Below are 57,671 nucleotides of genomic sequence, written 5' to 3'. Positions count from 1 at the left end.
CACAGTCAGTCGACTTATGTCGTTTGTGCTATCGGCTTCAGCCCTGGTTTTGCTTTCCTTGGATCAGTTGACTCCGCTATTGCCACGCCAAGAAAGTCTGAGCCCCGAAAAATGCTGCCAGCAGGCAGTGTCGGGATTGCTGACCAGCAAACCGCCGTCTATCCATCTGATTCCCCGGGCGGTTGGCAGATTATTGGGAATTGTCCGGTTTCTCTGATTGATTTTGATAAAGCGCCCATGTCACCTTTCTCTGTGGGTTTGTCTGTGCAATTCCAGCCTATATCACGGGATGAGTTTTTTGCGCTTGGAGGTACTTTGTGGTCGCACTGGAAGTCCTGGACCCGGGGATGATGACGCAGCTTCAGGATACTGGTCGAACGGGAGTGGGTTATCAGGGCCTGGCCCAGGGTGGCCCCATGGATTTACATGCTTATTGCTGGGCAAATTATCTTCTGGGAAACCGTATGTTTTGTTCTCAGCTGGAGATAACCGGTGGACAGGCAACATTTTTAGCGCATCAAGCCGTCACGCTGGCGTTAACAGGGGCTGACCTGGGAGCCAGAGTCAATGGTCAGCCTGTTGAAGGGTGGCGGACCCTGCATCTGGATAAAGGCGATACGTTATCATTTCAGTTTCCCAAAAAAGGGCTGAGAGCCTATCTGGCCATTCCCGGCGGCTTTGCTGCACCCACAGTCTTCGGCAGTGTGGCGACCGTGGTAAGGGATGGTATCGGTGGGTTAGGGGCCAGAGTTACGAAGGAAGACAGTGGTTGCCTCATAAGGCAGGGGGATTCTCTCAAGACCGTTTCCAAAGAGGTATTTAAACCCGGCATAAACCGCATGGTGCCTGCCCGGTATATCCCGGAATATGCCGGGCCACTGAGCCTTAATCTGATGGAGTCGTATCAGGCCCGGGCTTTTTCTGCACAGAGCCGGAAAAGTCTCTATCAGACCCAATTTACGCTTTCTCCCAATAGCGACCGTATGGGGTATCGATTGGCAGGGGCTAAAATTACGCCTCCATTCGGCGGCGTGATTTCTGAAGGCATCGCCCTGGGGGCTGTTCAGATACCTGAAAATGGTCAGCCAATTATTCTGATGCGCGACCACCAGACACTGGGTGGCTACCCCAAGTTCGGCTGTGTTGCCCAGTTGGATTTGAACAGGCTGGCACAGGCAATGCCCGGAACCCCGATACGTTTTCAGCCGATATCTTTTCAGGCAGCAGGACAAAAATTAAAAAGCTTCTACTCCTTCTTTAACCTGTAACCTGCCGTTTTCCCGTCAGGTATTGCTGCTTGCGTTATGGCAAAACAATTCTACAGTTGTCTGAAAAGAGGTGAGACTCGATGAATGTGTTCAGTTTCCCTGTGCAGATGGTGTTCGGCGTATTGGCGGGCGCAGCTTTGTCTATATCTGCGGTTTTTGCTGCGGGCAGTACTGTGCCTGCAACACCTGCGTACCTTGAACAGCCTGGTAAGTTGAGATCCATGGTGCCCCTTGACCAGCTGATAGCCAGAACCCGACATACATTCGGGAATAAGGCTTCTGACGTAGTCGTATACTCAGCCCGGTTGCAGGAAGAGGAGCAGCAGAAGGTGTTTGTCATCGACTTTATTGATGCCAATAACCAGTTGGAGCGCGTTGTTTATGGTGCTTTCAGTGGCAAGCAGATAGATCATGCCCCTATGCAGGTACCCATGCCAATGGAAGAGATCTTGTCAAAGGTGGAAAGGAAGTACCCTGGAGCAAATAGAATTCGAACCTGGCTGGAGAGGCAGGGTGGCAATATGGTCTATGTTATAGAGTTGGCTGATAAACAGTTTAAGGTAAAGCGTCGTCAGTTAACGATGGACGCTTATACCGGCAGGGTGATCACAGACGTAACGTATGACCTGAAACCGGATGGCAAGCAGATATCCCTTGAGCAGATTATCAAAAATGCACGGAAAAAGTACCGTGGGATGGTTGTGCTGAGAACCCGAAGCAGTGTCAAAAACAATATGAATGTCAGGGAAATCATTTTTCTGGATGACAATCATATAAGACATAAGATGGTGGTAAATGCAGTTGACGGGGAAGTGATTGAGGACAGAATTACGCCGTTGGGTTGGATTTGACTTAATAACATTTACTGAGGAGAGCCTTTGTGGATCCAGGCCGAGCCCTGTTACCAAATACTCCGGCCCAGGGCTCTGGTGTCGGCAGTCAGGCCAGAGAGTTACAACCGTTAACTGAGGAGATTATCGATCGTCGGTTTTGTCGGTTTTGTACAGAGTATATCGAGCGTCCTCCCTTTATGGCTTCCCGTTGTTGCGGACACAACTACCACTATGGCTGTACTGTTGTGATGACCAGAGAGATCACTCCGTGTTCAACCTGCAATATAATAATGCCCGTTGAATTTGTCAGGAATGTTGATTTTGGCGAAGAAGTAAAGAAGTACGATTGGTCCTTTTTTGAACCAGTACTGGCTCAGGGTGGCCGTGAACCGAATCGTGCCTCCGATAGTGGCCCTGCCAGTGAACAGGCTGGCTCAATTGCTGCCGTTTCAGGGGTGTCCGGGCTATCAGTGACCGAAAATCAGCCTGTTGTTGGGGCGGAGGGTGGCGGTGAAAGTGCACATTCTCAAATATACCGTTCCCCGTTGGGCCCTCAGGAGCTGACTTCATCAGAGGCTCCTTATCCTCTCCTGCCGACAGCTTCCCGGCAAAGCATCGTTCGTCCCTCACAGGAGATCGATGTGGTTCGTATGACCATGGGATTTGAGCGGCTCCTGGCACAAATATTTACGCCAGAAGAGCTGCTCGCTCTGGCAAGCGCAAGTGGCAGTGATTATAAGTTTCTGAGGGAGATGATGGCTCGCGGGGTGGTACCGAAATGGCAGAAAATATGTCAGAAAGAAGGCTATCTTTGCGGCAGGCAGATGGATATTGACAAGCCCGAAGGTGCCCATGTGTTCTTTACTGCTATGCAGCAACATCTCGATCAGCTGGAGCCGGATCACCCGTTTTTTGTTACCTTCGCCTGCCTGCGACAGAATCCGGTAACGGGTTACCCGGAACCGGTTTCGCCAGTGGTGCGAATCTTTCGTCATCAGCCTGAACCGACTGAATCGACAAAGCCTGGCCTGATATTTCTATTTACCTTCAGTGAGCAGTTATCGAGCCGTTTCCTTGGGCGGCTGGGTTTCGGGAGTTTTGCCAGTGGTACCCAGTTGGTGAAATACCTCCAGTTCCTTATGCTGACCAATGGTGCAACCCAGGCTATCTTTGTTCGTCCGACCCTGGATGGGGAGTCTGATGCCGAAGGTCTGGATAGCATCGATGTCAAGGCGTTTGTTCAGCAGTACCCTCCGAGGGATTTCGGAGAAGGGATACCGTCAAAAAATGACCGGGGGATTCTTCTTGCTGCTGCCCGGAGTCTTGGTCTGCAGCGCATCCGTAAAGAGGATGCTGAAAAGGTTGTCCTGCTGAGTAACATGATTGAGGGCGGTCTGCGGAATTCTCAACTGACCGTCAAGCATGTGATTGCCCGAATGTCCGAGCTTGGTTATTGCCAGGAGCAAGAGAAAATTCTCTTTTTGAGGACCAGAGTTGGTCAGATGCCGGGTCTGCCCATGAGCGAGGCTGAGTTAGGTGTACAAATGAGCCGCTTGCAGCATCAGGTAGTTAATGCCCTGACAGAGATGTATGAAGCACGGGCCACTAACCAAACGGACTACATTCTGATGGATTTCGAGTCAGGTTTATCTGTTGATCCGCAAAAGATTCTGATGCTGGTCTGTGATACCGACAGACTGTACCTGGTGAATATGAAAGACAGGTCGGTTTCCACCCAGTGCTCGTCCAGCATTGCTGATATTTGTGACTTTTGTAAGGTGTTCATGAGCGGCTACCAAGTTCATAAGGCACATATTACCTCTTTTGTCCCAACTCAAACCCCGGAAAATCCCTCTGAATAGCCTCCGGTAGGCATGCATTTGTCAGGGAAGCTGTTTTCATAGGTAAAGTTGCAGTAAATAAGAAGCCCAATAATCGGGATAAAGTCTGGAAACGTATTTTTACGTAATGTCTTCCGTATCGTCCGGCGCTAGTCTATGCCCGAATGAAGTTCGATTTGGAGCTGGACAGCAATAACCGGTCTGGGGATGATGTTACTCCCTGAATCCTGACCGCAAGCAGTAATGGTATCGTTACTGTCTACGTAAGGACCGCTGGCCTGACACGAAAAGTGTAAGAAAGAATAAGAAATGACCTGACACAGGAAACTGTATATGACTGTTGTGACTGTTGATATCGAGAAGAATTTGCAGAACCGTCATTTTCTCAAGCTACTGGACTTCTCTCCAATGGAGATCAGCCACTTGCTGGAGCGTGCCGCACAGCTGAAAGCAGCAAAGCGATCCGGTACTGAGGAGCAGCATTTAACCGGGCGAAATATTGCCCTGATTTTTGAAAAGGCCTCGACCCGAACCCGATGTGCCTTTGAGGTGGCCTGTTTTGATCAGGGTGCCAATGTCACCTATATCGGTGGTGGCTCGCAGATGGGGGCCAAAGAAACGGTGAAAGATACTGCCCGGGTACTGGGGCGTATGTACGACGGCATTGAATTTCGTGGCCACCTGCAGCAGCACGTTGAAGATCTGGCGGCTTATTCAGGGGTGCCGGTATGGAACGGTCTGACCGATGACTGGCACCCTACCCAGGTGCTGGCGGATTTTCTGACCATGCAGGAACACGGCAATGGTCGTTCACTGAGTGAGATGAAACTCTGTTATCTCGGTGATGGACGCAACAACGTGGCTAATTCGCTGATGGTGGGCTCTGCGAAAATGGGGGTGGATTTCAGAATTGCTGCCCCGGCAGAATTCTTCCCTGACCCTGCGCTTATCGAGCAATGTCGGGAAATTGCCCGGGAAACCGGTGCCAAAATCACCATCAGTGAGTCGGTGGATGAAGCGGTGGCGGGTTGTGATTTCCTCTACACCGATGTCTGGGTTTCCATGGGTGAGCCGATGGAAGCCTGGGATGAAAGGGTTAAGCTGATGAAACCCTATCAGGTGAATCAGACAGTGATGCAGAAAACAGGCAATGCCAATGTCCGTTTCTTGCACTGCCTGCCAGCCTTTCACAACGATGACACGGTGATTGGAAAAGAAGTCGCTGACAAATTTGGTATGAACGGCCTGGAAGTCACTGAGGATGTGTTCGAGTCTGACGCTTCCATTGTCTTTGATCAGGCAGAAAACCGGATGCATACCATCAAGGCTGTGATGGTGGAAACATTGGGTAACCGTCGTTAGCCCCTGGGAGCCTGTCCGAGAATAGACTGCCCTATTGCGGTGGCAGCAAATTGGTCTAAAAGTTACGTTTTGTTCGGCAAATAGCCCCGCTATTCACCTCACAAAACGAAATTTTTATCCTCAATTTTCTGCCATCCTCGCTACGGGGTCGCCTGGACGGGCGCTATTCTTGGACAGGCTCTTGGAGAAAATTGCACGAAGCAATAAGTCTGACCTGCTACTCAGGTAGAACTCTGCGAAACCCGTGGAATTGTCTACTCTATTAGATGTTTAATCTGGCGTTTTCCATTCGTTACCCGAAATGGTTCCTCTGTGCTTTCCCTGTGAAAGTATTGAGGTGGCTGTGTTAATGAGACGAAAAAGTTGTTTTACAGGAGGCTTGGATAGAGCCAGCAGTACAGATCAGTGTTTGGGCTTATTAGCTTAAACATACGACAATTGGCTTATGTTGTGTGCAATGAGGCGTATCACACTTACTCAGCGTTACCTGCATGACTGATGATCTCCTGGGCCTATGTCCATTCTCTTTTTTCCCAGCAGTATAGAGGAGCAGTAATGCCCCAGAGCCTATTGCGATACACCAATATTCTCAGCATCGTTGGTGACCTCATTCGCGTCCACGTTCCTAACCTGGCTGAGGGTAATGCCCAGGCCAACTATGGTGATCTGGCGTTGATTGAGCAGGATGGACAGACTTACTCCATGGCGCAGATCATCAAGATTGACCATGAAGAGGTTTCTCTCCAGGTTTTTGCCGGTACCAAGGGCCTCTCCACCGGTGCGTCAGTCTGCTTCCTGGGCCAGCCCATGAAGACCACCTACTCCCCCAATATTCTTGGGCGAATCTTCAACGGTGCCGGTGAGCCCATTGATGGCGGCCCTGCTCTGGAACAGGATCCCAGGGTGGAGATCGACGGGCCTTCGGTAAACCCGGTTCGTCGTGTACTGGCTTCCCGCATGGTGCGTACCAATGTGCCCATGATCGATGTCTTCAACACCCTGGTTGAGTCCCAGAAAATTCCTATCTTCTCCGTCGCCGGTGAACCCTACAACCGCTTCCTGGCCCGTATCGCCATTCAGGCAGAGGCGGATGTCGTAGTGTTTGGCGGCATGGGTCTGATCTTCGATGATTACCACTTCTTCCGCACCACCTTTGAAGAGGCCGGTGTCTCTGCCCGTACCGTTATGTTCACCAACCTGGCGTCTGACCCGACGGTTGAACGTCTGCTGACGCCGGATATGGCGCTGGCGGTGGCAGAACACTTCGCCGTCGAAGAGTCCAAAAAGGTGCTGGTTCTGCTGACCGACATGACCTCTTACGCCGACGCCATGAAAGAGATTGGTGTGGCCATGGACAAGATCCCTGCCAACCGTGGTTATATGGGGGATCTGTACTCCCAGCTGGCGCGTCGCTATGAAAAAGCCTGTGACTACAAAGGCGCCGGTTCTGTCACCATTCTGGCGGTGACCACCATGCCGGGCAATGACGTGACCCACCCGGTTCCGGACAACACCGGTTATATCACCGAAGGTCAGTTCTACCTGCACGAAGGGCACCTGGATCCATTTGGTTCTCTGTCCCGCTTGAAGCAGATGGTTCAGGGTAAAGAAACCCGCGAAGACCATCCCGCCATCATGAACACCATGATTCGTTTCTACTCGGACTCGGTGAATGCCGCCCAGAAACAGGCCATGGCCTTTGAACTGTCCAGCTATGACTTGAAAACCATCAAGTTCGGCAAGCTGTTCAAAAGACGCTTTATGTCTCTGGACGCTGCCATGTCCCTGGAAGAAGCGCTGGATAAGTGCTGGCAGACCATGGCTGAATGCTTTGGACCGGAAGAGACCCTGATGAAACAGAGTCTGCTGGAAAAATACTGGCCCAACCCGGAGCAGCTTTCATCAGAAAGTGATTCACAGAGAGCTGAGGAAGCTTCTGAAGCTGCAGCTGAGGCGTAATTATCATGGCCAAGGTAGCTCTCAACAAAAGTTCATTAAACAAAGAGAAGCGCAGTTTAAAGACGTACAACCGTTATCTGCCGGCCCTTGAACTCAAGCGTCAGCAGCTGATGATGGAACGTAAAAAGGCCGAAGAGGCGCTGGCACAGACGCGGGAACATCTGGCGGAGGTGGAGGAGCTGGTCAGACAGCAGCTGCCGATGCTGGCAAGACAGGATGTTCCGGTGGATAACCTGGTGAAGGTGACGGATGTGCGCCTGACCCAGGAAAATATTGTCGGTACGTCGGTTCCTCTGGTCGAGCACATTGAAATTGCGCTGACACCCTACAGTGATCTGGCCAAACCCCACTGGGTTGATTACCTGGTTGAGCTCCTGCAGCAGATGATTCGCCTGAGAATAGAACTCCAGGTTCGTCAGCTGCGCCACAGGGAGCTGGACAAGGCGACACGTACCACCTCCCAGCGGGTCAACCTGTTCTCCAAGGTGCTGATTCCCCAGACCAGAAAGAACATACAGAAAATCCAGATCTATATGTCTGACCAGGACCGGGCCAGCGTCATGAACGCCAAGCTCTCCAAGGGCAAGGTTCTGGCCCAGGAAGCCAAAGGAGGTCATTCGCAGGTGGGCTGATATCCGGGTGGTATAACCTGCGAAAGCATTGATTATGGCTATTAAACGACTGAAAAAGATCACCCTTTACGGGCCGAGCCAGGAGAAGAGCGGCATCCTGAAAGAGCTGCAATCCCTGGGCTGTCTGCATCTGATTCCATTAACCGATAAACCGGTTGAGGTTCAGGTGCAGCCGGCGGAAGCCAGTGAAGCGAAAGCGTGGCTGGAGCGCAGCCCAAAACAGAGAAGGCAGATTCGCAATTTTCGTGAACATAAGGATGCTGCCCGAGTAGACGACATCGTTCATAAGATTTTGGACAACAAGTCCAAATTCCGTGAGCAGTCCGATATTCGCGACAAGCTCCAGGAACGGATTCGGGAAGTGCGTCCCTGGGGCGAGTTTACTTTTCCTGCCCTGTCTGACCTGAATGGTCAACGGTTCTGGTTCTATGTTCTGCCCAATGGTGAACTGCCGACGCTCAGGGACTCCCTTAAACAGTGCGAGCTGCCCTGGGAGCTGATCCATCAGAGCCAGAAAGACAGTTACGTCATCGTTCTTTCTGACAAGGAGCCCGAGGACTTTCTGCTTCCTGTGCATCGTTCTCATGTGGGTAAGATTCCCCTTTCCCGCCTGGAAGAGATGCTCGATGAAGCAGAGGATGCCATCGAAGATCTGCTGGCTGAGCGAGAAGCGCTGACACGCTGGCACTACCTTCTGGATCAGGTGCTTGCCGCCCGTCTGGACAGCGCCGATCTGCAGCAGGCCACCAGTGGCACAATGGATGAAGACAGCTTCTTCCTGGTGCAGGGCTGGGTACCGGTGGCTGAACAGGCCAATGTTGAAGCCTTCACGGCTGCCCACGGTGTTGCGGCAATATTCGAGGACCCGACGGCAGACGACAATCCTCCGACGTTACTGGACAAACCGGCTGGAACCGGTGGTGGTGCGGATGCCCTTGGCTTCTTCCAGACACCCAACTACCGCGCCTGGGACCCGGGCAATGTGGTGTTTTACTCATTCTCGCTGTTCTTCGCGATGATCATGAGTGATGCCATGTACTGTCTGATTTTCGGACTGATCGTTTTCCTGTTCAGGGGCAAGCTCCGGCAGAGTGAAACCGGTCGTCGTCTGATGAATCTGGCGTACTTTATGTCCGGTGTGGGTATTGTCTGGGGTGTCTTTATCGGCAGTTACTTCGGTGCGGCACCGGACAGTGGCAGCTTATTTGGCCGTCTGGCCTTTATCGACCTCAACGATTACAACGCCATGATGAAATTGTCGGTGGTGATCGGTGTTGCGCACCTGATCGTTGCCAACGTCATGACGGCGATTGTCAATCGTGGCTCAAGTTATGCCCTGGCACCATTGGGCTGGGCGGGGTTGATGGGTGGTGGTCTGACACTGTGGCTGGGGATGACCGGTACGCTGCCAGCGGCGTTTCAATCCACCATTGGCCCGGGGCTGATGATTGCCGGTGCCCTGCTGGTATTCCTGTTCTCCAGCAGCCGCGAAGTGACATCCTTCAAGGACCTTATTCTGAGAATGCTGGATGGCCTGAAAGCCGTCTACAACATTACCAGTGCTTTTGGTGATGTACTCAGTTACATGCGCCTGTTTGCCCTCGGCCTGTCCGGTGCATCCCTGGCCATGACGTTTAACTCTCTGGCCATGGACGTTCTTAATTCCAGCCCCGTCACCGGAGTGCTGTTTGCGGGAATCATTCTGCTGCTGGGTCACCTGCTGAATTTTGCCCTGTGCATCATGAGCGGTGTGGTTCACGGCATGCGTCTTAACGTCATTGAATTTGTCAACTGGGGACTGTCTGACGAAGGCTACCCATTTAAAGTCTTTAACCAAAGAACGACCTTTAACCAGCAAACAACTTTTAGTAAAGAGGATTAACAATGGATGCACTGATTATCGCACTGGGTTGGGTAGGTGTTTTCGCACCGGTTGCTCTGGGTGCAGTGGGTTCTGCAATCGGCTGTTCTGTCGCCGGACAGTCTGCCTGTGGTGCGATGCTGGATGTGGAGAGCGGCTACGGTAAGTTCGTCGGTCTCTCGGCCATGCCATCTTCCCAGGTTATCTACGGCATTGTCATCATGTTTACCCTGAGTGGCATCGGCGTCACTCTGACCAGCGCTCCTGGTCTGTTTGGTATTGGTCTGCTGACCGGTGTTGCCCTGATGTACTCTGCCGTCTACCAGGGACAGGCGGTTGCTGCGGCCATCAATGCTTCCAAGAACAAGCCGGAAGTATTTGGTCTTTCGATTGCACCTGCAGCGATCGTAGAAGGCTTTGCGGTATTTGCTTTCGTATTCGCACTGGTTATGGGCCAGGGCATCGCCGCCTGATGATGGGTAAAAGATTTGGAACCACAAAGGACACGAAGAACACGGAGAAAAGCTTTTCTTATTTCTTTCCTTTGTGAACTTGGTGAGCTTTGTGGTTCAAAAAATACTGGCCCATAAGCAAATACAGGATTAGATAATGAGTACAGCAACTCCTGAAAAACAAACCGGGAAAACCGTTTCCGTCGGTGTTCAGGAACTGATCGAAAAGCTGCGTAACCAGGGCGTCGACAGTGGTCGCCAGGAAGCGGGCAAGATTATTTCTGACGCTGAAGCCAAAGCCGCCGAGCTGATCGCGGATGCCGAAAAACGCGCCAGTGCCATTGTTGGCAAGGCCCGTGAGGAAGCGGATTTTATTACCAGGGCAGGCAAAGAAGCGCTGCAGCTGGCTGAGCGAAATGCCGTCCTTGAGCTGAAAGACTATCTGCTGGAAAAATTCTCAGACCAGATCCGTGCAGTGGTCAGCCACTCCATGGAAGGCGACAAGCTGCTGGAAGGGATGATTCTGGAAGTGGCTGGCCAGAACAATCTGCGCGGCGAAAACAACATCGAAGTGATCCTGCCCAGAAAAGTCATTGGTGTGGATGAACTGCGTGACAAACCTGAGCTGCTCAAGGCCGGTGGTTTGCTGGAGTTCGCCATGAAGCGGGCCAGTGAGATGCTTCAGGATGGCGTAACGTTCACCGTTGGTGGTGCTGGCCAGAGTGGCATTGCCTTTCGTCTGAAAGATAAGGATATCCAGGTCGAGCTGACTGATGAAGCCGTTGCTGCGGTTCTGCTGAAGCACCTGCAGCCACGTTTCCGTGCCCTGCTTGAAGGCATTATTAAATAATTGGTGTCAGTTCTGGTGGCAGGGAAACCCCCGCTACCCGTTCGTATAAGGGGGGGAATTCAAAATGCCATTTGCCATAGAGACACGGAGACACGGAGAAAGAGCTTTTTTATCAGGTTTTCTTTTCTCTGTGTCTCCGTGATTCCGTGGCAAAAAAATGGCAAAACCCGGATTACTCTCCCCAAGGAGAATACAATGGCTGAAAATGCCTACTATACCCTGCTGACATCGCTGCCGCATATTGACTCACTGTTTAACAGCAAGATTACGCCTATCTCACGCATTCAGCTGGACCGCCGTCTGGCCATGTTGTCCACGGCAGATCGTGAAACACTGGTTAAGGTGGAACAGCTGGTGCACTGGAGCCATCTGGGCGAAGAGATCAAAGAAGCGTATTTGATCAATCTGGCAGAGCGCCTGTTGCAGGAGCTGGACAGTCCTGATCTGAAAGAGCTGGTGAACTGGCGTCTGGATATGCGAACCATTGCTGCCGCCTTGCGACGAAAGGCCAATGGTATTCAGGCTCCGACGTCCGCGAAATGGAGTTACGGTAGCCGCTATGCCTACATCCGCCATAACTGGAATCACCCCACCCTCGGTTTGCAGCATGCATTCCCCTGGATTCCGGTGGCGGTTGAATGCCTGAGTAAAAAAGACTACCTGACGCTGGAAAAAACAGTGATGGAAGCGGTGTGGAACAAGCTGAACGAGCTTGGTGCCAGACACCGTTTCGATTTTGAAGCCGTGGTGATCTATCTGCTGCGCTGGAACCTGGTGGCACGCTGGACCTCCTACAATGGTGAACAGGCAGTGGTTCGGTTTAATGAGCTGACCCAGCAGGCATTAGGGGAATTTGCCCACCAATTGCCGGGTTCCCCGGATTAAACGACAACGGTTATACACATGACTGAACAGACAAAAACAGATCTGATGCAACAGACCTCTGCCCGGGTGGTAGCGGTGATGGGTGATATCATCACCATCGAAAGCATCAGTGGCAAAGATGGTGCGAAAAAGCCGCTGGTTAAGAACGAGGTGGTCTATGTACTGCCAAGCCGTCGCGCCAATGAAGCGGTGGAAGAGCAGCTGATGGCCGAGATTCTCCGTGTTCGTGGCAACACGGCGGATATTCAGGTGTTTGAGGAAACCCGTGGTGTTGCTGTCGGTGACCTGATCATTCAGACCGGGCACATGCTGTCTGTGGATCTGGGGCCTGGTATTCTCAGCATGATCTACGACGGTCTGCAGAACCCGCTGGAGCGTCTGGCGAATCTGCATGGTCGCTTCCTGCAGCGTGGTGTTCAGGTTGAGTCCCTGGATCGTACCCATAACTGGGCGTTTACTGCCGTGGCTAAAATCGGCGATAAACTCCGTGCCGGTGAAACCTTTGGTACCGTTCCGGAAGGTCGCTTTACCCACAAAATCATGATTCCGTTTGATACCGTGGGTGAAGTGGAAGTGGTCTGGATTCAGGAAGGCAACTTCTCTGTTGACACTATCGTGGCTCGGGTGAAAAACCATAAGGGTGAAGAAATTCCCTTGACCATGTACCAGCGCTGGCCGGTGCGTAAGTCAATCGCTGAAACGCTGGCCGCAAAAGGCAAGACCGAGCGTCTTTACCCTAACCAGCCGCTGATCACCACCACCCGTATTGTTGATACCTTCTTCCCGATTGCCCGTGGTGGTACCGGCTGTATCCCCGGACCTTTCGGTTCCGGCAAGACAGTATTGCAGCACGGTTTCTCCCGTTACTGCGACGCGGATATCGTTATTGTCACTGCCTGCGGTGAGCGTGCCGGTGAGGTGGTTGAAACCATCGAAGAGTTCCCGCACCTGCAGGACCCCAAGACCGGTGGTGCCCTTATCGATCGTACGGTTATTATCTGTAATACGTCGTCTATGCCGGTGGCTGCCCGTGAAGCCTCTATCTATACCGGTCTGACACTGGGTGAGTACTATCGCCAGATGGGTTACAACGTGCTGGCCCTGGCTGACTCTACTTCCCGCTGGGCTCAGGCCATGCGTGAAACCTCTAACCGTCTGGAAGAAATTCCCGGTGAAGAAGGCTTCCCGGCCTATATGGACTCTGCCATCAAGGGGGTTTACGAGCGTTGTGGTGTGGTTCGCAACGAAGACGGCGACGAAGGTTCCCTGACCATGATTGGCTCTGTATCACCGGCTGGTGGTAACTTTGAAGAGCCGGTGACCCAGGCCACCCTGAGTACCGTAAAGGCGTTCCTTGGTCTGTCTTATGATCGTGCTTACAAGCGTTTCTATCCGGCGATCGATCCTCTGATCTCCTGGTCCCGTTATCTGGATCAGCTGGAAGACTGGTACTCGAAAAACCTGTCACCAGAGTGGGTCAGCAACGTCCGGGAAATGCAGGAACTGCTGGTGCGTGGTGACAGCATCAACCAGATGATGCAGGTAACTGGTGAAGAGGGTATTACTCTGGAAGACTACGTGACTTTCCAGAAGTCTTACATGCTGGACATGGTCTATCTGCAGCAGGACGCTTTTGACGATGTGGACGCTTCCTGCCCAATCCATCGTCAGCAGGAAAACTTTGACCTGGTGGTGAGCCTGATTCGTCAGCAGTACAACTTCAGCGAGAAAGAAGAGGTGCGTGATTACTTTATCAAGCTGACCGGCCTGTTCAAGAACATGCACTATGCACATCACGGATCACCTGAATACAACAACTACATGCACCGTATTCAGGAGCTTCGCAGCCATTACGCCATGGGTGCTTTAGCTGCCTGATGGCTGTTGTATAACACGTCCTGTCCAAGTCTGCCGGCGATGCCGGCAGTACTTTTTTAACCCGGATATTTTCAGATATGTCTTCGCCCATTATCCCCTGAATATCTTTGATTTAGTTTGAACTTTTTGGTTTTTTTAATATCAACACTGGCTATGTTGAAAAGAGCAGTCGGTGTTATATGGATAGCGATAAAATTTCAGGCTTGCCTGACTCTTGCATTGTTCAAACTTACCATTCTTATCAGCAAGAACGTGCGGGTGGCAGGATGGGCTCTTACCATGTTACCCCCTGTGAACATGATGACCTTTCAGGCGCTGATTCTGGCTCAAATTTGCAGGAAGACGGCAGGATGCAGCGTTTGGCTGAGAGGTTTTCAGCTATCGGTACTGTTACTCAACCAGTCTCTGCGCAAAAGATAGAAGTGAAAACCAGGGTTCAGTGTGCTTTGCAGGCATTCCTGAAACATGACATTGAGTTTTGCAGGCAATTTGTGCAGCCAGCAAATCCTGACTGTGATAAAAGTTTTACCCCTCGATTTATCCGATTTTTTCCTGTTGTGTCAGGGATTTTGATCGATGCTCTTGTGGCAAAAGGAGAACCTGCCACAGACAGCGATTATGAGCTGGCAGGTGATGCCTTAAAAGACAGTGCGGTGAAGACTGTTTTTTTCCAGCTGATAAGAGCCACGTTTTCCGGGCTGGATAGTTCCAGGAAAACTACAGCTGATCATCTTCTTAAGGCTTATAGAAAATATCCGGATGGATGTTATGACGCAATAGTTGATGGAATCATCAGCCATAGAAAATCCCTTCCGGAATTACAGGTTGCAATGGACAGAAATCGGCTTACCCGGGGGTTTCCAGCATGCTATTTTCCAATGCTGTTTGGCTCGAAGGAAGACTATTATCTGGGGGTAGATGCCCAAAATTATGATGCCAATACGGTTCATAATCTCTGCCAGGCCTTTGCCGGTTTGTTGGAGCAGTCCCGTCGTGGTGATCTTGAACCTGTGAATTTGTTGATATTGAATCAGATTCATCAACGTCTGACTAAGGATGTCAAGTCCTGGTATGGTGAACCTATATCTCCAGTTTATGACTGTGCTGTATCACATGTATTTGATATTCCGAAAGAAAAATTCACGCAGTCTGGTTACCTGGAAATGATGTTATTTGTTCAGGGCTGCGATAAAAAATACCGGGGTATGGATAAACTCTCTCCTGACAATCACGCAATTTTTCATATTTGTGGCTACCATGCGCCAAATCATGAAAAACCGGGTAAAGTTACGGTCAGAGCCTATTGTGATGAGCCTGACAAAGGTAATATTCGCAAGAAAAATGTATTGATAAACGTGTTGGTTGACCATAGAAAGGCGCTGCATAGCACCCCGACTCCGGATGACGTTCGCTTATCCACTGCCAGACTGGCAAAGCGATTAATGCTTTTGCACTATTTTCTTGACGGAAATGGCAGAACTATTATTTACCTGATCAACCGCGAGCTGCTCAGAAATGGTCAGCCTCCGTCAATTATTCTGGATGCTGACGCCATTACTGCGAAGTCATCTGCCGAGTTCTCCCAAATGATAAAGGAAGGACAGGATCTTTTTATCGGTATACAGCGCAATAAGCAGCCAACCTTATCTAATCCACCCTCTCTCTGCTTTCATGATCAGGCAAAAAGCAGGTTGCATGGGTATTTGCAGCAAGACTGGCGATAGGGGGTTACGGATGTTGACAGGTTGGGTTGGTATTGTTGGTAAAAAACGACAGTATATGTACAATGCAGAATGTTCTCCTCGTATAACCAGATAACTACGAGGTTAAAGCGGTCAGGGATTCGCCGTACATAATGATAAAAAAAGTTCTGGCACCAGTGGTACAGGATATCTGGTTGCGGACAGGAGTTATAATGAAAAAAATTACCGCCATGCTGGCATTTCTGCTGGCGTTCAGTTCCTCGCTTTTTGCCTCTTATAACCAGATATGGGAAGAGTCCACGCTGAACAAGATCATGGAGCGCAAGGTGCTTCGTGTTGGTCTGGATGCCGGCTATATGCCATTTGAAATGACCAACAAGCAGGGTAAGATCGTTGGTTTTGATGTGGACGTTGCCCGGCAGATGGCCAAGTCCATGGGCGTAGAGCTGGAAATTGTTAATACCGCATGGGATGGCATTATTCCGGCTCTGGTGACGGATAAGTTCGACATTATCATGTCCGGTATGACCCTGACTTCCCAGCGTAACCTGCAGATTAACTTTGCCAACCCCTATATTGTCATTGGCCAGAGTGTATTGCTGCGTAATGGCCTGGAGAATGAAATCAAGTCTTATAAAGATCTGAATAACTCGAAATATACGGTGGTATCCAAGCAGGGAACCACCGGTGATCTGGCGGCCAGGCGTTACCTCGGTAAGGCAGAGCTGAGACTGTTTGAAACCGAATCTGAAGGTGCCATCGAAGTGATGAATGGCAAGGCAGATGCCTTTATTTATGACCTGCCGTTTAATGCGGTCTACTCCAGCCAGAATCCGGGCAAACTGGTTCACCTGGACACTCCTTTCACCTATGAGCCGCTGGCCTGGGGCGTTCGCAAAGGGGACCCGGACTTTGTTAACTGGTTGAATAACTTCCTGACCCAGATTCAGGGTGACGGTACTTACGATAAAATTTATGCCAAGTGGTTCGAAAGTTCCGCATGGCAAAAGACCCTGAAGTAACGGTTGATGCTGCAGGGTAAACCCGTGAAAGGCCAGCCTCTGCAAATGGAAAAGCCGCCGAACCAGGTTCTGTGGAATCTGGTTTTTGCGGCAATATTGCTGCTGTTGGGTCTGGGTATCTACAAGTCCAGTCAAGCGATTGACTATATCTGGCGCTGGGATCGAATTCCCCAGTACATTGTTTATCAGGCCCGCGATGAACTTCGTGCGGAGTTTGATGGCACCATACAAAGTAATGAAGCAGGAGAGTTAAACCTCATCAATGATGTTGACGACAGTGAGCGTATGACTGTTGTCGGTTATCAGGAAATGGCTGTCAATGACGGTGACCTGATCTTTGCAGGTGACCTGTTGGCGGTCAACTATCACTGGCAGCCGGGACCGATGGCCAATGGACTCTGGATGACCATCAAGCTCTCCCTGGTGTCTATTGTTTTTGCCATTGTTCTTGGGGCTCTGGCTGGTCTGGCGCGTATATCACCCAATCCGGCACTGCGTCACCTTGCGACTGTTTATGTTGAGCTGGTGAGGGGGACGCCCCTGCTGGTGCAAATCTTCATTGTCTACTTCTTTATTGGCACTGTTATGGATCTGGAGCGATTCACCGCCGGTGTGGTGGCGCTGTCAGTATTCACCGGAGCCTATGTGGCAGAAATCATCCGGGCCGGTATCGAATCTATCAGCCGGGGGCAGATGGAGGCCGGACGAAGTCTGGGGATGAGCCGTGGCATGACCATGCGCTATATCATTCTACCGCAGGCGTTTAAGAGGGTGTTGCCACCACTGGCTGGCCAGTTTATCAACCTGATCAAGGATTCTTCGCTGGTTTCCGTTATCTCGCTGACAGACCTTACCAAGGCTGGACGGGAAGTGGTAAGTGTGACATTCAGCCCGTTTGAAGTATGGTTCAGTGTTGCCCTGTTGTATCTGGTTCTGACCGCCATGCTTTCCTGGCTGGTCCGTCGTTTGGAGGTGAGATATGCCGTCAGAGACTGAAGGTTCTTTGTCCGCAGCGGGCATTATCCGGGCCACCGGGGTTGAGAAGGTCTATCCCAACGGGGTGCACGCTCTGAAAAATGTTCATCAGAATATTCAGGAGGGTGAGGTCGTTGTGGTCATTGGCCCCAGCGGCTCCGGTAAGTCGACATTTCTGCGAACCCTGAATCAGCTGGAAACCATTAATGCGGGTGACATTGTTATTGATGGCATATCCCTGACCACGCCCGGGGATGTGAATAAACTCCGGGAAGAGGTGGGAATGGTTTTTCAGTCGTTTAATCTGTTCCCCCACCTGTCAGTATTGGATAATATCTGCCTGGCACCCATGAAGGTTCGTGGCATCAGCCGCACTGAAGCAGAGGAGCGGGCAAAAGCCCTTCTGCTGAAAGTAGGGCTGTCGGATAAGGCCGCCAGTTTTCCTCCGCAACTGTCGGGTGGACAGCAACAGCGGGTTGCCATCGCCAGGGCACTGGCCATGCAGCCACGGATTATGCTGTTTGATGAACCCACCAGTGCCCTTGACCCGGAAATGGTTGGTGAAGTGCTGGATGTGATGAAACAGCTGGCTGCAGAGGGGATGACCATGGTGGTGGTTACCCATGAAATGGGCTTTGCCCGGGAGGTGGCTGATCGGGTCCTGTTTATGGACGGCGGTGAGTTACTGGTGGATAGTGAGCCGGAGGTTTTTTTTCAGGCACCGGAGAATGAACGTTTGCGGGTTTTCTTAAGTCAGGTAATTTGACGAAATCTTTGGTCAGCAAAACAGCTGGCTCTTTATGGATTCCGGGGGGGAGTATTTCAGCTGTGCTCTTTGATCACTCTATCCTTTCTCCTGGTCCATATCCGAAAGGCTATAACGTCGGATCGGTTAGATGTAATTATCCGTTGTTATCTCCTGGGTGTGTTTCCTTAAACGCCCAGCGAACCCTTAATACAGGCGTTCTTTTAAATGCTGGAATCAATAACCAGTACATAAGGATGCCAAAGCAGTTTGCGACGATATCCCAGAACGATGGGTGGCGATAGTCGGTAAGGGATTGCAGGCCTTCAATCCACATGCCGTATAAAGCTGCGATAGATGCTTTTTTCAGGTTGAAACTGTCCTGATAACAAAAGCCATCAAGAAGGCCGGAAATAACCAGAAAAGCAAGGCAGTGGGCTACTTTGTCAGCAGCCACTGGCAGCCTCCAGAATGTCAGGTCAACACCTCTGAAGTTATCTATTGGCAATAGAGACAAAATAGTGATGGCTGTCAGGGTAATGGCTAATGCCGCTCTGCTGACCGGTAAATAGTGCTGAAGAATTACGTCTTCCAGTGACGGGGCTTTCCTGAGGTTTTCCACTTTACACGTTTGGATCTGTTTGTATTGAGTTTGTCTTTCAGTGAAGCAGGGATTTCCAGCTCACGCCAATGACCCGGCTGCAGGTCGTCAATTTTCCATGGTCCTATCTGGCAGCGAATCAGCCTGAGTGTTGGATGGCCGATAGCAGCGGTCATTCTTCTTACCTGACGGTTTCTACCCTCCTTTATAGTTAATTGAATCCAGCAATCCGGAATCGACTTTCTTTCCCGTATGGGCGGCACTCTTTCCCAGACATCAGGAGCATCAATGATTTCTGCCCGGGCCGGGAGAGTAGGGCCATCGTTCAGAACTATTCCGGTACGAAGATGGTCTAAGGATTGAGCGTCCGGGATTCCTTCCACCTGAACCCAGTATGTTTTGGGCATTTTGTGCTCAGGTGAGGCAATCAGGTTTTGCAACTGACCATTATTCGTCAGCAGTAATAACCCTTCGCTGTCTCGATCCAGCCTGCCCGCTGGATAGATGCCGGGAATGTTAATGAAATCCTTCAGGGTTTGCCGTCCTTCCTGGTCCGTAAACTGGGTCAGGACACCGTAAGGTTTATTAAAAAGCAATAATCGGCTTTTTTTGGAAGGGCGTATAACAGAAGCCTGCATGGGTAATCACTGATGAGAAAAGTCAGAATTATAAATGCAGGAGAACCTGTGGACTAGACTATGGCCTTAACCATTTAAAAGGGGGTTGTGTGAGTACACCACCAGCAAGCTGTGATCACCCTCAGCAGCGGGCAACTGATTTGAAATCAGTTATCAGTTATTTAGCTCCATTGCTATTGGGGGGGAGTCTTTGGGTGCTACCCGCTCCGGAAGGTCTGGATCTGCAGGGGTGGCATATGCTGATTATTTTTATCAGCACCCTGTTGGGGGTGATGGTCACCCCCATGCCCATGTCGGCAATCACACTGATGGGGGTGACAGCTCTGGGACTGACCAAAACGCTGACCCTCAAGCAGGCACTGGCGGGTTATGGTGATCCCGTAACCTGGCTGGTGGTGCTGGCGTTTTTCATCTCTCACGGGTTTATAAAAACCGGGCTTGGGCTCAGAATTGCCTACTGCTTCATGCGTATCATGGGGAAGAAAACCCTGACGCTGGGTTACGGACTTACCCTGACGGATATGCTGCTTGCCCCGGCAATGCCCAGTACCACGGCTCGCGCAGGTGCTGTGGTATACCCCATTATGCAATCCATCGCCACGGTCTATGACAGTAAACCGGGAGCCACTGCCAAAAGGATGGGGGCTTTTCTGTTGATGATCGTCTTCCATGCCAATGCCATCACCAGCACCATGTTTCTGACCGCCATGGCGGGTAATCCACTGGTGGTCAAGCTTGCTGGCAATCAGGGTATTGAGTTGAGCTGGGCGACGTGGGCCCTGGGGGCATTGTTACCCGGTATTGTCTGTCTTATCTTGATGCCACTTTGCCTGTATCGCATTATCCCGCCGGAATTGAAAGAAACCCCCATGGCCGTCAAGGTGGCACAGGATGAACTTCACCGCCTGGGCTCCCTGACCAGGGATGAATGGATTATGGCCGGTACATTCCTGGCGCTGCTTGTGCTCTGGATATTTGGCCAGCAGCTGGGCTTTTCAGCGACGCTGGTTGCCATGGTGGGGGTGTGCATTCTGCTGTCAAGCGGTGTTCTGAACTGGGATGATCTCCGTGGTAACAAGGGGGCCTGGGACACCATGATCTGGTTCGGGGCATTTATTACCATGGCTCATTACCTCAGTGCCTATGGCGTAGTGAGCTATGTCAGTGATCAGGTTGGCGTTCTGTTTGACGGTTTGCCCGCCTGGCTGGCAATGATCACCGTCTGTGGACTTTACTACTTTTTCCATTATTTCTTTGCCGCCTCCACAGCACAGATCAGTGCCATGTATGCCGGTTTTCTGCTGATCATGCTCGGAGCTGGCGTTCCCCCTCTGGGAGGTGCCCTGATGCTTGCCTATATGAGTAATATTTGTGCTGTTATTACCCACTATGGGAATGGACCGGCACCAATCCTTTATGGTGCTGGTTATGTCTCTCTTTTCAACTGGTGGAAAGTCGGGTTGATCATGAGCTCGCTCTATTTGCTGGTATGGCTGGGTCTGGGTAGTGCCTGGTTGTCCTGGTTAGGCTATTTATAGCCAGGATATAAGCCAAAAAGCTGTTACTAATCCGGCCATCTGCCATCGTGCGTATGGCCTAAACAATCACCTCAACAAGAAATGTTTTGATCAGAAAACCCAGGACACCCAGGCCGAGAGCTCCAAAGAGTACAAATGTACCCCATTTTCCCGCATTGGATTTTTTGGCCAGGTCATAAACGATAAAAGCCATAAATAAAACCAGCCCGCTGATTAAGACCTGCAACATGATGGATTCGAACTCAGCAATATCCATAGAACCTCCAGAAATTTTGCCGACTTTTTTCGCCAACTTTCTTATGCCGGTATTTTAGGCATTTTCTGCTGAGTCGCCAATATCGCATATAAACATAGTACAGCTCCCATCAGTTGATGCGTTATTGCCAGGTGCTGCAACCCTCAACCTTCAACAGACCCTACACAGATTTGTCCCCAGACCGATATAGGTATCCAGAGAGTTTCAAAATGATCTGGTCAAAGGCTATCCGGGGGTAGGTATGGCGCTCAAACTCAGGCTGGTAGATGTCACCAAATTACAAAAAACCAACTATCTGACTTCGGAGGCATCAAAGGCTGCCGTCCGGGAGGCAAAAGCGTTGCTGGATAAGCAGGAAGAGTTTATGAAAAATGGTGGAATGGACCGGCAAAAGCTACGTGCTTTTATCAATAGTGACTATTGGACATCTCGCCAAAAGCAGAAAGCCAGGGAAGAACTGCTCAATTTTCATAATGAGTTTAAAAGCAATATGGCCAATGAAGCAACGGCTAAGCGCAAAGAGCTGAACAGTGCCAGCAGTCTGCTCACGCAACGTAAAGTGAAGAAAGCAAGTACCGTTAAAAAGCGCTCTGGATATGTATAGGGCGTAAACAGATCAATACAAAAAATAACTGCTTTTCAGGGATGAGTTCAGCATGAATAACGTTAACGGCGTTTCCACGACGAATGATATAAAAACTCTAAATCCGGCAGATATGAGTCAGCAGGACTTCATTGCTGCTGTTTATCTTGAGCGTGGAGAAATGCTGGACTCAGAAGTTCGACGAATTATTGGTGAAATTGATAAAAGTAATCAGTATATAGATACCATTAATAAGTTGATTGGCAAGGCAAATGTTGCCGAGTATGGATCAACCCATTATTCCTCCACCACATGGCAGGTTAAAGGCAAAAATGTTGTGCTTGATAATGGTTACGGGTTGAATTTCCAGCCGGATGGTAAGGGTGGGAATACCTTCACTCTCCTTGACGGTGATGGTAATCAGTTAATCTACCAGAACCAGACTCTGATACCTGTGCCTGCCGGTGCTACGGTGGATGCACTGGAAGTTGGCATTCCCGTGATGAACGACATGACCTATATACTGAATGATGGCACTGAGATTACCTTTAAGGCCGGAGCCCCGGATAAAGCATTCAACTCCTCGGACTTTTCCGGAGGAATGGCGGATATAACTTCGATTATCATTACCCGGGATAATCAGGGAATGAAAATCAGTGATGTTAATGTTGCCGGATCAATGACCATCGGTGCCCCTACCATTGAGACGCCAACTGACGTGGGAGTAACCCAGCCGACCACAACCACGCAAACGGTAAGTGTTCCTGCTAACACTCTGCCGGTGTATGAGCACTACGATGAGAACGAAAATTACGACACCATTGATGTCGTCCATGGGGAAAGAGTATCCTCCAAGTGGGAAGGGGTTATTCAGAATAAATCTCCAGCGGAACAGGCCGCCATACTGTCCAAGATAAAGTCGGATGGCGGGCTATCTATATACTGGGAACTAGGTGACGCAGATAATACTAATGAGATTTATCATAAAACGTTTGATTATGAGCCCTACGCCAATGAAACGCTCTCCCAGTTTATTGGACGTGCCGTTAATAGCTCCAAAACGGATTTCCGAAACTATGTCCATGCAGAGGAAGGTGATATAGAAATAGAGTATATCCAAACCGACATTCACTTTCCCGCTTATAGTTATCAGGAAGTGATACCGGGGACCAGTAAAACAACCAAACAAGTTTCACCCAGCAGTATTAACGAAAGCCGGGATTTTTATGACTCTGAGAATTATGGGAGTATCAAGGCATTCACTGATGATTATTTATTAAAATTGAAAAGTGACCTGACGAAAAGGGATCTTAGTGATGAACAGATAAAGGGGCTTGAAAAAGAATTGCAGACCAATGGCTATTCCATTAACTTGAGGCTGGAGGATACTGATGGGGAAGATAACTCGTATGGCAGAAATTATAGCTACAAAATGGTCCCCGGAGAGTCTGTGGATGAGTTCTTTGAACGCGTGATGGATCATTCAGCAGCAAAACTCAGATCATGGATAAATTACCATATGGATGAGGGCGCAATTAACATAGAATCCATGTCTGCCTCCAGTACTATACCCGGATTCTCCTATGATCAGTATGCACCACTTCCACAGGCTGAAGAAAATGCCGCTCGTCCGAAAAACCGCCATAGCCTGGATGTAAACAATCATGATGGCCACATCCTGTATGAAGCCGGCGGTATGCACCAGTGGGAGTATGATGGCCGGGGTACCCAGGCCATCAGCAAAGCGAATCCCAATGATTCCAGCAATCAGGTATCCGGTTTTTTTGGCAGGAAGCTGGCGTTCAGCCAGTCAGTCAATGATGAGTTTAGCGGTACCACGCCGTTTATGACCCAGAAGGAGAAAGAACTCCTGAGTAATATATTGAGGATTACCTATCCCGATGCCAGCGGCAGTGGCAAGCTGACCCCTGAAGAGTGGGTCACGTTAAAGAAGAGCCTGATTAATGCCCGGGATAATCTCAATGGCAACAGTCAGATTCAGACCGTTCAGCTGCAAAGGGCGATGCAGACGTATAATCAAAACTTTGAGGCTATGTCCAACGCCCAGCAGAAGATCTACTCCCTGCTCAGGGATATCATTTCTAATGTGAAGTAATCCGGGTCAACCGGCAATGGCGGTGCAGCAGCGAATGCCGGTCCACTTGACTTAATCAAGACTGATTCCCAGTTGACTGATACCATCGTTGGCAGAAAGTTGCCGAAGCTCTTTGGTAAATTCTTTTGATGGTTTCTTTTGCTGACAGACCATGCTGATCAACTCACTGATAAACCGACGTTGAACCTCAAACAATTCATGCTCTTCAGTGTACTGCGCCAGCTCTGTTCCTCTGAGCTCTTGTGCTTCAGTGTGTTTTATGAATTTACCAATGGTGCTGAGTGACACGGTTAATGCACTGGCCGTTTCATCAACGGATGCTTTCATGGCACAGTTGATGGCACAGTTAAGACCAGCCGAAAAATCCAGCGCCGGTTCAACACCAAACATATCAAAATCTTCAGGGGCTGGCGTATTTTCATCCAGTCGTTCAAGTAGACGTTCGAAGTTTTTTGCCGATTGAAGTCCGGCAGTATAGTCCCAGAGCATGTTCAGACAATGCCTCACATCGGCAGCATGGCCAAATTCTGCCAGCTCTGAAAACAGTGCAAAGTTGGGCCAGGCTCTCTCAGTAACTGCGGTAGCCAGTGTGGCCAGTTGCCAGGGAGCGAGTAATTCAATTTGGCGAGAATATTGTGCGTACAGTGTGCGGGTGTTCAATGATGATTACCATTAGGGTTGATGCCGCTGGCATTCTAGCATTTCTTATTAACAGCGACATCACTACTTTAAATTTACAGGGGCCATGTAAACTGCAGACGTACAGAGTTGAAATTGTAATTGGAATTCAACTCAACAGAACCACCATCCGGTAAGCAGCTGCCCGCAGTAATTCTATTGGTCCTGAGCTGAACCTCCCCACAATCACTGAAAGAGTAACGGGTGTTCTGCCTGATAAAATAGATACTTTCTTTAACGCTTTCTCCAAGACCGATGCTCTCCAGTCCGTAAAGAATAGCTGAACCTGCAACCTGGTCCCGGACCTTATCCGGGTCATCAATGGTTTTGTAAATGAATGAGCCAATGCGTTCTTCACTGAATTCTATTGTCTGTTTGAAAATAAATTCTGTTTGTTTGTGGTCTGTTTGATAAGCCGGTGCCTGATAATATTTCATGGATGAAACATCGTTTAAAAACGGGGCTCTATCATTTGATTCCATCAGCATGGACTGATCAGCTGATGAATAGGATATAAAGCCTATTGCCATAGATAAGTAAATCGTTCGAAAAATGTTTTGGGCAATATTTGTTATTTTCATGGCTTTAATCCTTGAGTTGATTTATGTCTGTTTGTTCTTTTTTCTCCAAAAGAGATTTTTGGGTTTTTGATAGGAAGAGAATGTTTTTTAGTTCTATTTAGATAATCAAAAACCAAATGCTTAAAACATATTGTTTTGAATGCATATCAACACATTAGACACCTAAAGAGTGAAAATAACTTGAACAAAGGTATTATATTTCTATTTGATCTATGGTTTTGAGTGTTTTAATTGTTTTAGAGAATAAAAATATCTTTTTATATTCCTAATATGGTTTCCAGAGAACATCCCCGGAAACCAATGGGCATCAGGCGCGGGACATGAATTTCCCGGTTTCTGTATTGATTTTAATGATTTCCCCGTTACTGAGATACTCTGGAACCTGAACTTCCAGACCAGTGCTGACCCGGGCTGGTTTTGTTCTTGCCGCGGCCGAGGCTCCTTTTATGCCAGGGGCCGTATCAACAATTTCCAGGGCAACGGATGCCGGCAGGTCAATCGCCAGTAGCTGGCCATCAACCAGCAGGGCGGTCAGGCCTTCCATATTGTCAGCGATATAGAGAAGCTGGTCCTCAATTGTGCTGGCATTGACGAGATACTGGGAATAATCCTCAGAATCCATAAACGTACACTCATTGTCTTCACGATAGAGAAGCGTTACGGCTCTTCTCTGCAGGTCCACATCAGTGAGAAGAATGTCGCCGGTCAGTGTCTGCTCAAGTTTCTGGCCACCGGGAACAGAATTGAAACGAACCTTATACAGGGTCTGGGCACCGCGGGCAGATGGGCTTTTCGCCTCAACCTGACGAACCTGATAATACTGGCCTTCAATGTCTACAATCTGGCCTTTTTTCAGTTCTCGAGCGTAAGGCATTGGATTCCTCGGAATAGCTGGTATGCAGATAAATACGGTTGGAGTGATGATTGCTCTGGTCTGTAATGCTTTGATCCGGATAGTCAAGTTCCAGCGTCAGGAGTTTCTGTCCGGACAGCCAGAGTAAAGCATCCATCGGGGCATTCTAAATTGATTATGTCTGCTGATAAAGAGAGCAGTGCGTGAAGTACTGCGTAATACTATGCCGGATTGAGGTTTAAAAAGATGAGTCTCATCAATGCAAATGTCGTGGGTTACTGGATTTACCAACAACCTTGCCCTTGTTATCGAGAATTTTATCCCTGGAATCCACACGGTATATCTGCCTTAAATACTCTTCCTTAATGGCTTTCTCATCAACAAGAGGCTTGGTATCCACTCCGGCGTATGCCAGGTATTCAAGCATGTACAGGGGGTTCGGCATAATAACCTCCGAGCCAGTTATAATGTGCGCGGTAGCTTACCTTTCGCCATGACTCCGTTTGTTGATACAGGGCATAAAAAGAGTGCCTTGTCATGAAAGTTTGTTGAAAGCCTATGTAAACCACTGATGAAGCTTGTTGTCTGTCAATTACATGAAAAATATTGCATCGTGCTCGCTAAAATAGAAAAAATTGACTTACATCAATGCTTGAAAAAGGCTGGGCCTATAAAAAAGATTATTAGAAGAAATATCTAAGGGGGATGCTATATGACGACAGTGATTGACCGAATCATCAAAGACCATCAGCATATGGCACGCTTGCTGGACTACCTGGATTACGAGGTCTCTGGTTACCGGGAAGGCAGTGAGCACAATCCTCAGCTGAACATTATTATTGAAGCGCTGGATTATATGCATAACTATCCAGATGCATTTCACCATCCTCTTGAGTCCAGGTTGATGGCCCGGCTTCGTCCCCGGTTGGCCAGTAAAGAAGAACGGGTTCAGTTTGATATGATTGAGGATCAACACCGGCAGATTACGGCAATGACCCAGAGGCTTGTGGAGGCTTTCAATACCGTTGCTTCTGACCAGGTTATCCCGATTAATCTGCTACTGGCTGAATACACGCTCTACAGTGAATTGCAGCGGGAACATATGGAACTGGAAAACCAGTATATGATTCCGGCGATGCAGTCCTTATTGAGTGTTGATGATCTGGTACTGGTTGATAATGATCTTAAACAGATGTCTGATCCACTTTTTGGTTCTCATTTATGGGAGGTATACCAAAATCTGTACCAGTATGTTACTGAGCGGGAAAACGGGGTTGAGCCGGTTACTTGATATTCAGCTCTACTCATAACCTTTACTCTCCAGCAAATTGCATGTTAAGAATTTGCTGGGAGTTCTGTCCAGACCGTAACTCAGTTTGCGGCTTGTCCCTTCGCCTTTATCTTCTTCACCCAGTCTGCAATGTAATAGCACTGATATTCATAAAGTGATAATTGTATAGGGCAGTTTTTTATTTCGCTATCGAAAGAGAGGATGGAGCGTGGGTAAACCAATAACATGGATTGTTGCAGGCATTTTCTGGATGCAGGCTCATTTCGTTCTTGCTGATGCCATTCCCCCCGGAGAGATTGCGCCCGAGCCGGGTACAGGCAATACGGAACAGGAACTGGTCAGGGCCTCTGACTATATGGTAGCTACTGCAAACCCCTATGCAGCGAGAGCTGGTTACGAAATTCTCAAACAGGGCGGTTCTGCTATTGATGCTGTCATCACCACGCAGCTGGTACTGAACCTGGTGGAACCGCAATCTTCAGGTATTGGTGGGTCGGGATTAGTCGTTTATTTTGATAATAAGGTCGGACAGTTATCCACCTGGGAAGGTCGTGAGACTGCACCGGGGCAGGTAAAGCCGGATCACTTTCTTGATGAAACAGGAGAACCCAGGGCGTTTTATGATGCGGTTGTGGGTGGGCGATCGGTAGCAACTCCCGGTCTGCTCAAGTTGATGTATGAAGTGCATCAAAAGCATGGAAAACTGGCTTGGAAAACCTTGTTCAAGCCAGCGATAAAACTGGCCCGGGAAGGGTTTATTGTGTCGCCAAGACTGGCCAGCCTTGTTGCCATGGATCAGACACGCCTGGGGCGTTATGAAAACACGAGAAACTACTTTTATCCTGAAGGCCGTCCTGTGCAGGAAGGCGATCTGCTGAAAAACCTGCCATTTGCCAATACTCTGTCTCTTATTGCCAGTCGTGGGATTGATCCGTTCTATCAGGGAGAGATTGGTCGCGATATCGTCACAACGGTGAACTCAGTAACCGATAATCCTGGCTTACTGACTATGAGTGACCTGAACCGTTATCAGGTTCAGGAACGTGACCCTGCCTGTATGGACTATCGGAGGTATCGGGTGTGCAGTATGGGACCACCGAGTTCGGGTGGGCTGACCATGGGGCAGATTCTCGGGATGCTGGATCACTACAACCTGCCTGAACTGGGCAAGGACAACCCCATTAGCTGGCAACTGATTGGTGATGCAACGCGTCTGGCTTTTGCCGACCGTGGAATGTATATGGCGGATCAGGACTTTATTAATGTGCCGGAGGGGTTGCTGGATAAGTCCTATCTTCTTGAGCGAAGTCGGCTGCTTAAAACTGGAAAGCCGTTGCAAGGGGTTGCTCCGGGCTTGCCGCCGGGCATAGACGAAATACGTCAGGCTTCCGTTGAAGCGCTGGAACTCCCGGCAACGACGCATATCAGCATTGTTGATGGTGATGGCAATGCGGTGGCGATGACCTCCAGCGTAGAGAATGCTTTTGGCTCACGCCTGATGGTTGGTGGTTTTCTATTAAATAACTCCATGACGGATTTTTCCTTTCGTCCATTTATTGATGGCAAACCGGTAGCCAATCGCATAGCGCCAGGTAAACGACCAATGTCTTCTATGTCTCCCACTATCGTGCTACGTGATGGCAAGCCCTATATGGTTCTTGGCTCAGCGGGTGGCAGTCGTATAATTGTTCATGTTGTCAAAACAGTTATTGCTCATCTGGACTGGCAATTACCCGTGGATGAAGCCGTTAGTCTATCTCACCGAATCAATATGCAGGGATCTTATGAACTTGAGTCCGGAACGGATGCGGAAAAGCTGGTAATACCGCTAAAAGCAATGGGGTATAAGGTATCAGTCCGTGATCTGAACAGCGGTCTGCATGCCATTGTTATAAAGAAGTCAGGCCTGGAAGGGGCTGCTGATCCACGGCGGGAAGGTGCGGTTATGGGGGACTGAATACCCGTATGCCCAAGATCGAAGACCAATGGCACTGACTTAAGACTCCAAGCCATGATCTGCCTCACCAGAGTCATGGCTATAGAATAGCAAGAAAAGAACCGTTTTTTCTCTTGTTTTCATCCCAAACCAAAGTAGCAGCGAATAAGGATCAGGATAAAGTGCACTGCAGATCATTTAGATCTTCAAAAGCTTCTGCAACATCCAATAGCTCTAACTGCCAGCTGTACTTGGCTCCGGCTCCGATAAGCGCTCGCTCGCATTGTACGTCACTTGCAAAATCCAGCGCCGTCTGGTTCCTGTTGTTTTTGACGTTAATATCTGCATTGGCATCAATAAGGGTCATAAGGTATCCGATATTGTTTTCTCTGGCAGCCGCAAAGAGTGCAGTTTCACCGGAGTAGTCTCTGGCATTAATATCTGCCCCAGCCCTAATCAGAGTTTTGGCACATTCTACATTGTCAGTCCGGTTGCCCAGGTGGAGGGCCGTACGGCCCAGTTGATCTCTGGCATTGCGATCCGCCCCAGACTCAAGGAGTTTTTGAAGAAAGGTAATATCATCAAGTCCAGCGGCGATATGAAGTGCACAGTCGCCAAACCGGTTTTTAACATCCACATTTGCCCCGGCGAGCATGACTGCGTTCATGAGCTTTTTGTCTTGACGACTGACCGCACAGGTAAGAGGCGTGAAACCGTTCGTGAGAACGCTGCCTTTTTCAAATCTGCCATTAATGTCCGCACCTGCGTCAATCAGAGGTTGCATGCACTCGGTGCTGCCTGACCCAACTGCATTGAACAATGCATGATTGAGATCAAGACTAAGAGCGAGCACCCCCTCGTTGAGCAGAACATGTACGCTCACGGGGAGATTTTTCGCGGTGGCGATCATCAGAGACTCATTTAAAATCTCAGTACGTCGTCCACTGTTGAGATCCTCAAAACAGTACCATGATTTCATCAGAAATCGAATTGAATCAGTTTGGCCACTTTCCGAGGCAATACGCAGGGCACCAGCAGCTTCGTTCGCCCCCTTTTTCATCAAATACCGCATAGACTCTACCTGAGCTTCTCCTGCAGCAGCACCCATTGCCTTATTAAGTTTTTCGGTAATGTAATCTCTATGGTGCCCCTTGAACCAGGTGTTTAATACCCACTCCAGACACTCAATCCGGCCATTTGCAGCTGCTGTATACAATACAGAGTTAGGATTGGGGTGTGGCCCTTTTGATTTTTCCCACAATAATTGCAAGCACTCAACCTGACCGTGTTTAGCGGCAATCTTTCCCAGGGCATCAATTATGCTCTCCAGATTATCAGCATAAACGCCTCCTCCAGATTGTTGCCAGCCTATATTGTCGATATCAAGATCCAACACCTTTCCCAGTGCTTCCAGATCCCCATAACGACAGGCATGTGCAGCTAAAGGCTGAGAGCAACGAAGCAACGGCAGGATAGGTTGCTCCGAACAGACAATGCAATGCAGTTCACTCCGCCTGGCCTCAGCCCTGGCTTGATCAAGCAATGGTTGAAGAATGCAGTCAAGATGGAATTGGTGGGACTCAGGGCACGACGCGGTGACCACCGATCGCCCACCAAATAAGCTGTTTGTTTGCTCTTTACAGAGAGCACAAGTTGGAAAATTACTTAAATTGTTTATCGAATTTGTAACATTATTCATAACAGATCTCCGTTAGAAGCGAGCAGCTGCCTTTCACCTCCATTGGTATTTTCCTGAAATCTGTTGTCAAAGGACTGATCAGATATACAGAAACACTGTCAGTGCAAAACCAGTGAGAGAGCGAGAACCACCTTGGCCCGATTGCTATCACTGCACTCTGAAAAGCGTTTTTCCAGAACGTGAGCAAGTGAGTTGTTTTTCAGCTTAGGAGGCTGAGCGAGAATAGCGCCCGTCTAGGAGGCTGTCCGAGAATAGACTGCCCTACTGCGGTGGCAGCAAATTGGTCTAAAAATTCCGTTTTGTTCGGTAAATAGCCCCGCTATTCACCTCACAAAACGGAATTTTTATCCTCAATTTTCTGCCATCCTCGCTACGGGCGCTATTCTCGGTCAGCCTCCTAGGCGACCCATTAGCGAGGATAGCAGTCTATTCTCGGTCAGCCTCTTGGGAACAGTCCTTAATTAATAACAGTCGTGCTTTCTAACTTTCGGTTTCTATACCAACCGAAGTAACGGCACCAATTCACCATCATCGCTGTCTTCTGCAATATCGGGCATTGAGTTCACGGAGTGTTCGGGGGATCTGTTCACTGGATTGTCCCCTGTGCTCCCGGCCGATATGGGGCTATAACCAGCCGCAGGCGATGCCCGGTTGCGATAGTAGCGGAAGATGCACAAGCCAACCACCAGCACCAAGAGTACACCGCCCAGGGCTATAGCGGCTAAAGCGGCTTGATTCAGGTTCAGATCCCTTGAGCTGCTTTTACCCGAAATGGTTGGGGTTGTTGTTGGAATTGTTGTCGGGATTGTGGCCGGGGAAAACCCACACTGATGAAGTTGATTGTTTGCCAGTGCCGTAAAATTATAAACATCGGGCCGATAATTCGGCGGCAGCAGACCAGGGTCAATACCTGCACCTGAATTATCCAGCCAGGGATGACAACCAGGGTCGGTATTGTTTTGCCAGTGTCCATTGATACGGACATTACAGATGCCCGCTTCAGGACCACCCATGACACCAGCATCTCCATATTCACTGTCGACTTCGCAATTGATCGCCGTGGTGCAGGCAAGATTGCTATAAGATGAAAATCCTCCCTCTCCGATGCCAGCATCTGCGCTCTTGCCGGAGGTTGTCACTGTACAGTTCAATGCGGTGGTGCCAACTATCTTTACAGATTCAAATCCGCCACCAACCATGCCCACCCCGATACCGGCGTTCCCGCCGGGGCCGGAGGTCGTCACAGTGCAGTTTGCTGCTGTGGTGTTAGCAACATTTGCCACAGAAAAGCTGCCTCCCCCTGCGCCGATGCCTGCATTGCCACGTAAACCGGAAGCGGCAACGGTACAGTTCACCGCTGTGGTGTTGGCAACCATGTCAAAAAAAACAGCTTTGCCCAGGCCAATACCTGCGTCGCCATACTCACCGGTGTTTTCGACTAAACAGTCCAACGCCGTGGTGTGAGCAATCGTGCCATCATTAAAAGCCGTACCCACGCCAATGCCTGCACCTCCATATTTAGCGGAATTTTCAACTTTGCAGTTCACCGCCGTGGTGTTGGCAACCATGCCATGACCATCACGACGCCCCTCTGCTTTAAAACCTGCCATTAGCCTCCCCGCACCAATGCCTGCTGCTCCTGAATATTCAGAGCTGGCCGACGTGCAATTCACCGCAGTGGTGCCGACAACCCTGCCATTATCACGAAGAAACCCGGCACCAATACCTGCTGCTCCAGCGTCTTCCACGCCAGCGGAGGCTGCCACAGTGCAGTTCACTGCGGTGGTGTTGAGCACCGTTCCCCGGACATTCCCCCCGGCAATCCCCGCACTGTCACCCAGGGCTACTACACGGGCATTGTCAACGCTGACATTACTGACCATGGCCTCGTCTGCAATGATACAGGCCACTACCGCGACCGGGCCTTTGTCTCTTATATTGGCACCGTTAAAGTTCAGGCCATCGATCCGGCCTTCATCACCCAGCGTTTGCACCAGACAATGGCTTAGATTACAAATGGTGCCGTTTTCGCCACGGAGGGTGCCGGTAAATGGATGAGTATCATTACCAATGGGCTGGCCCAACTGGCTACCATCAATATCCCCGGTCTGTCGGTAAGTACCATTGAGTGGATAGTCAGGGTCATGGCCGATCTTACCCAGGGTTGCAGCATCCGGCACCGCTATCCACCGGTCACTGTTATCGTCGGCTGTGGCTGTCGCATTGGCAGCAGTGAGGCCGGACGGAGCACTTGGCACCATGGTCGGGTTCAGCAGCTGATGGGTCCGGGGCGTTGTGCTGGCCGGTTTACGATGCTGCGGCGGTATGTCTTGCTGTCTGTTTTTTATTGCACTGTGGTCGTTTACCGGGTTTTCCTCACGGGTATTTTCCTGTAACAACGGTACGGCGTCAGATTCTGAACACACACCCAGTCGTCCCCACCGTCCCTGTGGCTCGACAGACTGGCTTGTTGATGGTTGCGAGGCACTGGCAGTAACGCTGCCGGGCATGGTTGGTGGCTGTATCAAAATCACTCCCTCATGATGGCGTTAATTATTGTGCTGGTTTCCTACCGCTCAAATTCCTGGGACCGCCACAGGCAGTCATAGGTCTTTGCAATTTGATTGTTCGGTCATCCAGCATAATGAAAATGCCACACGTGGAGAGAAGGCCTATTCGTGCCTGACTCGGGGATTCTCACGGCAAAAGAGCAAACAACCCGCAGGGTAGAATAGCCCCGGATGCGTTACTTTGCTGTGAAAATTCCCGAGAAGAGCATAAAACGGGCCAGCCTGAAATGCGTGAGGCCTTCAGTACTTCGAAAAGCTCAGGAAAAAAGCTCCTGACGATTTCTGAACTGATCCAGGGCATCCGGGTTGGCCTGGGCATCGGTATTTTTTACCGGCCGATTATGAATAACTTCACGCACCGGCAGCTCAACGATTTTACCGCTGATGCTTCTTGGAATGTCGGTGACCTGCAGAACCTTGGCGGGAACGTGACGAGGCGTAGTGTTGCTGCGAATGGTCTGGATGATTTTCCGGATCAACTGATCATTAAGTGTCACGCCATCACGAAGCTGCACAAACAACACAATGCGTGTGTCGTCTTCCCACTCCTGTCCTACCGCAATGCTTTCAAGTACTTCTTCTACCTTTTCAACCTGACGATAAATCTCGGCAGTACCAATGCGGACGTCTCCCGGATTTAATACGGCATCGGCCCGGCCATGGATAATAACGCCGCCATGCCGGGTCAGCTCGCCGTAATCGCCATGAGCCCAGCCCCCTGCTAACTCGTTGAAGTAGGCGTTGTGGTACTTGCTGCCATCAGGGTCATTCCATAAGCCAACGGGCATGGACGGGAAGTGTAACTTCATAGCTGATATCCGGAAGAATGACTTTCAATAATTCCCCCGGCTGGGGAATTATACGGCAAATAATTGGCAGTAATTTTTCTGTGCCTGTTGTAAAGGCTGCAAGTGAGTTTATTTTTGAGCTTGGAAACAGTCCTTAATTGATACCATGCGTGCTTTCTAAGTTTCGGATGCTATACCAACCGGAGTAACGGCACTAATTCACCATCATCGTTGTCTTCTGCAAGATCGGGTAGTGGGTTCACGGAGCGCTCGGGGGATCTGGTCACGGGATTGTCGTCCCCTATGCCCTCGGCCAATATGGGGCTATAGCCAGCCGGAGCCGCAGACGATGCCAGGTTGCGATAGTAACGGTAGATGCACAAAACCCCCACCAGCACAAAAAGCACACCGCCCAGGGCAATACCGGCTATAGCAGCTTGACTCAGGTCCAAAGCCCTTGAGCTGCTATTGCTGGAAGTGGTTGGGGTTGTTGTCGGGACGACAGGGAAGAACCCACACTGACGAACAGGATTGTTTGCCAGTGCCTCACCAGGCCGACAATCTGGCGTCAGCAGACCAGAGTCAATACCTGCACATAAATTATCCAGCCAGGGCTGACAACCAGGAACGGTATTGTTTTGCCAGCGTCCATTGATACGAACATTACAGATATCAGGGTCAGAACCACCCTTGATAGAAGCCACTGCATATTCACTGTCGATTTCGCAATTTATCGCTGTGGTGCTGGCAACGATGGCTGTAGAATCTAATATTCCCGCTCCGATGCCAGCAGATGCGTCCTTTCCGGAGGATGCCACGGTACAGTTCAGCGCGGTGGTGTCAGCAATCTTTGTAGAATCAAATCCAGTTAAAAGCGTGCCCGCCCCGATGCCGGCACCCCCGCCAGTGCCGGAGGTTGTCACATTGCAGTTTACCGCTGTGGTGTTGGCAACAGTTGCCAAACTAAAAACGCCCCCACCCACGCCGATGCCTGAACTTCCATCCAAGCCGGAAGCTGTCACGTTACAGTTCACCGCTGTGGTGTCGGCAACCATGCCAAAAAGAGCAGCTCTGCCCGCGCCAATACCTGCGTAGCCATAATCTCCGGAGTTTTCGACTTTGCAGTTCACCGCCGTGGTGTCAGCAAGCGTGCCATTACCAAAAGCCGTACCCGCGCCGATGCCTGCACTTCCATCCCTGAGGGAAGCTGTCACGTGACAGTTCACCGCGGTGGTATCGACAACATTACCATTACCACTAATTAGCCCGGCACCAATACCTGCGTTCCCGGTCTCTTTCCCGCCAGCGGAGGTTGCCACTGAACAGTTGACTGCGGTGGTGTTGAACACCGTTCCCCGGACATCCCCCCCGGTAATTCCCGCACTGTCACCCAGGGCTACTACACGGGCATTGTCAACGCTGACATTACTGACCATGGCCTCGTCTGCAATGATACAGGCCACTACCGCGACCGGGCCTTTGTCTCTTATATTGGCACCGTTAAAGTTCAGGCCATCGATCCGGCCTTCATCACCCAGCGTTTGCACCAGACAATGGCTTAGATTACAAATGGTGCCGTTTTCGCCACGGAGGGTGCCGGTAAATGGATGAGTATCATTACCAATGGGCTGGCCCAACTGGCTACCATCAATATCCCCGGTCTGTCGGTAAGTACCATTGAGTGGATAGTCAGGGTCATGGCCGATCTTGCCCAGGGTTGCAGCGTCCGGCACCGCTATCCACCGGTCACTGTGATCGTTGGCTGTGGCTGTCGCATTGGCAGCAGTGAGGCCGGACGGAGCACATGGTACCATGGTCAGGTTAGGCAGCTGACGAGTCCGGGGCGTTGTGCTGGCCGGTTTACGGTGCTGCGGCGGTACGTCTTGCTGTCTGTTTTTTATTGTACTGTGGTCGTTTACCGGGTTTTCCTCCCGGGTATTGTCCTGTAACAACGGTACGGCGTCAGATTCTGTGCACACACCCAGTCGCCCCCACCGTCCCTGTGGCTCGACAGACTGGGTTGTTGCAGGTCGTGAGGCGCTGGCAGTAACGCTGCCGGGCATGGTTGGTGGCTGTATCAAAATCACTCCCTCATGATGGCGTTAATTATTGCGCTGGTTTCCTACCGCTCAAATTCCCAAGACCGCCACAGACAGTCATGAGACTTTGTAATTTGATTGTTCGGTCATCCAGCATAATGAAAATGCCACACGGGTAGTGAAGGCCTATTCGTGCCTGACTCGGGGATTCTCACGGCAAAGAGCAAACAACCCGCAGTGTAGAATAGCCCCGGATGCGTTACTTTGCCGTGAAAATTCCCGAGAAGCGTATAAAACGGGCCAGCCTGAAATGCGTGAGCCCTTCAGTACTTCGAAAAGCTCAGGAAAAAAGCTCCTGACGGTGTCTGAACTGATCCAGGGCATCCGGGTTGGCCAGGGCATCGGTATTTTTTACCGGCCGATTATGGATAACTTCACGCACCGCCAGCTCAACGATTTTACCGCTGATGGTTCTTGGAATGTCGGTTACCTGAAGAACCTTGGCGGGAACGTGACGAGGCGTAGTGTTGCTGCGAATGGTCTGGATGATTTTTCGGATCAATTGATCATTGAGTGTCACGCCATCACGAAGCTGCACAAACAACACAATGCGTGTGTCGTCTTCCCATTCCTGTCCTACCGCAATGCTTTCTAGCACTTCCTCTACCTTTTCAACCTGGCGATAAATCTCGGCAGTACCAATGCGGACACCTCCCGGATTCAATACGGCATCGGCCCGGCCATGGATAATAACGCCACCGTGCCGGGTCAGCTCGCCGTAATCGCCATGAGCCCAAACCCCTGCAAACTCGTTGAAGTAGGCGTTGTGGTATTTGCTGCCATCACGATCATTCCAGAAGCCAATGGGCATGGACGGGAAGCTGGACTGACAGACCAGCTCTCCCTTTTCTTCAGTCACAGGAGTCCCTGCCGTATCCACAAAGTGAACATCCATACCCAGCCCCCGACACTGCAGTTCACCACGATAGACCGGCAGTATCGGGCAGCCCAGGGCAAAGCAGGAGATGATGTCCGTGCCACCGGATATGGAAGAAAGCCGGACATCCGCTTTTACCGCCTGAAAGACATAGTCATAGCTTTCGTGCAGCAAGGGAGAGCCTGTCGACAGAATGGCTTTGAGATGTTGAAGGTTATGACTGCTGGCAGGTTTGACGCCGGCTTTTTGCAGGGCGGCAATGTACTTGGCACTGGTACCAAAAATGGCAACGTTCTCCGCCTCTGCCATATCCATCAGAGTTGCAGGTTCGGGATAAAAGGGGGAGCCATCGTACAAAACGACAGTGGCCCCAAGGGCTAGCGAGGAAACCAGCCAGTTCCACATCATCCAGCCACAGGTGGTAAAGTAGAAAATCGTATCCCGGGCTTTCAGATCGGTATGAAGGCCCAGCTCTTTCAAATGCTGTAGCAGCGTTCCTCCATGACCATGAACAATGCACTTGGGGGCACCAGTGGTACCTGAAGAGTACATAATGAACAGTGGATGATTAAACTCGACAGGTACGATACTCACCGATTCATTGGATGGCTGGCAGAAATCAGCCCAGAGCACCGCATTGTTGAGTTGCCCGATATCCGGCTCCGGATTGGCAAAAGGCACAACGACGGTGGTTTCCAGCGATGGGATGTATTGCTGAATCTGTGCTGTTTTTGCCATACAGTCGATGGTTTTACCGCCATAAAAGTAACCGTCAACCGTGAGCAGGAGCCGGGGCTCAATCTGTCCGAAACGGTCCAGCACGCCCTGAATACCAAAATCTGGCGAACAGGATGACCAGATTGCCCCGAGCGCTGTGGTGGCCAGCATCAGAATAATGGTTTCCGGGCAGTTGGGCATAAAGGCCGCAATACGATCCCCTTTTTTGACACCGGCTTCAATCAACCCCTGTTGGGCTGCGGCTACTGACTGATAGAGCTCCCGGTAGCTCAGGTTTCGGCGACGGCCATTCTCACCTTTGAATACCAGGGCTGTTTTATTATCTCTTCGTTGCAGAAGGTGTTCTGCATAGTTCAGTGTTGAGTCAGGAAACCATTGAGCGCCTGGCATACTGTCGTTTATTAAGGGAGCGGTGGGTTGGGTATGAAATTGTACGCGGTAGAATTCCGCCAGCTGTTGCCAGAAGGCCGGGCGGTCTTCAATGCTCCATCGGTATAGATCAGAATAATCCTCCAGTGGCAAACCTGTGACTTCTTTTACGCGGTTGATAAACGCCTGAAGATTGGATGATGTTATTGTGTTTTGATCCGGTATCCACAGTGCTGTCATTGGCTTTCTCTTTTGGATTCTTTTCTGGATTCGCGAGTGGTAATTCACCCGGAAGGCTGAATCGACCGGCTCAATGCCAACCCGGCATTTGATCTTGAGGGTATACCCAGCTGGTCACAAATGAATGTAGCCGCTTTGAGCAGTTCCTCCATATTTATCCCGGTTTTTATGCCCATGCCGTGCAGCATATAGACCACATCTTCCGTCGCCAGATTGCCCGATGCCCCGGGGGCATAAGGACAACCTCCCAGGCCGGCAACCGAACTGTCAATCACCGAAAGCCCTTCTTCGAGCAGTGCTAAAACATTGGCCAGTGCCTGTCCATAGGTATTGTGAAAGTGTGCCGCCAGGGCTGAGACGGGAATATGTCGGGAAGTGTGCTCCAGAACTTTTTTGGCGTTGAGGGGCGTGCCAACGCCAGTGGTGTCACCCAGGGATATTTCATAGCAGCCCATCTGCCAGAGTTGTTCGGCCACTCCGGCAACGGCAGAAGGGCGGATATCGCCATCATAGGGGCATCCCATCACACAGGAAACATAGCCTCTGACGTTTAAACCGTATTTTTTTGCCGCTGCCATAACCGGTTCAAAACGCTGCAGGCTTTGGGCAATGGAACAGTTGATATTTTTTTGGCTGAACCCTTCTGAGGCTGAAGCAAATACCGCCACTTCATCAGCGCCAGCGACCAGGGCTGCCTCAAAACCTTTGAGGTTTGGGGTCAGGGCACCATAGGTGATTCCCGGTTGTCGATGAAGAAGATCAAAAACTTTGTGGGAGTCTGCCATTTGCGGAACGGCTTTTGGTGACACAAAGCTGCCAGCTTCAATACGCTTCAGTCCTGTTCTGGCAAGACGGTTGATCAGCTCAGAGCGAATCCCGGCAGAGAGTATCTCCGGCTGATTCTGCAGCCCGTCTCTGGCACCCATCTCAACCAGCGTTACCCTGTCAGGCAGTTGCTGTGAATTGGCTGTATCACTTGCCATCCCTTTGCTCCATGTTTTTAGTGTTGCTTATTCGATGAACGTCAGTAATGGCGAACCTGCCCCAACCTGGTCTCCGGCCTGATAAAGTATCCGCTCAATGGTTCCGGACTCTTTGGCGGTGATGCAGTGCTCCATCTTCATTGCTTCCATCATCAGCAGCGGGGTTCCCTGCACCACAGACTGGCCCTCATTGACCATCACGCAGGTGATGGAGCCACTCATCGGAGCAAGAGGTACATTATCCTGATGGTCTTCCTGTTCCATGGGGTGGCCGGGGAGTGCAACTTCATAGCTGATTTCCGGAAGAATGACTTTCAATAATTCCCCGGGCTGGGGAATTATACGGCAAATGATTGGCTGTAATTTCTCTGCGTCTGTCGTGTCAAAACGGAGGCTCACTGATGCGCCGCAGGTTTTGTGGTTAACATTGGCGGTTATAGTCAGTGATTTATCTTCGATACGGAGTCGATAACGGTTGGAATGTTTATCGATCCTGACCAGCCAGCGCTGTTCATCCAGATAAAGCTGAACCAGGGATTCTGTGCTGAAAGTGGAGCCACATAAGGTTGGCAGTAACTTATCCGGTCTGGCGAGGTTGCCACATTCAAACTGATAAATAGCCGCAACCGCTAACAGCTGCTCTCTTTGCTCCGGGGATAAAGCGGGAAAAGGGTGATGATCAATAAAGTCAGTACTGAGTTTGGCATCAATAAATGCCGGCGTTGCCAGCAGGTGGGCGAGAAAGTCCCGGTTATCGCAGATCCCTGCCTGATAATATTGGGCCAGCGCCGTCTGAAGCTGTGCTATTGCAGCTTGTCGGCTGGGGCCTCTGGCAATGATTTTTGCCATCATGGGGTCATACCAGGCGGTGATGCTGTCACCGGCCTGAATGCCGGTATCAATACGCAGGTTGCCATGGGTCTCTGGCCATTCCAGGGTCAAAATGCGTCCTGAGGTGGGCAGAAAATCCAGCCGTGGGTTTTCTGCGTACAACCGGGTTTCAATTGCATGGCCATGGCAGTGTAATGACGTCTGGTTCAATGGCAGAGGCTTGCCGGATGCCACGGTTAACTGCCACTCAACCAGGTCCAGATCGGTGACCATTTCCGTTACCGGATGCTCCACCTGGAGGCGGGTATTCATCTCCATAAAGTAGAATTGATCACCATCAAGCAGAAACTCCACAGTCCCCGCCCCTTGATAGCCGATGGCTTTTCCGGCGGCGACGGCGGCATTGCCCATGGCTTTGCGCAGTTCGGGAGTCAGGCCGGGGGCGGGCGCTTCTTCAATCACTTTTTGATGTCGGCGCTGCAAAGAGCAGTCCCGGTCAAAAAGGAACACACCATTTCCCTGTTGGTCAAAGAAGATCTGAACTTCAACATGCCGCGCTTTTGTGACAAAACGTTCAAGGAGCAATTGGTCATTGCCAAAGGCTTTTTCTGCTTCACGCCTTGCTGATTCCAGCTGCTGCTCCAGGTGCTCTGAATGTTCAACAACACGCATCCCTTTACCGCCACCGCCAAAAGCAGCCTTGATCAGCAGGGGGTAACCAATGAGTTCGGCTTCAGCCATCAGCTGCTGGTTACTCTGGTGCTCGCCGTGGTAACCGGGAACCAGAGGGACTCCGGCCTCTGCCATGATTTTCTTGGCTTCACTTTTCGAGCCCATGGCATCGATAGCCGAAGCTGGAGGGCCTACGAAGATAATGCCTTTTTGCTGGCAGGCTAAGGCAAAGTCGGCATTTTCCGACAGGAAGCCATAACCGGGGTGAATGGCATCCGCCTTTTCCTGCTCTGCTATAGATAATATTTTCTCAATATCCAGGTAACTCTCAAGAGCAGGGCTTGGGCCAGAATAAACTGCTTTAGTGGCCATGGTCGTATGGAGTGCCCGATGGTCGGCATCGGAATAGAGGGCAATGGTTTCCATACCCATGGCATGGGCTGTCTTTATGATTCGGCAGGCGATTTCACCACGGTTGGCAATCAGCAGGCGTTTAATCATGGTGTTGCTCCTCTGCTGATGGCTTTTTATTGGCTGATGGCTTTTTATTGGCTGATGGCTTTTTATTGGCTGATGGCTCTCCCCAGCCCGGAGCCCGCTTTTCCAGAAAAGCACTCAATCCCTCCTGACCTTCCGGTGAAATACGAAGACTGGCAATTCGTTCGCAGGTCAGATTAATGAGGTCTTCATCAATCAGCTGATGACTGATGTCATCAATTAATCTTTTCGCTTCAGCCATGGCAACGGGGGCGTTTTGAATGATTTGGTCACAAAGTGCTTTGACTGTCGATGATAAATCCTGCTCTTTACACCGTTCATGAATCAGGTTCAGGCGAAGAGCCTGTTTGGCTGAGATGGTTTCTGCACTGAGAAAATAGCGTCGTGCCTGGCGTGCTCCCATGGCTCGAACAACGTAAGGACTGATGACCGCAGGAATAAGCCCAAGTTTGACTTCGCTCAGGCAGAACTTTGCGGATTTACTGGCGATGGCGATATCGCAGGCGGTGATCAGCCCCAGGGCACCACCAAATGCTGCACCATGGATCACCGCTATAGTAGGGGCAGGGAACTGGTCCAGCCGTTGAATGAGGCTGGCCAGTTGCCGGGCATCCTGATGATTTTCTTCTTTGCTCAGTGCTTTCGACTGTTTCATCCAGTTGAGGTCAGCACCGGTACAGAAATGTTTACCATTGGCTTTGAGTATCAGAAGGCGGGTGGGCGTCTGCTCAATCTGATCAAGAGCCTGGTGCATTTCGGCAATCAGCTCTTTATTCAGGGCGTTGCCGGTTTCAGGCCGGTTGAGACAGAGCGTAACGATCTGACGGTCACTTATATCGAGGGTCAGGTTCTTATAGTTCATTGTGATGCGCACCTTACATCCTGAATATGCCAAAGCGGGTGTCTTCAATGGGGGCATTCATTGCCGCAGAAAGGCCCAGCCCAAGGACGGTACGGGTATCCACCGGATCAATCACCCCGTCATCCCAGAGTCGTGCACTGGCGTAGTATGGGTTGCCCTGGTGATTGTAGTTCTCAAGAATGGGCTGACAGATGGCCCGGGCTTCCTCTTCACTTAATGCCTGACCCTGTTTCTCCATGGCATCACGTTTGACCTGGACCAGGACATTGGCGGCCTGTTCTGCGCCCATCACCGAAATACGGGCATTGGGCCAGCTCCAGAGAAATCGGGGGTCGTAGGCTCTGCCACACATGCCATAATTTCCCGCACCAAAGCTGCCGCCGATAATCACCGTAAACTTTGGGACTCTGGCACAGGCAACAGCGTTGACCATTTTCGCGCCATGGCGGGCAATACCCCCGGACTCCGCCTGGGATCCCACCATATAACCGGTGGTATTCTGGAGAAATACCAGTGGCATTTTGCGCTGACAGCACAGTTCGATAAAGTGCGCACCTTTCTGGGCGGATTCGGAAAAGAGTATGCCGTTGTTGGCAACAATCCCCACCGGATGCCCATGGATTCGGGCAAAGCCACACACCAGCGTTTCCCCGAACAGCGCCTTGAACTCATCAAAATCGGAGCCATCAACAATACGGGCGATGACTTCCCTGACGTCATAGGGTTGTCTCAGGTCCGAAGGGACAACCCCGTAGAGCTCTTTGATGTCATACAGTGGTTCGATACTCGGCTGGAGGTGGTAATAACTTTTCTTTACCAGATTCAGGCGGGATACCGATTGTCGAACCAGGCGGATGGCATGGGCATCATCATTGGCGTAATGGTCGGCCACGCCGGATTGACGACAATGAACGTCTGCACCACCCAGCGCTTCAGCGCTAATCTCTTCGCCGGTGGCAGCTTTCACCAGGGGAGGGCCAGCAAGGAAAATGGTGCCCTGACCGCGGACAATAATGCTTTCATCTGCCATGGCAGGAACATAAGCGCCGCCGGCGGTGCAGGAACCCATCACCGCGGCAATCTGTGGAATCCCCCTGGCCGACATATTGGCCTGATTAAAGAAAATCCGGCCAAAGTGTTCCCGGTCAGGGAACACTTCATCCTGTCTGGGCAGGTTGGCACCACCGGAATCCACCAGATAGATACAGGGCAGGTGATTCTGCTCGGCGATGGCCTGGGCTCTTAAATGCTTTTTAACGGTGAGTGGAAAGTAGCTGCCGCCTTTGACGGTGGCATCGTTAGCGACAATCATGCACTCACGGCCTGAAACCTGGCCAGTACCGGCCACCACGCCGGCACAGGGTACTGCTTCGTTGTAGACCTTGTCGGCCGCAAAAAGTCCTACTTCCATAAAAGGGGAGCCAGGGTCCAGCAACAGGGCGATTCTATCCCTTGGCAGCAGTTTGCCTTGGCTGATGTGTTTTTCCCGGGCTTTTGCAGAACCTCCCTGTTTCAGGTGATCCGACTTCTGCTGCAGTTCATCAACCAGTGCCTGCATTTGACGACGGTTGTCATTAAATTCTGCGCTGTCTATGGCTATTGTTGTGGTAAGTGCCACCATGACAATCCCTCCTCCGTTTTAATGTCCCGTTTCCTGAAACAGCTCCCGGCCGATCAGCATACGACGGATTTCTGATGTGCCGGCACCGATCTCATACAGTTTTGCATCCCTCAAAAGGCGTCCGGTGGGGTAGTCATTGATATAGCCATTGCCACCGAGTATCTGGATGGCCTCCAGTGCCAGTGCGGTGGCTCTTTCGGCACAGTAGAGAATAACGCCAGCCGCATCCTTGCGGGTTGTTTCGCCACGGTCACAGGCGGCAGCGGCAGCATAGAGGTATGCTTTGCAGGCATTCATCTGTGTGTACATATCGGCAACCTTGCCCTGAATCAGCTGAAATTCACCGATGGACTGGCCAAACTGTTTACGGTCATGAATGTAAGGCAGAACCACATCCAGGCAGGCCTGCATGATGCCGGTGGGGCCTCCTGAAAGAACCACCCGCTCGTAGTCCAGTCCGCTCATCAGCACTTCAACACCGCCATTGAGGTTGCCCAGAATGTTCTGTGCTGGCACTTCGCAGTCCTCAAAGACCAGTTCGCAGGTGTTTGAACCCCGCATGCCCAGTTTGTCCAGTTTCGGGGCCCTGGAGAATCCCGGGAAGTCCCTTTCGACAATAAAGGCGGTGATGCCACGGGATCTCTTTTCCGGTTCTGTCTTGGCATAGATCACGTAGGTGGAGGCATCAGGACCATTAGTGATCCACATTTTGTTACCGTTCAGGATAAAGCGGTCGCCTTTCTTTTCGGCCTTAAGCTTCATACTGACCACATCGGAACCGGCTTCCGGTTCACTCATGGCCAGCGCTCCGACGGCCTGGCCACTAATCAAATCAGGCAGATATTGTTCTTTTTGCGCATCGCTACCCATCCGGAAAATCTGGTTGACACAGAGGTTGGAGTGGGCACCATAGCTGAGCCCAACGGCAGCAGAAGCCCTGCTGATCTCTTCCATGGCGATAACATGGGCAAGATACCCCATGGCTGAGCCGCCATACGGTTCAGATGCGGTGATACCCAGCAAGCCCATATCCCCCATTTTCTGCCAGAGATCCATGGGGAACTGGTTGGTCTGGTCGATCTCCATGGCCCTTGGCGCAATCTCTTTTGCCGCAAACTGCCTGACCTGCTCCCTGAGCATGTCGTTGGTTTCTCCAAGGTTGAAATTCAGCTCTGAGTATTGGCTCATCGGGGCTTCCTCACTTTTTATTGTTATTGCTGTGGGAGTTTTATCTAATGGGGAGACGGTTTAATGTTTGCTTTCCTTCAGTGCTTTAACACAGCGCTTTCTGGCTTTGGTAAGTTCATCCTGCATTATGTGAATATCCTGAAGCTGTTGCTCAAGACGCATACTGGACGTATCAATGGCATCAAGCATTGCCCGGAGTTGCTTTTTATTTCGGGACGTCGGGTCATACAGCGCAATCAAATCTCTGGATTCAGCCAGGCTTAAACCAAGACGCTTGCCCCGGACAATAAGCTTAAGATGAACGCGGTCCTTCTTGCTATATACGCGCTGCAGACCATTACGCTTTGGGCTGAGTAGCCCCTGATCCTCATAAAAGCGTATCGCCCTGGGAGTGAGGTCAAACTCCCTGGCGAGTTCTGAAATAGTGAACGTGCTCTCGGACATGGTTCTGTGCTCATTATTGGCAGCGTGTTAAAGACGCTTTTTCTAATCACGACTTGAGTATAGCTTCCCCTTACGTAAACGTAAATGTATCTGCTGGACCCACGGACTTCTCTGGTCTGGTAGCTGTTTTTTAGCGTCGATTGCTTACCAGTCAAGGTGAGGAGAGCTTCATCAGGGATGATAATATTCCTTCAGTCAGGGGGGGGCTGAAGGCCCGGGAAGAGAGGGAAGTGATGATAATTCTGCTTTTTTACATTCGCTGCCAGCTCTCCTTTTTCCCTCGCTACTTTTTCACTAAAGCCTTTTTTTAAGGCTGCTCTATAGGCGTTTGATCTTGCATTACATATGGCTTTTATTTTCTTGCCTTTAGCGGTTTGGACGTATTTGGCTACACATCTGTTATTATTGGCTCTGCCTTTTTGGGATTTGGCGTATTTGGCCCTGCTAGCCTTGCCTTTATCGGTTTTGGCGTATTTGGCCCTGCTAGCCTTGCCTTTATCGGTTTTGGCGTATCTGGCCCTGCTAGCCCTGCCTTTATCGGTTTTGGCGTGTTTGGCTGCACTTCTGGCATTGGCCTCCCTGCGTTTATCGGATGTAGCATATTTGGCTTTACTTTTTGTCTGGTTTGGCCTGCGTCTTTCAAAAGTACATACACCTTTGCGCGAAACAAGCAGAAGTTCACCAGAGTCGTATGGTTCAGTTACTTTCAACCAGCCAGTTTCTTTGCACGCTTGTTGTTGTGTTGCTGTATTCCATGGATCGACTACAGCCGCTGGACTCCATGATGACTGAGAAAAACTGACTGATGCATTTTTCGAGGGTAATTGCTGAGCTATTTGTTGAGAGCTTCTTGGGGTTAAATCCTTTTTTGTAAAATTATCAGCGGCTTTCCTGGTTACGTCACAAGGGACAATGGCATCAAGGTCTGCCTGTACATAGAATCCGGGAAACGATGGTTTGTTTTCAGTGGATAGTGAATAAGAAATGCAAAAATCATTAAGGGAGCGTCTGGTAGAAGTCGGCATGCCCTGATTGGTTACGTAATTATTTATGTATCTGGCATGGGGTGAATTAACTATCTGTACATAATTGCCAGCCATACCTCGATGTGTGCTGGTAGCATAAGGGTTTGCTAAAGGTGTTTCTGACAAATCCTGAAAACACGGATAAGCATAACCGAAGTTTGAGCCTACGTTAGATGTGTTCATTGAATTATAGAAATACTGAATTACCGCTTGAGACTGTCCATTCTCTAAAAAGTTCCTCCCTGAGACAGCTCAATCAATCACAAAAGAAGTGCGGATGGCAGATAAAAAAGTAGAGTTTAGACGACATATAGAACCCGCCTGGTGATATCAGGCAGGAGATGGGATTGGCATTGCTGGTTCCGGTAATTAAGTGGTTAGAAACTACTTCCGGTCAAGTTTGAAAACATGCTCTGTAATTACCTGCAAACCCTGGGCCTGTTTTCGAGGTGAAGGTTTGGTGTCCCGTGTCTCAATCAGATCGATCTCGAAGTAGTCACCGTAGAGTGCTTTTACCCGATTGGGTGGGATACTGAATGGTGGCGCTGCTGCGGCAATATCATCATATTCGACCGTGATCAGCAGGATTTGCTCAATATCCGGTGCGATACGCAGAAGTTGTTCTATATAAGCTTCCTGCTTGCCGGGAGGGAGTGCAACCAGGGCTGCCCGGTCATAAACAAATCTGGCCGGAACACTCTCTTCTGTCAGGGTGAAAAAATCCCCCTGAATCAGGGCTAACCGTTCGCTGGACCAGTACTCATGTTCACCAGCGGTCTGCCTTGTGTAATTGAGGTTTTGCTCGGAAAAAAAAGCATCCACAGCAATCTCGCTCAATTCGGAGCCAATAACAAAGTGTCCCTGCTTATGGAGCTCAACCATATCAAGGCTTTTGCCACACAGCGGAACGAACACCATATCCTTTGGTACTGCGCGTATTTTGGGCCAGTGTTTAACCAGCATAGGGTTGGCCTGATCAAGATGGAAGCCAATGTTATTGTTCTGCCAATGAGACTGCCAGTTAATCTCGTCCATTGCTATTGATATCCCGTTATCATGGTCGGACACTGAATTGGATGCTTTGCAATTACTAACCATACCGGCTGCCAGTAGGAAGATAAATAGCTGAGTGTAGTTCATGATCAGCTTTACTCTCTGAAGTGGTGCATACAAGGTAGCAGAATGCCACTGGTTGTGATTGAAGGGACGCATTGAGCAGGAAAATCCACGATGGGAAATTCCCTGGCAAAGAAACTGACATCCAGGGGCAGGGTTGTGCTGTCCGATACCGACCGCCCCCCCATTAATAGCTGGCCTGTGAATAAGTAGTTAACCAAATGAAATCATATTTTTCTGACTAAGTGGACAGTCACTCTGCGGCGTTGCAACTCCGGTCACATAGCTACTGCTATGCTTCCTACGTTGCGCCTTGCATAGTAACTGTCCACTTAGCCAGAAATATACGATTCCATTTGGCCAACTACTTAGGGTGTGAAACAGCCCGTTTTGAGCAGGTGACTCAATTATTGATCACCTGTTGACAAAACTTATCCAATAAATCGGGATTTAAAACAATTTTTAATTTTTCACGTGTATCAGTAAGGCTGACTGATGGGTGGATTTTAAGCCAATCGTGTAACAAGGCGGAATTGGATTTACTCATATTTGTTACAAATATTTTCAGATCGTCATCTGCTAAATTATCAATCAGAATGTTCCAGTCAGGTGCAATAATGAGGTCAGGGCTATCTAAATCGAAACTCTGACTACTGACATTGAAAAAATATTTGAACTGGAATGGGTCACCGCTTTTCAGAATTCCAAAGGCAATCCGCGTATCATCATAGTCATGAATATACCAGTCACTATCACAATATGAGTAAACTGTTTCTACCTCTGGCGTAGTGCCTGGCTTCAGTTTATGCTCCTTCATATTATGCTCTTTCATAATATTTGGTAACGGGATACCCTTAATATCAATATTTTTTAAATCCACGTATTCATTGCAGCTTATATTGTCCTCGTCCTTTGCCTCTTGGGGCTTCAGTAATAACATCAGTGCATTTTTATCTTTTTTCAATTCGGATAATTCTGCAAAAGTATGGTTGTTTTCTAATAGTTCGATAATTTCATTAATAAACTCAACAGGGAATTTTTCGTTTTGTTCAAAAACTTTGCCAGTGTTTGCAATCAATGCAGGGGTAACCTTCGGGGGGCTGGCAGCCTCATTAGATGAAACAGTACCAACGTTTTCAAATCTGGAGGTGTAATCATTCTTATCAGCTTCAGTTGAAGCTCCATCTACTTGAGAGAAATGAGTGACAGCCCGGGTTGGGGATATATCTACACGAAAAGGGCCAAAATCGACTTGCCCGCTTTCAGTGTCTTGAGAATGTGCTCTGAAACGATTACACGAATCAGGAGGGAGGTTGATTTTATCAAAATTCATTACAGCTATCCTGAAAATTTATTATCATTCTGAAATAAATATGTTGTTGATTTAATTTTGTCTAGTAACATATTACAAGAGATTAAATAACAGGGTGATTAAATCATTAAATGTTGATGAAACTTGATCTTACTTGATTGGACAAGATGTTGGGTAGGAAAGTTCACACTCTGGGTCTAATAAATGTTGGACATAAGATAAAGAGTCATTTTCTGGCAGGCAGGAGAGGGAAAAGCTTTTCTTGCAGAAGTGGTCGGCGGTAACCAGCTTTATCGGGATATTCCTTTTTCCTGGTTGGAGTCCCGATGCATGAATGAAGTTTTCAGATAATGGTTTCCTGTAGCCTGGTTTCAAAGTCATCCCAGTCCATAGGTGCGCTGCTGATGATTTCCAGGCGGCTATCTGACGTTTCTTCAATCTCTATCACACTGACAATGCCATCCTGCATATTAAAACCTTTCACCCCCTGGTCTGTTTTTGCCACTGCTTTTAATCGCTGGGCAGTTTGCGCATGAATCAGTGAGAACAGCCGGTCAAATGAAAACGAAGCGCTTTCAGAAAACAGCCAGCCACAGCTGAAATGATGCTGGCCTGTGTTCTCCTTACGGAGGAAAAGCTGGCCTTCAGGTAGCTTGAGGCCCATGGCTTCGGTGGTCTGCAGCTGATCAGGGCTTTTCTGATGTGCATGGTGTGCTTTGGGGTTAACCGCCACACGATCACGGTGAGGAAGGTCCAGCAACTCTACGGATAATGCACCTTGCTTTACCCAGGCCGTTTCTGGTTTTGGCTCCGGCAGCTGGTCTGCATACTGCTCAAAACGTCTACGGTCAGTTTCGCAGGATAAGTCAGTTTTGTTGGCTACCAGAACATCGGCCAGATGAATCTGATCCCGAAAATTGTCATTCTCAAGGTATCGGGTATCTTCAAGGTTGCGCGGATCCACAAGGCAGATACTCGCTTCCAGGCTCAGAACCTCACGGTAATACTCTCCTTGCAGTGTGTTAATAATTTCCTGGGGATGGCCCAGCCCGGTGGGCTCAATCAGCAGCCGGTCCGGTTTGCTGCGGGCGATCAGCATATTAAGGCCAATCTGCATGGGGAGTCCGGCCACGCAGCACATACAGCCCCCGGGCACTTCTCGCACGAATACATCATTACGTGCCGAAGAGCCTTGTAACAGGGCACCATCAATACCGACTTCGCCAAACTCATTGACCAGCACAGCCCAGGTTTCGTTTTCGGGTTTCTGCCTGAGTAAATGCAAAATGGCGGTGGTTTTACCGGAGCCCAGGAAGCCGGTGATCAAATTGGCAGGAATTTTTTTCTGCATTGTATTAACAGCCTTGCAATTTCAGGCAAGTGTAGCAGCCTGCTCGAGATTCTAAAAATAAGGTGTGGTCAGGAAGGGAGCAGGGCTAATTCATCATGGCCATAGCGGCAGTCAGTGTTTCCTGATTTCTCCGGGCAGTATATTGACGACCGGAGAAGGAGGTATTGAGGTTATTCCAGACCTGAGACCAGGGCCTTCACATCGCATACAATTTATTAATAAAGTTTTTTGTGAACAAACCTGCCGCAATGCATTGGCGAATAAATGGTGTCAGTGGTTTTAAAGTTTGGCTAAATAGCTGTGAAAGATCCAGAAAATCCTTGCTCTCCTGAGCTAAGGCAAGACCAAATTGTTCCTTTACATAAGGTAGATTTTGACAGGTTTTAAATGAACCATCGGAGCTTATTTGATCGTGAAGTGCAAGTATAACCCTATTTACTTTCTCCTTTGATTTTGGGCTGAAGCAGTCTTTCCCCGACCAGGAGGGTACATAATGTTTCTTTTGCCATTGGTCCCAGTTCCAATTATCGGGTTCATTGGGGTTTCGTGCAGCGGTACTGACCTGCTGAAGTTGCGGTACAGTCAGTTGAAAACGCTCTATAAGATGATCAATCAGTGGCCTGACAATCTGGTGTGCCTGACAGTTGTTCTCCGCAGCTGCCGTTAAAATAAGAGCATCAACTTTCTGGTTAACGGTTGTTAATGACTGATTAAATGTTGCACTTTCCTGTGCCATTTCTGCCATGACAGCATTGTAAGAGGGAGGAGCGGTATTGTAAGAGGTAGGACCGGTCAATGGTGTGGTATAAACAGTGTCATTATTTCCTGTTGGATCAAGCATAAAAAGACCTTTTTGTTGAGACGTAGATGTTGTTGTTCAGATGAGCTGAATAACTTAATCACTCTGCACAGACAAAGAGCTTATGCTGTCGTTTAGTCTGTTTAATCCGCCAATAGTTCCCTCGGTAACCAAATGAAATTTACGATGCCATTTCGCCAACTGCTTAAAGCCATTAATCACGACGGGTGAGCTCCTTGTTTACCAGCCAGATAAACCGTCTGTGACATGGCAATGACTTATGCGCTGTTGCTGTCACAGCGGCAAAGGACGTTATACGTCGTTTTGAATATAGTTACGTTGCGCTTTCTGGTAACGCCGGGCCTGAATAATTATCTGCATGTTTTTCAGTGTGTGATACGGTGTATCAACCACAATACTGTTGGATAACCAGGCAGGGAGAGCGCCGCCCGGCTCTGCATGCACCTGATAAACAACATCAATCTGGCCGTCTGCTGCTGGCGTAAACAACCAGAAGCCATTCATTCTGGTAATACGTACATAATCGTTATTTGCAGGCATTTGATCATTTTTGGCCGTCAGGTCAACACGAACAACTTTGCTGGTTGCATCCTGACGGGTACGGGAGTGTACAACGGTGTCACGATCCGATACTGGCCAGGGGGCTTTGGTGATCATATAAGTAATGGCTTCACCCCGGTCCTGGTGGTATTCGATAGCATCGATGCCACCGCAGTTATGCATCCACTCTGTTGCGACGGCAACATCTTCGATTAACGCTACCGGCGCTGTCAGTGTGGATGAAATGGTCATTTCACCACGAAACTCCCGCAGCTCTGAACCGGCAACGTTTCGGGTAAAAACTTTAATGCCTGAATCACTGTCGTCTTTTACCAGTTGCCATTCGAAGTGCTCGCTTTTCTCTTCGGCCAGAGCCAGAGTAGTCCAGGCTAACAAAACCGAGATACCACAGGTAATCAAATACTTCATTACTGTTGCTCCATAACATTATTATTGGTGGAGAAAGTGCAATCTGTTCACGACAGGCAGCACCATTGTTGCAAAGTTAATCCACTCTGACACGGACAAAAAATACCGACCCTTCAGGCTACATTATAAAAAGCCGTGAGATAAAAAGTCACACACCGTCATTCGGGCTTCAATTGGGTTGACCAGCACCTGATATTCAAGATCAACTATTTAGTCGATACGGTAAGTTATTGATCACTCTCTGAACTTGTGTGTTATCTTTTGAATTGGTCTGACACAATGCTTGACATAAGTCAGTATGATGTCAGGCCAAATGCCCCATGATGCGCCTTCAACATCTCATTCCGGAAACAATAAAGGAATAATTGAGTGAAGAAGCATCATTTGTTGATCCCGGCTCTGTCGCTGGCCCTGATAGCCGGGTGTAACAACGACGATAACGACGATACTTCCCCTCCAGTAATCAATCCCGAGCCCGGGTTTACCTCCCAACCCAGGGAGAGTGACCTGCTCAATAATGACTGGCAATTCCGGATGGACTACATTTCCCCGGAGTCTGTCATCAGCGGTTATGATGACAGTAGCTGGGAGCAGGTCAACATTCCTCATGTCTGGGATATTGATAATGGCCAGGGCGGGGGTAGTTATTTTTATGGGCAATCCTCCTATCGCAAAAATCTGGTCATAGACCAACTGGTCCCGGACCAGCGTTACTATCTCGAATTTGAAGGGGCTGCACTGATCTCCACAGTCTATGTTAACGGGAAGGAAGTGGGAGAGCATAATGGTGGTTTCTCCACCTTCCGTTTTGACGTCACTGACTATTTGCAGGCCGGTAATAACCAATTAACCGTACAGGTTGATAACCGTCTGAGCTCCATGAATGTGGGGGAAGATAACAATTTTGGCCGGGACACATTTTTGCCACTGGATGCCGGGGCTGACTTTACCTGGTGGGGCGGCATTTACCGTGATGTGCATCTGCTGAAACTCAATAACGTCTCCATCGACGCTGAGGATTTTGGTGGCCCGGGTGTTTATATCAGCCAGAAGAACGTTTCCAGTGCCTCTGCTGACCTGACCATTGCCGTTCACCTGTCCAACAAATCCACAGAAGACTTTGCCGGTGAAGTCCTGGTCACTATTCAAGACCCCATGGGTAACACTGTAAAAACAGTGCGGATGAACGCCGAACTCGCTGCAGGAGAAAAGAATACCATGACCAAGGATGTGGTGATGGATTCTCCGACGCTGTGGAACGGCACCAAAAATCCCTACCTCTACCAAACCTACACGCAGCTGATTGAAGGTGGGGTCGTAGTGGACGAAGTAAAACAGCCACTGGGTCTGCGCAGCTTTGAATTTGACCCTGAACGGGGCTTCATCCTTAATGGCGAGTCTTACCCATTGCGAGGTGTGGCGCTGCATCAGGATTATATCGATGTGGGCTGGGCCACCACCTATGAGCAGCGCAAGGAGAGCATGGACCTGATCAAAGAGATGGGGGCCAACACCGTGCGTTTCTCCCACTACCCTCATAACCTGGATATGCAGGACTACTCCGACCAGCTGGGCTTTGTTAACTGGGTGGAAATCCCGATGATCAACGCTGCCTCTATGGACGAAAGCTATGCATTGAGTGCCGAGCAGCAAATCACAGAAATGGTTAAACAGGCCTATAACAACCCTTCCGTCGGTCTCTGGGGGATGACCAACGAGATCAGTATGAAAAACCCGGAAACTCCAGAAAATACTGCCGCATTAATCAAAAGGCTGTCTGATCATACCAAGAGCCTTGATGGCGATGCCTATCGGAAAACCACTCAGGCAGCGGTATTCATTGATCCTACCATTTCACCGCTGCACGATGCGGTAGAGGTCAACGCTTATAACCGCTATGACGGCTGGTATGTTGGTACAACCGAGGATTTTGGCAAGTTCATCGATCAGTTCAGGGAAGATAATCCCGGCCATATCGTTGGCGTCAGTGAGTACGGTGCCGGTGTCAGCCCGGATTGGCATACCGATACGCCCAAAGCCAATGACCACACTGAACAGTTCAGCCAGCTCTATCACGAGTCCTACCTGCAACAGATTGAGGATCGTCCTTTCCTTTGGGGGAGCCATATCTGGAACATGTATGACTTTACCGCGCACCGCCGTGACGAAGGTGATACCAAGGGTCGTAACGACAAAGGTCTGGTAACCATCGACCGGAAAACCAAAAAGGATGCCTTCTATCTCTATCAGGCGGCCTGGTCAGAAACCCCGATGGTATACATTGCCTCTAAAAAACAGAAGGAAACCAGCCTGTCCAACATTAAGGCTTACTCCAATCTGGATGCCCTGACCCTGTCCATCAACGGTCAGGAGATCAGTACCCTGAATAAGGAAGATAATGCCAGGCGTGTGGTTTTTGAATGGAAAAATCTGCCTGAGCTGACTGTTGGTACACACACAATCAGGGTGGAAGGGAACGATAATGGTACTGCGGTTTTTGACACATTTGAAATTAATCGGGTAGAGAATGAATCAAATGAGCTGACATCCTCGTTTATCAGTGTCATGTCCAGCGGTGAGGACGCCGGTGTACTGACCCAGATGCCTGTGGACCTGACGCTCGGTGCTTTGAAAGAGCTGGTTCTGTTACCGCCCGGTGCGACCATGGAGATTGTCGGCAAGGGCGGCGATGACAACCTGGTTATTGAGCCATCCGATGAAATCAACGTTACCGCAGAATCCGGCGATTCCCGTGTCTATAAGCAGGAACAGGCAGAAAGTCTCTCTTATGGCCGACCTGTGAGCGACAATGCCGTGAAAGGGTTTTATCCTGACAATATGTCGGCATGGGAAGACACCCTTAATCTGGTGGATGGCAAGAAGCGGACTCCCTGGGTTGGTTTTACCATGGATGGCAACACCTTTGCCGAAATTGATTTGCAACATAGCTTTTATGTTGATGAGGTAGAGTTGAGCCAAGGCTTAATGGGTATTGGGTATCCTGGAAAAATAAATTTTGAGATTGGTACCAACATTCTGGCCGTTGATCATCAAGATCATGTAAAGGAAAAGGGTTGGAACAAACTAAGCCAATCATTCAAGGTACACAAGGACAAAAAGCCCGTGGAGGCAAAATATGTCCGGATTACTATTTCCGAATCCAGTAAGAAGATTACCCATCCCAGTATGGGGCACACCGTCGAACTGGCATTTTTCGATGAAATAACAGTCCATGGTGGAATGATTGCCAGTAACAGTAATCAGGTGGACATTAACTATGCCAGGAAAAAAATCACCCTTCGCAGTATTAGTACTGATGTTAGTGATTTAAAAGAGTCATTGGACACACCAAGTGGCCGGTTTGAACTCTCGGTTATTGGTACCAACGGCGAACCTGTAGAGGACGGTCTGGTCATGCCGGGCTATAAGCTCAAGGTTGAGCGTATCACCGATACAGCCCGGTTCGCTGAAGTCTATACATTGATCCAGGGGATTCCAGTACTACCGTTGCCATAAGCTTGCCAATGACCCCATAACATAGCAACACGCCTCCCTTGCGGAGGCGTTTTTCTTTATTCATCGAACGATCCTTTCTTTATCCTGTCTACATGATTGTTAATCCAGATAGCTTTCTTATTTTCAGATGAGCAGCTTTTTATACTCCAGGCTGTTTTGTACGGGACCGAACTGTGCAGAGACTGAGTTATAACCAACTCATGGACAGGATACTTATCGCCCGGAGCGATACGGTAAGCGCGGCTGCCGAAGCGCATTTTTTTGCGGGCAGGAAAGTCAGTGTTGATCATGATGTCGTCCGGTCAATGTGCATAGCAAACCAACACTGGTCGTTTAATGAACAGGCCAAAACACTGCTGGACGTTGCTGTTAACAGCAACTTCTCGCCAGCGCTTGATGATAAACCCGGAATAAGAAGGTTTAACCGGTGGTTCTGGGGTGAATGCTGTCCGATAGAGGATATAACACCACCATACGCCTGTATCTGCTGGAAAGTGCACCAACAATATCCGAAGCAAAAGGTGGGAGGTACCCTGATTGAAAACGAGCGCAGGATTGTTAAAGCCGGTCCGACGGATGCGCCCGCCAGCCTTAATCCCAGGGCACTGCTGGCACTGGGCGCATGCCACCTGATTGAGTCGGAAAGGTTGCTGAAGATGCATGAGCAGCACCTGAAAAAGGCACCGGCTGATACCTCATTATTACTGCTGGAAAAGGCCAGCAGCAAACGCAAGAAGGCTTATGAGCAGTGGCTGGCTGCCAGCATACTGGATGCCGGGCAAACCCGGAACCAGTTAAGATCCTGGTTGATACAGTACGCTTTAAACAACAGCGCAATCAGCCGGGCCAGTGATGTAGAGAAAATAAAACAATTTCGTTCTGGCCAGCAGGAACGGCTGTCGGATCAATGGTTCAAACTACTCATTGACAGTGGCCTGTATCCCAACACTGAACCTTTGGCATCTCCCTTTGCCGTAGCGCAACGGCTGGCTGACGTAGCCCGTCAATTCACAATAATCAATAATTTTTACCCTTACTCAGCCTGTGATTCCCCGGTTTTGCTGTTTTCCAGATATGAATTTCTGCTTTGGCACCTAAGTGAGAAACCCGGTTATCTTCCTGAACCAGGCGATGAACACGCAGTGCTGTACAGGGCATTACATATTGCTATTTCTTATGACTACGCTCGCATGACTCATCAGTTAACAGCAATAAATCTGGGTGCGTCAGACGATTCATTTGCCAACCAGCCAACCTCCACCCCGGCCAGTAAAGCAGCCAGTATCGTTACCCAGAGAGCGGATGTCGCATGGTTTAAAGACGTGTCAATGACCACTCAAACCGCTCAGGCAGTTTTTGTCAGAAACGAAAAAGAGGGCCAGGCTGCTTCGTCTGCTACCTGGGTTAAGGGCCAGACACCGCTTCCAAAACCGTTTCCGGAACCTGAGGACCTGGTGACGGCATTCGCTCATATTTTCAACGTTATGACCTACCCCAAACCTGATGACAAAACCCGCATTTACAATATGCCCCGGCATCGTGAGAAAGTGATGGAGGCTTTTCAATTGCTGAAACAGGCCGTGGGCAGCGAACCGCCCTTACCGGATAATCTCCATGGTTACGCCTGTTTTCTCATGGGCTGGCTCCATGAGCAGCAATTAATTAACCATCCATCACCGGAGAAGGCGGCAACATTGTATGAACAAGCCGCCAGCCGGGGAAAATTCATTCCATTAAACCTCCGGG

Annotated in this window: 47 protein-coding genes (1 of these 47 running past the window's edge); 23 read left to right on the top strand and 24 right to left on the bottom strand. The window is 49.8% G+C overall.

Annotation, left to right across the window (positions count from 1 at the left end):
• The 16 genes from pxpB to J7438_RS11520 all read left to right on the top strand — a co-directional run.
• Window positions 1-351: the 3' end of a 5-oxoprolinase subunit PxpB gene (gene pxpB, locus J7438_RS11595; RefSeq protein WP_209276666.1), read on the top strand. 378 nt of this gene lie to the left of the window's left edge; only the last 351 of its 729 coding nucleotides appear in the window; the start codon falls outside the window, past its left edge; the stop codon is at window positions 349-351.
• On the top strand, window positions 348-1,268 hold the full coding sequence (locus tag J7438_RS11590; protein WP_209276665.1) for a 5-oxoprolinase subunit C family protein: 921 nt from the start codon (window positions 348-350) through the stop codon (window positions 1,266-1,268). Before pxpB ends, J7438_RS11590 begins: the two co-directional genes overlap by 4 nt.
• Window positions 1,269-1,348: 80 nt before the next feature.
• Window positions 1,349-2,119: a PepSY domain-containing protein gene (locus J7438_RS11585; RefSeq protein ID WP_209276664.1), complete on the top strand. Its 771-nt coding sequence runs from the start codon at window positions 1,349-1,351 to the stop codon at window positions 2,117-2,119.
• Between the two features lie 29 nt (window positions 2,120-2,148).
• A complete protein-coding gene (locus J7438_RS11580) occupies window positions 2,149-3,963 on the top strand; it encodes an RING finger protein (RefSeq protein WP_209276663.1) in 1,815 nt (604 codons plus the stop codon).
• Between the two features lie 312 nt (window positions 3,964-4,275).
• Window positions 4,276-5,304 (top strand): ornithine carbamoyltransferase, encoded by a 1,029-nt coding sequence (gene argF, locus J7438_RS11575; RefSeq protein WP_286196539.1) that lies wholly within the window; start codon window positions 4,276-4,278, stop codon window positions 5,302-5,304.
• A gap of 555 nt (window positions 5,305-5,859) precedes the next feature.
• A complete protein-coding gene (locus J7438_RS11570) occupies window positions 5,860-7,263 on the top strand; it encodes a V-type ATP synthase subunit B (RefSeq protein ID WP_209200520.1) in 1,404 nt (467 codons plus the stop codon).
• 5 nt (window positions 7,264-7,268) lie between these two features.
• Window positions 7,269-7,895 (top strand): V-type ATP synthase subunit D, encoded by a 627-nt coding sequence (locus tag J7438_RS11565; RefSeq protein ID WP_209276662.1) that lies wholly within the window; start codon window positions 7,269-7,271, stop codon window positions 7,893-7,895.
• A 34-nt stretch (window positions 7,896-7,929) separates the two neighbouring features.
• Complete coding sequence (locus tag J7438_RS11560; RefSeq protein ID WP_209200522.1) at window positions 7,930-9,777, top strand: V-type ATP synthase subunit I; 1,848 nt, start codon at window positions 7,930-7,932, stop codon at window positions 9,775-9,777.
• Between the two features lie 2 nt (window positions 9,778-9,779).
• Window positions 9,780-10,229, top strand: a complete 450-nt coding sequence (locus J7438_RS11555) for an ATP synthase subunit C (protein ID WP_209276661.1) — start codon at window positions 9,780-9,782, stop codon at window positions 10,227-10,229.
• Between the two features lie 136 nt (window positions 10,230-10,365).
• The gene (locus J7438_RS11550) at window positions 10,366-11,058 is read left to right on the top strand and encodes a hypothetical protein (RefSeq protein WP_101747257.1); all 693 of its coding nucleotides are present in this window, start codon (window positions 10,366-10,368) and stop codon (window positions 11,056-11,058) included.
• A gap of 195 nt (window positions 11,059-11,253) precedes the next feature.
• Window positions 11,254-11,943 carry a DUF2764 family protein gene (locus J7438_RS11545; protein ID WP_101747255.1) on the top strand — a complete coding sequence of 230 codons (690 nt, stop codon included), beginning with the start codon at window positions 11,254-11,256 and terminating at the stop codon, window positions 11,941-11,943.
• Between the two features lie 45 nt (window positions 11,944-11,988).
• Window positions 11,989-13,821, top strand: a complete 1,833-nt coding sequence (locus tag J7438_RS11540; RefSeq protein WP_209200524.1) for a V-type ATP synthase subunit A — start codon at window positions 11,989-11,991, stop codon at window positions 13,819-13,821.
• Between the two features lie 179 nt (window positions 13,822-14,000).
• Window positions 14,001-15,545, top strand: coding sequence for a Fic family protein (locus J7438_RS11535; RefSeq protein WP_209276660.1), 1,545 nt, complete (start codon window positions 14,001-14,003; stop codon window positions 15,543-15,545).
• Between the two features lie 191 nt (window positions 15,546-15,736).
• Window positions 15,737-16,546, top strand: a complete 810-nt coding sequence (locus tag J7438_RS11530) for a transporter substrate-binding domain-containing protein (protein ID WP_209276659.1) — start codon at window positions 15,737-15,739, stop codon at window positions 16,544-16,546.
• A gap of 6 nt (window positions 16,547-16,552) precedes the next feature.
• Window positions 16,553-17,542, top strand: coding sequence for an amino acid ABC transporter permease (locus tag J7438_RS11525; RefSeq protein WP_286196538.1), 990 nt, complete (start codon window positions 16,553-16,555; stop codon window positions 17,540-17,542).
• Between the two features lie 22 nt (window positions 17,543-17,564).
• Window positions 17,565-18,287, top strand: coding sequence for an amino acid ABC transporter ATP-binding protein (locus J7438_RS11520; RefSeq protein WP_353620125.1), 723 nt, complete (start codon window positions 17,565-17,567; stop codon window positions 18,285-18,287).
• A gap of 136 nt (window positions 18,288-18,423) precedes the next feature.
• Here J7438_RS11520 and J7438_RS11515 read toward each other — a convergent pair whose 3' ends face one another.
• Both J7438_RS11515 and J7438_RS11510 read right to left on the bottom strand, forming a co-directional pair.
• Window positions 18,424-18,723, bottom strand: coding sequence for a VanZ family protein (locus tag J7438_RS11515; RefSeq protein ID WP_209276657.1), 300 nt, complete (start codon window positions 18,721-18,723; stop codon window positions 18,424-18,426).
• A gap of 125 nt (window positions 18,724-18,848) precedes the next feature.
• On the bottom strand, window positions 18,849-19,505 hold the full coding sequence (locus J7438_RS11510) for a pseudouridine synthase (RefSeq protein WP_209276656.1): 657 nt from the start codon (window positions 19,503-19,505) through the stop codon (window positions 18,849-18,851).
• Between the two features lie 89 nt (window positions 19,506-19,594).
• On the opposite strand from J7438_RS11510, the gene J7438_RS11505 reads away from it, so the two are divergent.
• A complete protein-coding gene (locus J7438_RS11505; RefSeq protein ID WP_209276655.1) occupies window positions 19,595-21,043 on the top strand; it encodes a DASS family sodium-coupled anion symporter in 1,449 nt (482 codons plus the stop codon).
• Between the two features lie 58 nt (window positions 21,044-21,101).
• Here J7438_RS11505 and J7438_RS11500 read toward each other — a convergent pair whose 3' ends face one another.
• Complete coding sequence (locus J7438_RS11500; protein WP_286196537.1) at window positions 21,102-21,335, bottom strand: DUF2788 domain-containing protein; 234 nt, start codon at window positions 21,333-21,335, stop codon at window positions 21,102-21,104.
• 205 nt (window positions 21,336-21,540) lie between these two features.
• Between J7438_RS11500 and J7438_RS11495 the strand changes: the two genes are divergently transcribed.
• Together J7438_RS11495 and J7438_RS11490 are read left to right on the top strand one after the other, a co-directional pair.
• A complete protein-coding gene (locus J7438_RS11495) occupies window positions 21,541-21,903 on the top strand; it encodes a hypothetical protein (protein WP_209276654.1) in 363 nt (120 codons plus the stop codon).
• A 52-nt stretch (window positions 21,904-21,955) separates the two neighbouring features.
• Entirely contained in the window at window positions 21,956-23,998 is a 2,043-nt protein-coding gene (locus J7438_RS11490; RefSeq protein WP_209276653.1) for a hypothetical protein, read from the top strand.
• Window positions 23,999-24,049: 51 nt separating this feature from the next.
• On the opposite strand, the gene J7438_RS11485 is transcribed toward J7438_RS11490, so the two are convergent.
• The 4 genes from J7438_RS11485 to J7438_RS11470 all read right to left on the bottom strand — a co-directional run bounded on the left by J7438_RS11485 (window position 24,050) and on the right by J7438_RS11470 (window position 26,555).
• Entirely contained in the window at window positions 24,050-24,658 is a 609-nt protein-coding gene (locus J7438_RS11485) for a DUF416 family protein (RefSeq protein WP_209276652.1), read from the bottom strand.
• 74 nt (window positions 24,659-24,732) lie between these two features.
• Window positions 24,733-25,113, bottom strand: coding sequence for a hypothetical protein (locus J7438_RS11480; protein WP_209276651.1), 381 nt, complete (start codon window positions 25,111-25,113; stop codon window positions 24,733-24,735).
• Between the two features lie 451 nt (window positions 25,114-25,564).
• Complete coding sequence (gene efpL / locus J7438_RS11475) at window positions 25,565-26,131, bottom strand: elongation factor P-like protein EfpL (protein WP_209276650.1); 567 nt, start codon at window positions 26,129-26,131, stop codon at window positions 25,565-25,567.
• Between the two features lie 235 nt (window positions 26,132-26,366).
• The gene (locus J7438_RS11470) at window positions 26,367-26,555 is read right to left on the bottom strand and encodes a hypothetical protein (protein WP_209276649.1); all 189 of its coding nucleotides are present in this window, start codon (window positions 26,553-26,555) and stop codon (window positions 26,367-26,369) included.
• Window positions 26,556-26,822: 267 nt separating this feature from the next.
• Here J7438_RS11470 and J7438_RS11465 point away from each other — a divergent pair, with 267 nt between their 5' ends.
• A complete protein-coding gene (locus J7438_RS11465; protein WP_209276648.1) occupies window positions 26,823-27,401 on the top strand; it encodes a hemerythrin domain-containing protein in 579 nt (192 codons plus the stop codon).
• A gap of 208 nt (window positions 27,402-27,609) precedes the next feature.
• Complete coding sequence (gene ggt / locus J7438_RS11460; RefSeq protein ID WP_209276647.1) at window positions 27,610-29,358, top strand: gamma-glutamyltransferase; 1,749 nt, start codon at window positions 27,610-27,612, stop codon at window positions 29,356-29,358.
• Between the two features lie 151 nt (window positions 29,359-29,509).
• On the opposite strand, the gene J7438_RS11455 is transcribed toward ggt, so the two are convergent.
• From J7438_RS11455 to J7438_RS11375, 17 genes are all read right to left on the bottom strand, one after another.
• Window positions 29,510-30,730 (bottom strand): ankyrin repeat domain-containing protein, encoded by a 1,221-nt coding sequence (locus tag J7438_RS11455; protein ID WP_209276646.1) that lies wholly within the window; start codon window positions 30,728-30,730, stop codon window positions 29,510-29,512.
• A gap of 800 nt (window positions 30,731-31,530) precedes the next feature.
• Window positions 31,531-33,564, bottom strand: coding sequence for a M26 family metallopeptidase (locus J7438_RS11450; protein ID WP_209276645.1), 2,034 nt, complete (start codon window positions 33,562-33,564; stop codon window positions 31,531-31,533).
• A gap of 299 nt (window positions 33,565-33,863) precedes the next feature.
• Complete coding sequence (locus J7438_RS11445; protein ID WP_209276644.1) at window positions 33,864-34,415, bottom strand: AMP-binding enzyme; 552 nt, start codon at window positions 34,413-34,415, stop codon at window positions 33,864-33,866.
• Between the two features lie 170 nt (window positions 34,416-34,585).
• The gene (locus tag J7438_RS11440) at window positions 34,586-36,475 is read right to left on the bottom strand and encodes a M26 family metallopeptidase (protein ID WP_209276643.1); all 1,890 of its coding nucleotides are present in this window, start codon (window positions 36,473-36,475) and stop codon (window positions 34,586-34,588) included.
• A 298-nt stretch (window positions 36,476-36,773) separates the two neighbouring features.
• Window positions 36,774-38,717, bottom strand: a complete 1,944-nt coding sequence (locus J7438_RS11435; protein ID WP_209200544.1) for an acetoacetate--CoA ligase — start codon at window positions 38,715-38,717, stop codon at window positions 36,774-36,776.
• A gap of 44 nt (window positions 38,718-38,761) precedes the next feature.
• On the bottom strand, window positions 38,762-39,700 hold the full coding sequence (locus J7438_RS11430; RefSeq protein ID WP_209200545.1) for a hydroxymethylglutaryl-CoA lyase: 939 nt from the start codon (window positions 39,698-39,700) through the stop codon (window positions 38,762-38,764).
• A 27-nt stretch (window positions 39,701-39,727) separates the two neighbouring features.
• A complete protein-coding gene (locus J7438_RS11425) occupies window positions 39,728-41,704 on the bottom strand; it encodes an acetyl/propionyl/methylcrotonyl-CoA carboxylase subunit alpha (RefSeq protein WP_209276642.1) in 1,977 nt (658 codons plus the stop codon).
• Complete coding sequence (locus tag J7438_RS11420; protein ID WP_286196536.1) at window positions 41,697-42,563, bottom strand: enoyl-CoA hydratase-related protein; 867 nt, start codon at window positions 42,561-42,563, stop codon at window positions 41,697-41,699. The genes J7438_RS11425 and J7438_RS11420 overlap by 8 nt, the downstream gene beginning before the upstream one ends.
• 13 nt (window positions 42,564-42,576) lie before the next feature.
• Window positions 42,577-44,184, bottom strand: coding sequence for a carboxyl transferase domain-containing protein (locus J7438_RS11415; protein ID WP_209276640.1), 1,608 nt, complete (start codon window positions 44,182-44,184; stop codon window positions 42,577-42,579).
• An 18-nt stretch (window positions 44,185-44,202) separates the two neighbouring features.
• Entirely contained in the window at window positions 44,203-45,372 is a 1,170-nt protein-coding gene (locus J7438_RS11410) for an isovaleryl-CoA dehydrogenase (protein WP_209276639.1), read from the bottom strand.
• Window positions 45,373-45,432: 60 nt separating this feature from the next.
• Entirely contained in the window at window positions 45,433-45,816 is a 384-nt protein-coding gene (locus J7438_RS11405; protein WP_209276638.1) for a MerR family transcriptional regulator, read from the bottom strand.
• Window positions 45,817-46,007: 191 nt separating this feature from the next.
• Window positions 46,008-46,526 (bottom strand): hypothetical protein, encoded by a 519-nt coding sequence (locus tag J7438_RS11400; protein WP_209276637.1) that lies wholly within the window; start codon window positions 46,524-46,526, stop codon window positions 46,008-46,010.
• Window positions 46,527-47,225: 699 nt separating this feature from the next.
• Window positions 47,226-47,876: a thiopurine S-methyltransferase gene (locus J7438_RS11395; RefSeq protein ID WP_209276636.1), complete on the bottom strand. Its 651-nt coding sequence runs from the start codon at window positions 47,874-47,876 to the stop codon at window positions 47,226-47,228.
• A 484-nt stretch (window positions 47,877-48,360) separates the two neighbouring features.
• Window positions 48,361-49,290, bottom strand: a complete 930-nt coding sequence (locus J7438_RS11390) for a hypothetical protein (RefSeq protein WP_209200553.1) — start codon at window positions 49,288-49,290, stop codon at window positions 48,361-48,363.
• Between the two features lie 322 nt (window positions 49,291-49,612).
• Window positions 49,613-50,620, bottom strand: a complete 1,008-nt coding sequence (locus J7438_RS11385) for a CobW family GTP-binding protein (RefSeq protein ID WP_209276635.1) — start codon at window positions 50,618-50,620, stop codon at window positions 49,613-49,615.
• Window positions 50,621-50,816: 196 nt separating this feature from the next.
• Complete coding sequence (locus J7438_RS11380; RefSeq protein ID WP_209276634.1) at window positions 50,817-51,461, bottom strand: hypothetical protein; 645 nt, start codon at window positions 51,459-51,461, stop codon at window positions 50,817-50,819.
• A 270-nt stretch (window positions 51,462-51,731) separates the two neighbouring features.
• On the bottom strand, window positions 51,732-52,409 hold the full coding sequence (locus tag J7438_RS11375; protein ID WP_209200556.1) for an START domain-containing protein: 678 nt from the start codon (window positions 52,407-52,409) through the stop codon (window positions 51,732-51,734).
• A gap of 369 nt (window positions 52,410-52,778) precedes the next feature.
• Between J7438_RS11375 and J7438_RS11370 the strand changes: the two genes are divergently transcribed.
• Both J7438_RS11370 and J7438_RS11365 read left to right on the top strand, forming a co-directional pair.
• Window positions 52,779-55,925, top strand: coding sequence for a glycoside hydrolase family 2 protein (locus J7438_RS11370; protein ID WP_209276633.1), 3,147 nt, complete (start codon window positions 52,779-52,781; stop codon window positions 55,923-55,925).
• Between the two features lie 200 nt (window positions 55,926-56,125).
• The coding region (locus tag J7438_RS11365) for an SEL1-like repeat protein (protein WP_209276632.1) at window positions 56,126-57,671 on the top strand (1,546 nt) is incomplete at its 3' end.

Origin of the sequence: Thalassotalea sp. G20_0, from assembly GCF_017744175.1 — a bacterium.
Classification (GTDB): Bacteria; Pseudomonadota; Gammaproteobacteria; order Pseudomonadales; family Endozoicomonadaceae; genus Endozoicomonas.
The sequence above is the reverse complement of the archived record's forward strand: the minus strand, read 5'-3'. Positions and strand labels throughout refer to the sequence as shown.

Bases quoted from the DNA above. Each gene is read 5' to 3' on its own strand.
- J7438_RS11590 (WP_209276665.1), top strand. From the start codon at position 348: ATGATGACGCAGCTTCAGGATACTGGTCGAACGGGAGTGGGTTATCAG.
- J7438_RS11585 (WP_209276664.1), top strand. From the start codon at position 1,349: ATGAATGTGTTCAGTTTCCCTGTGCAGATGGTGTTCGGCGTATTGGCG.
- argF (WP_286196539.1), top strand. From the start codon at position 4,276: ATGACTGTTGTGACTGTTGATATCGAGAAGAATTTGCAGAACCGTCAT.
- J7438_RS11570 (WP_209200520.1), top strand. From the start codon at position 5,860: ATGCCCCAGAGCCTATTGCGATACACCAATATTCTCAGCATCGTTGGT.
- J7438_RS11565 (WP_209276662.1), top strand. From the start codon at position 7,269: ATGGCCAAGGTAGCTCTCAACAAAAGTTCATTAAACAAAGAGAAGCGC.
- J7438_RS11560 (WP_209200522.1), top strand. From the start codon at position 7,930: ATGGCTATTAAACGACTGAAAAAGATCACCCTTTACGGGCCGAGCCAG.
- J7438_RS11555 (WP_209276661.1), top strand. From the start codon at position 9,780: ATGGATGCACTGATTATCGCACTGGGTTGGGTAGGTGTTTTCGCACCG.
- J7438_RS11550 (WP_101747257.1), top strand. From the start codon at position 10,366: ATGAGTACAGCAACTCCTGAAAAACAAACCGGGAAAACCGTTTCCGTC.
- J7438_RS11545 (WP_101747255.1), top strand. From the start codon at position 11,254: ATGGCTGAAAATGCCTACTATACCCTGCTGACATCGCTGCCGCATATT.
- J7438_RS11540 (WP_209200524.1), top strand. From the start codon at position 11,989: ATGCAACAGACCTCTGCCCGGGTGGTAGCGGTGATGGGTGATATCATC.
- J7438_RS11535 (WP_209276660.1), top strand. From the start codon at position 14,001: ATGGATAGCGATAAAATTTCAGGCTTGCCTGACTCTTGCATTGTTCAA.
- J7438_RS11530 (WP_209276659.1), top strand. From the start codon at position 15,737: ATGAAAAAAATTACCGCCATGCTGGCATTTCTGCTGGCGTTCAGTTCC.
- J7438_RS11525 (WP_286196538.1), top strand. From the start codon at position 16,553: ATGCTGCAGGGTAAACCCGTGAAAGGCCAGCCTCTGCAAATGGAAAAG.
- J7438_RS11510 (WP_209276656.1), bottom strand. From the start codon at position 19,505: ATGCAGGCTTCTGTTATACGCCCTTCCAAAAAAAGCCGATTATTGCTT.
- J7438_RS11495 (WP_209276654.1), top strand. From the start codon at position 21,541: ATGGCGCTCAAACTCAGGCTGGTAGATGTCACCAAATTACAAAAAACC.
- J7438_RS11490 (WP_209276653.1), top strand. From the start codon at position 21,956: ATGAATAACGTTAACGGCGTTTCCACGACGAATGATATAAAAACTCTA.
- J7438_RS11480 (WP_209276651.1), bottom strand. From the start codon at position 25,113: ATGAAATATTATCAGGCACCGGCTTATCAAACAGACCACAAACAAACA.
- efpL (WP_209276650.1), bottom strand. From the start codon at position 26,131: ATGCCTTACGCTCGAGAACTGAAAAAAGGCCAGATTGTAGACATTGAA.
- J7438_RS11470 (WP_209276649.1), bottom strand. From the start codon at position 26,555: ATGCCGAACCCCCTGTACATGCTTGAATACCTGGCATACGCCGGAGTG.
- J7438_RS11465 (WP_209276648.1), top strand. From the start codon at position 26,823: ATGACGACAGTGATTGACCGAATCATCAAAGACCATCAGCATATGGCA.
- J7438_RS11445 (WP_209276644.1), bottom strand. From the start codon at position 34,415: ATGAAGTTACACTTCCCGTCCATGCCCGTTGGCTTATGGAATGACCCT.
- J7438_RS11435 (WP_209200544.1), bottom strand. From the start codon at position 38,717: ATGACAGCACTGTGGATACCGGATCAAAACACAATAACATCATCCAAT.
- J7438_RS11430 (WP_209200545.1), bottom strand. From the start codon at position 39,700: ATGGCAAGTGATACAGCCAATTCACAGCAACTGCCTGACAGGGTAACG.
- J7438_RS11425 (WP_209276642.1), bottom strand. From the start codon at position 41,704: ATGATTAAACGCCTGCTGATTGCCAACCGTGGTGAAATCGCCTGCCGA.
- J7438_RS11420 (WP_286196536.1), bottom strand. From the start codon at position 42,563: ATGAACTATAAGAACCTGACCCTCGATATAAGTGACCGTCAGATCGTT.
- J7438_RS11415 (WP_209276640.1), bottom strand. From the start codon at position 44,184: ATGGTGGCACTTACCACAACAATAGCCATAGACAGCGCAGAATTTAAT.
- J7438_RS11410 (WP_209276639.1), bottom strand. From the start codon at position 45,372: ATGAGCCAATACTCAGAGCTGAATTTCAACCTTGGAGAAACCAACGAC.
- J7438_RS11405 (WP_209276638.1), bottom strand. From the start codon at position 45,816: ATGTCCGAGAGCACGTTCACTATTTCAGAACTCGCCAGGGAGTTTGAC.
- J7438_RS11395 (WP_209276636.1), bottom strand. From the start codon at position 47,876: ATGGACGAGATTAACTGGCAGTCTCATTGGCAGAACAATAACATTGGC.
- J7438_RS11390 (WP_209200553.1), bottom strand. From the start codon at position 49,290: ATGAATTTTGATAAAATCAACCTCCCTCCTGATTCGTGTAATCGTTTC.
- J7438_RS11385 (WP_209276635.1), bottom strand. From the start codon at position 50,620: ATGCAGAAAAAAATTCCTGCCAATTTGATCACCGGCTTCCTGGGCTCC.
- J7438_RS11380 (WP_209276634.1), bottom strand. From the start codon at position 51,461: ATGCTTGATCCAACAGGAAATAATGACACTGTTTATACCACACCATTG.
- J7438_RS11375 (WP_209200556.1), bottom strand. From the start codon at position 52,409: ATGAAGTATTTGATTACCTGTGGTATCTCGGTTTTGTTAGCCTGGACT.